This window comes from Bradyrhizobium sp. 179, assembly GCF_023073535.1.
Lineage (GTDB): Bacteria > Pseudomonadota > Alphaproteobacteria > Rhizobiales > Xanthobacteraceae > Bradyrhizobium.
Genome location: NZ_JADPJR010000043.1, coordinates 1 through 40631 on the forward strand (window position 1 = coordinate 1; position 40631 = coordinate 40631).

41 protein-coding genes and 1 pseudogene are annotated in these 40631 nt (G+C 64.2%); 23 read left to right on the forward strand and 19 right to left on the reverse strand.

From position 1 onward, the window contains the following. From IVB12_RS10185 to IVB12_RS10195, 3 genes are all read right to left on the reverse strand, one after another. On the reverse strand, window positions 1–283 hold a 283-nt coding region (locus tag IVB12_RS10185), incomplete at its 3' end, for a hypothetical protein (protein ID WP_247298399.1). A 150-nt stretch (window positions 284–433) separates the two neighbouring features. Then, on the reverse strand, window positions 434–1573 hold the full coding sequence (locus IVB12_RS10190; protein WP_247298401.1) for a DJ-1/PfpI family protein: 1140 nt from the start codon (window positions 1571–1573) through the stop codon (window positions 434–436). Between the two features lie 146 nt (window positions 1574–1719). After that, window positions 1720–2274, reverse strand: coding sequence for a PAS domain-containing protein (locus tag IVB12_RS10195; RefSeq protein ID WP_247280046.1), 555 nt, complete (start codon window positions 2272–2274; stop codon window positions 1720–1722). Window positions 2275–2727: 453 nt separating this feature from the next. On the opposite strand from IVB12_RS10195, the gene IVB12_RS10200 reads away from it, so the two are divergent. Together IVB12_RS10200 and IVB12_RS10205 are read left to right on the forward strand one after the other, a co-directional pair. Next, on the forward strand, window positions 2728–3546 hold the full coding sequence (locus IVB12_RS10200; protein WP_247298404.1) for a rhomboid family intramembrane serine protease: 819 nt from the start codon (window positions 2728–2730) through the stop codon (window positions 3544–3546). Between the two features lie 247 nt (window positions 3547–3793). After that, entirely contained in the window at window positions 3794–4222 is a 429-nt protein-coding gene (locus IVB12_RS10205) for a CBS domain-containing protein (protein WP_247298407.1), read from the forward strand. Between the two features lie 6 nt (window positions 4223–4228). Here the strand turns inward: IVB12_RS10205 and IVB12_RS10210 are convergent, their stop codons facing one another. Further along, window positions 4229–5260, reverse strand: a complete 1032-nt coding sequence (locus IVB12_RS10210) for a patatin-like phospholipase family protein (protein WP_247280043.1) — start codon at window positions 5258–5260, stop codon at window positions 4229–4231. A 241-nt stretch (window positions 5261–5501) separates the two neighbouring features. Here IVB12_RS10210 and IVB12_RS10215 point away from each other — a divergent pair, with 241 nt between their 5' ends. The 3 genes and pseudogenes from IVB12_RS10215 to IVB12_RS10225 all read left to right on the forward strand — a co-directional run bounded on the left by IVB12_RS10215 (window position 5502) and on the right by IVB12_RS10225 (window position 10177). Further along, on the forward strand, window positions 5502–6590 hold the full coding sequence (locus IVB12_RS10215; RefSeq protein WP_247298410.1) for a hypothetical protein: 1089 nt from the start codon (window positions 5502–5504) through the stop codon (window positions 6588–6590). Between the two features lie 137 nt (window positions 6591–6727). After that, window positions 6728–7165 (forward strand): hypothetical protein, encoded by a 438-nt coding sequence (locus IVB12_RS10220; RefSeq protein ID WP_247298413.1) that lies wholly within the window; start codon window positions 6728–6730, stop codon window positions 7163–7165. 548 nt (window positions 7166–7713) lie between these two features. Further along, window positions 7714–10177: pseudogene (locus IVB12_RS10225) on the forward strand (EAL domain-containing protein). On the opposite strand, the gene IVB12_RS10230 reads toward IVB12_RS10225, so the two are convergent. From IVB12_RS10230 to thrS, 3 genes are all read right to left on the reverse strand, one after another. Further along, window positions 10163–11431, reverse strand: a complete 1269-nt coding sequence (locus IVB12_RS10230) for a serine hydrolase domain-containing protein (protein ID WP_247298416.1) — start codon at window positions 11429–11431, stop codon at window positions 10163–10165. The pseudogene IVB12_RS10225 and the gene IVB12_RS10230 overlap by 15 nt on opposite strands. Before the next feature lie 63 nt (window positions 11432–11494). Further along, entirely contained in the window at window positions 11495–12058 is a 564-nt protein-coding gene (locus IVB12_RS10235; protein WP_247298418.1) for a nitroreductase, read from the reverse strand. A gap of 92 nt (window positions 12059–12150) precedes the next feature. Next, window positions 12151–14193 carry a threonine--tRNA ligase gene (thrS, locus tag IVB12_RS10240; RefSeq protein ID WP_247298421.1) on the reverse strand — a complete coding sequence of 681 codons (2043 nt, stop codon included), beginning with the start codon at window positions 14191–14193 and terminating at the stop codon, window positions 12151–12153. Window positions 14194–14379: 186 nt separating this feature from the next. Between thrS and IVB12_RS10245 the strand changes: the two genes are divergently transcribed. Both IVB12_RS10245 and IVB12_RS10250 read left to right on the forward strand, forming a co-directional pair. Next, a complete protein-coding gene (locus tag IVB12_RS10245) occupies window positions 14380–15555 on the forward strand; it encodes an MFS transporter (protein ID WP_247298424.1) in 1176 nt (391 codons plus the stop codon). Between the two features lie 91 nt (window positions 15556–15646). Next, window positions 15647–16024, forward strand: a complete 378-nt coding sequence (locus tag IVB12_RS10250; RefSeq protein ID WP_247298426.1) for a hypothetical protein — start codon at window positions 15647–15649, stop codon at window positions 16022–16024. Between the two features lie 42 nt (window positions 16025–16066). On the opposite strand, the gene IVB12_RS10255 is transcribed toward IVB12_RS10250, so the two are convergent. Further along, on the reverse strand, window positions 16067–17392 hold the full coding sequence (locus tag IVB12_RS10255) for an alpha/beta hydrolase (protein WP_247298484.1): 1326 nt from the start codon (window positions 17390–17392) through the stop codon (window positions 16067–16069). A 315-nt stretch (window positions 17393–17707) separates the two neighbouring features. Here IVB12_RS10255 and IVB12_RS10260 point away from each other — a divergent pair, with 315 nt between their 5' ends. Beyond that, window positions 17708–19081, forward strand: coding sequence for an amino acid permease (locus tag IVB12_RS10260; protein WP_247298428.1), 1374 nt, complete (start codon window positions 17708–17710; stop codon window positions 19079–19081). Then, window positions 19078–20289 (forward strand): hypothetical protein, encoded by a 1212-nt coding sequence (locus tag IVB12_RS10265; RefSeq protein ID WP_247298431.1) that lies wholly within the window; start codon window positions 19078–19080, stop codon window positions 20287–20289. The genes IVB12_RS10260 and IVB12_RS10265 overlap by 4 nt, the downstream gene beginning before the upstream one ends. Here IVB12_RS10265 and IVB12_RS10270 read toward each other — a convergent pair whose 3' ends face one another. Together IVB12_RS10270 and yidD are read right to left on the reverse strand one after the other, a co-directional pair. Further along, complete coding sequence (locus tag IVB12_RS10270; protein WP_247298436.1) at window positions 20290–20499, reverse strand: hypothetical protein; 210 nt, start codon at window positions 20497–20499, stop codon at window positions 20290–20292. It abuts the gene before it with no gap. Window positions 20500–20582: 83 nt separating this feature from the next. Continuing rightward, complete coding sequence (gene yidD, locus IVB12_RS10275; RefSeq protein ID WP_247298438.1) at window positions 20583–20921, reverse strand: membrane protein insertion efficiency factor YidD; 339 nt, start codon at window positions 20919–20921, stop codon at window positions 20583–20585. A 248-nt stretch (window positions 20922–21169) separates the two neighbouring features. Here yidD and IVB12_RS10280 point away from each other — a divergent pair, with 248 nt between their 5' ends. Then, window positions 21170–22081 carry a hypothetical protein gene (locus IVB12_RS10280; RefSeq protein WP_247298441.1) on the forward strand — a complete coding sequence of 304 codons (912 nt, stop codon included), beginning with the start codon at window positions 21170–21172 and terminating at the stop codon, window positions 22079–22081. A 149-nt stretch (window positions 22082–22230) separates the two neighbouring features. On the opposite strand, the gene IVB12_RS10285 is transcribed toward IVB12_RS10280, so the two are convergent. After that, window positions 22231–22686: an iron-sulfur cluster assembly scaffold protein gene (locus IVB12_RS10285; protein ID WP_247298444.1), complete on the reverse strand. Its 456-nt coding sequence runs from the start codon at window positions 22684–22686 to the stop codon at window positions 22231–22233. Between the two features lie 241 nt (window positions 22687–22927). Between IVB12_RS10285 and folE the strand changes: the two genes are divergently transcribed. The 4 genes from folE to IVB12_RS10305 all read left to right on the forward strand — a co-directional run bounded on the left by folE (window position 22928) and on the right by IVB12_RS10305 (window position 26787). Next, the gene (gene folE, locus IVB12_RS10290; RefSeq protein WP_247280881.1) at window positions 22928–23620 is read left to right on the forward strand and encodes a GTP cyclohydrolase I FolE; all 693 of its coding nucleotides are present in this window, start codon (window positions 22928–22930) and stop codon (window positions 23618–23620) included. A gap of 29 nt (window positions 23621–23649) precedes the next feature. Then, the gene (hisI, locus tag IVB12_RS10295) at window positions 23650–24072 is read left to right on the forward strand and encodes a phosphoribosyl-AMP cyclohydrolase (protein ID WP_247298447.1); all 423 of its coding nucleotides are present in this window, start codon (window positions 23650–23652) and stop codon (window positions 24070–24072) included. Between the two features lie 167 nt (window positions 24073–24239). Then, complete coding sequence (locus tag IVB12_RS10300) at window positions 24240–25322, forward strand: lytic transglycosylase domain-containing protein (protein ID WP_247298449.1); 1083 nt, start codon at window positions 24240–24242, stop codon at window positions 25320–25322. A 289-nt stretch (window positions 25323–25611) separates the two neighbouring features. Beyond that, window positions 25612–26787, forward strand: coding sequence for a DUF2336 domain-containing protein (locus IVB12_RS10305; RefSeq protein WP_247298451.1), 1176 nt, complete (start codon window positions 25612–25614; stop codon window positions 26785–26787). A gap of 255 nt (window positions 26788–27042) precedes the next feature. Here IVB12_RS10305 and IVB12_RS10310 read toward each other — a convergent pair whose 3' ends face one another. The 3 genes from IVB12_RS10310 to IVB12_RS10320 form a co-directional block, all read right to left on the reverse strand. Beyond that, on the reverse strand, window positions 27043–27621 hold the full coding sequence (locus IVB12_RS10310) for an Hpt domain-containing protein (RefSeq protein ID WP_247298453.1): 579 nt from the start codon (window positions 27619–27621) through the stop codon (window positions 27043–27045). A gap of 27 nt (window positions 27622–27648) precedes the next feature. Beyond that, the gene (locus tag IVB12_RS10315; RefSeq protein ID WP_008549760.1) at window positions 27649–28194 is read right to left on the reverse strand and encodes a response regulator; all 546 of its coding nucleotides are present in this window, start codon (window positions 28192–28194) and stop codon (window positions 27649–27651) included. Between the two features lie 97 nt (window positions 28195–28291). Next, entirely contained in the window at window positions 28292–29071 is a 780-nt protein-coding gene (locus IVB12_RS10320; RefSeq protein ID WP_247280885.1) for an NAD kinase, read from the reverse strand. A gap of 249 nt (window positions 29072–29320) precedes the next feature. Between IVB12_RS10320 and IVB12_RS10325 the strand changes: the two genes are divergently transcribed. Beyond that, entirely contained in the window at window positions 29321–30889 is a 1569-nt protein-coding gene (locus IVB12_RS10325; protein WP_247298457.1) for a peptidase S10, read from the forward strand. Here IVB12_RS10325 and IVB12_RS10330 read toward each other — a convergent pair. Then, entirely contained in the window at window positions 30876–32264 is a 1389-nt protein-coding gene (locus tag IVB12_RS10330) for a serine hydrolase domain-containing protein (protein WP_247298459.1), read from the reverse strand. The genes IVB12_RS10325 and IVB12_RS10330 overlap by 14 nt on opposite strands. A 101-nt stretch (window positions 32265–32365) precedes the next feature. Further along, window positions 32366–32908, reverse strand: a complete 543-nt coding sequence (locus IVB12_RS10335) for a tetratricopeptide repeat protein (RefSeq protein WP_247298461.1) — start codon at window positions 32906–32908, stop codon at window positions 32366–32368. Between the two features lie 251 nt (window positions 32909–33159). Here IVB12_RS10335 and IVB12_RS10340 point away from each other — a divergent pair, with 251 nt between their 5' ends. The 4 genes from IVB12_RS10340 (at window position 33160) to IVB12_RS38370 (ending at window position 35699) form a co-directional block, all read left to right on the forward strand. After that, window positions 33160–33528, forward strand: a complete 369-nt coding sequence (locus tag IVB12_RS10340; protein ID WP_247298465.1) for a hypothetical protein — start codon at window positions 33160–33162, stop codon at window positions 33526–33528. 285 nt (window positions 33529–33813) lie between these two features. Then, complete coding sequence (locus tag IVB12_RS10345; RefSeq protein ID WP_247298487.1) at window positions 33814–34212, forward strand: hypothetical protein; 399 nt, start codon at window positions 33814–33816, stop codon at window positions 34210–34212. A 285-nt stretch (window positions 34213–34497) separates the two neighbouring features. Further along, window positions 34498–35205, forward strand: coding sequence for an outer membrane protein (locus IVB12_RS10350; RefSeq protein WP_247298467.1), 708 nt, complete (start codon window positions 34498–34500; stop codon window positions 35203–35205). A 251-nt stretch (window positions 35206–35456) separates the two neighbouring features. After that, the gene (locus IVB12_RS38370) at window positions 35457–35699 is read left to right on the forward strand and encodes a hypothetical protein (RefSeq protein WP_346658492.1); all 243 of its coding nucleotides are present in this window, start codon (window positions 35457–35459) and stop codon (window positions 35697–35699) included. 15 nt (window positions 35700–35714) lie between these two features. Here the strand turns inward: IVB12_RS38370 and IVB12_RS10360 are convergent, their stop codons facing one another. Next, on the reverse strand, window positions 35715–35969 hold the full coding sequence (locus IVB12_RS10360) for a hypothetical protein (protein ID WP_247298468.1): 255 nt from the start codon (window positions 35967–35969) through the stop codon (window positions 35715–35717). A 303-nt stretch (window positions 35970–36272) separates the two neighbouring features. Next, window positions 36273–36635 carry a hypothetical protein gene (locus IVB12_RS10365; RefSeq protein WP_247298471.1) on the reverse strand — a complete coding sequence of 121 codons (363 nt, stop codon included), beginning with the start codon at window positions 36633–36635 and terminating at the stop codon, window positions 36273–36275. 101 nt (window positions 36636–36736) lie between these two features. Here IVB12_RS10365 and IVB12_RS10370 point away from each other — a divergent pair, with 101 nt between their 5' ends. Continuing rightward, complete coding sequence (locus IVB12_RS10370) at window positions 36737–36901, forward strand: hypothetical protein (RefSeq protein ID WP_247298474.1); 165 nt, start codon at window positions 36737–36739, stop codon at window positions 36899–36901. A gap of 3 nt (window positions 36902–36904) precedes the next feature. Here IVB12_RS10370 and IVB12_RS10375 read toward each other — a convergent pair whose 3' ends face one another. Then, a complete protein-coding gene (locus IVB12_RS10375; RefSeq protein WP_247298490.1) occupies window positions 36905–37096 on the reverse strand; it encodes a hypothetical protein in 192 nt (63 codons plus the stop codon). A 180-nt stretch (window positions 37097–37276) separates the two neighbouring features. On the opposite strand from IVB12_RS10375, the gene IVB12_RS10380 reads away from it, so the two are divergent. The 3 genes from IVB12_RS10380 (at window position 37277) to IVB12_RS10390 (ending at window position 40255) form a co-directional block, all read left to right on the forward strand. Continuing rightward, window positions 37277–37957 (forward strand): class I SAM-dependent methyltransferase, encoded by a 681-nt coding sequence (locus tag IVB12_RS10380; RefSeq protein WP_247298476.1) that lies wholly within the window; start codon window positions 37277–37279, stop codon window positions 37955–37957. 31 nt (window positions 37958–37988) lie between these two features. Further along, entirely contained in the window at window positions 37989–38402 is a 414-nt protein-coding gene (locus IVB12_RS10385; RefSeq protein WP_247298479.1) for a GFA family protein, read from the forward strand. Between the two features lie 221 nt (window positions 38403–38623). Then, window positions 38624–40255, forward strand: a complete 1632-nt coding sequence (locus IVB12_RS10390; RefSeq protein WP_247298482.1) for a hypothetical protein — start codon at window positions 38624–38626, stop codon at window positions 40253–40255. Window positions 40256–40631: the final 376 nt, after the last annotated feature.

Consider the following 40631-nt stretch of genomic DNA (forward strand, 5'->3'; position numbering starts at 1 on the left):
CACCACCGCCACCACCACCACCGCCGCCGCCACCGCCACCGGCATCACGCATCGCGGAGCTATAGCGAGGATCGCTCTGCTTCATGTAAGTCGGCGAGGTGTCGCGATGGGTGACGACGCGTCGTCCGCCCTGGTTCGGCATCTCGATCAGGCTGCCACAGCCCTCGAACAAGGCGAACTCGCAGCCGTATGTGCGGTACTGCGCGGCGTTGGCGCTGGTCGCGGTGAACGCGGTCGCCGCAACGAAGGCAATCAAAGCAACTTTCGGCAATGTGAGTTTCATGGAAATTCTCCAGCCTCGGTTCGGCGAGACCAGAACGGCCCGCACGGTTCTTCGACGGAGGCTGGTTGAAACCGGTTCGAGCGGGTGGGTTCACGCCCGCGTGAGCCGCGAGCGGGGAGGACGTCACGTTGCAGCGAGATCGCGCTGGGATCAATCCAGCTTCGGATATTCCAGCTGCATCGCCACGAAGTCGGCGGTGCGCGATCCGTAGCGTGCATCGATCGCACGCAGCGTTTCATCCAGCGCCTGTGCCGGCGGCGAGGTGCCGGCTGCCGGCAGCGTCTGCTGCGCAGGCCAATCGTCCGCGATCCGGTCCGGCAGGATGCCAAGGCCTCCGCGGCTCGTGCGCGCCTCTGCCGTGGCGGCGAAGGTGAGGGCGCGTGAGCGATAGGTCCGCGACCATGCATCGGCGACCAGTGCGAGCGAGACCTCGTCGACACCTGGCGTCAGTGCGATACCGAGCTGCTCGCGCTTCCAGAAGGCGAGCGTGTTCGCGATCGCCGTCAGTGCGAACGGGCGCGTGAAGCTGAACGCGTCGCTGCGGTGGCGCGCATCCCAGGCCGCAAGGCCGATGTCGCGGGCGACCGCCTCGGCCTTGGCGCGACCGGCAATGGCCTCGATCAAGGTGAGGGCCATCGGCATGGATGCGGTGATGCCGGTGGTCGTTGCGACGCCCCGGTCGACGACCAGCCTGCGGTCCGCCGTATAGCGGATCGTCGAATGCTTCTGCAGATCGCGCACCGAATACCAATGCGTCGTGGCTCTCTTGCCGTCGAGCAGCCCGGTGTTGGCAACGACCGTGGCGCCGACGCAGACGCCGATCACGATCGCGCCCTTGCCGGCCTGGCTCCTGATCCACTGCAGGACGACTGTGTCGTCGTCGCGGCTCATCGCGGGCACGATGACGTAATCGGCGCCGTCGGGATGCGCGGCGTCGAACTCGGCGATGGTCGCATGGGGCTGCACCCTGAGTGCGGGATAGAGCGTGACCGGTCTCGGCTGCGTCGCCAGGGTGAGGACGTCGGCGATGTCCGCCCGCGCGAGGATGCCGTAGGGCATCAGATAGTCGGTGGTCTCGCTCATGTCGTTGATGCCGACGATGGCGATCAGGGGGCGCTGTCGCTTCGGCGGTTTCAGCGCGGCCAGCGTCGCCTCGGCTTCGTCTTTGGAGATTGCAGGCGCGGTTCCCGATGCCGGCGCGCCTGGCAGCAGGAGCAGCCACGTTCCGCCGATCGCCACCAGCAATGCCACGCTGCCAAGGAGGGTCCATGCCAGAATGCGCCAGCTCATGATGATGTCACCCGCTCGTCATCTCACGCGGCGCGGAAACTATCCGGTCGGGACGACTTCGGGAATGACGCAAATCCGGCAAAAACGGTCATGCCGCGCGCGACGATCCATCGCGCGATCGGCACCTGCGCAGGAGCTTTCGAAGTCTACCGCAGCCCCTCATACACCATCAGCCCGCGAGCGATCTGCAATTTGCGGATCGCACGCGGCAGCAGTTTCTCCGGCTGATGCAGATAGCGCCAGGAGGTGAGGGTGAAGGCACCGAGCACCCCGCATTCATCGTCGAACGGTGCGAGCACGCCGGTCACGCTGACAGGCGTATGCGGGCGGGCATTGAAGGGCAGCAGCAGCAGCTCGAGATGCGCCTTGCTGCCGTTTTCGCGTTGAGCCGTGACACCGGCAATCGCACCCAACGTCTCGTCGGCGACGATCGTGGTGATCTCCTCGATCTCGCCGCGGCTGGCTTGCGTGAACAGCGCCGCAAAGCTCCGGTCCTTGAGATCGCCCCCGGCGAGCGCACAGACGCGCGTGCCGGCGACGCGGAACGGGAAGCCGAGCTTCTGCTCGCAGGACAGCACGAAGATGTCGCCGAGCAGGTCGCGGACGGCGGCCGGATCGATGTCGGCCCGATCGGGGGCCCGTGCTGCGCCGCGCTTGTTGTCCCAATACGCGAAGAACTCGCGGCTCGACGGATGTTTCATGACTGACGCTTATCCGGGGCGCAACCTCCCGGGACAAACCTGTCCCGCTTCAGTGCACCCGCGATCCCTTTCGTTGTTGTGCAGGAGGGGATCTGCAGCGTCCATGCCGCGGCGGTGTTTTCAGCTCCTCGGCGGCAGTCTTTGCGTTGTTAACGTTAAATTAACTATGCGCTTTCCACCGCCAGCCTGCCTGCTAAGGTGATCGCGGTCGCAAGCCTCGCCGCTTTCTCCAGGTTCTCGGCGAGGCTTGTACACAGGGCGTCAAACAGTTTGGTCGCGGGCCGCCGGGAGGGGTGGGGACACACCTTATTCCCGGAAGGTACCGGAAGGCCGACAGCACGGACAGGGAGGGCTTTCCCAGGGCCCTCCCATTTCCTTTTGTGCACTTGCGCAAGGCCGGCAAAGGCGACTATCTCCAAGCACCGCTCCGATCGCGCTGAAAGCGAAGCTGCCTTGGATTCCCCGCAAGATTTTCCGCAAGGTTCTCAACCGGACGTGCCGGCCGCCGTTGAGGAGGCTTCGCGCGAGCCGATCCTGACGCTGCCCGCGGCGCTGACCGGCTATATCGCCCTGCTGGCGCTGATCCATCTGCGGGTGCTGCTGCCGCCGGAGATCGAAAACTGGACCATCGACGTCTTCGGCTTCATCCCGAAGCGCTACGATTCCTCGCTGCTCAATCTGCAGATTCCGGGCGGGGCGGGTGCGAAGGTCTGGACCTTCGTCACCTATTCGCTGCTGCACGCCAATTTGACCCATCTCGGCTTCAACGTGCTGTGGCTGCTGCCGTTCGGCAGCGCGCTGGCGCGGCGCTTTGGCGCCATCAGGTTCTTCGTGTTCATGGCAGTGACGGCGGCGGCCGGCGCGCTCGCCCATCTCGTCACCCATGAGCATGCGGTGGCGCCGATGATCGGCGCGTCGGCCTCGGTGTCGGGGGCGATGGCGGCGGCGATCCGCTTCGCGTTCGCCCGCGGCAGTTTCCTGTCGTTCAGCCGTTCGGACGCCGATACCGCCGCAAAGGTTCCGGCGCTGCCGCTGTCGCGCGCGTTGCGCGACGGACGGGTGGTCGGTTTCCTCAGCGTTTGGTTCGGCGTCAACATCATCTTCGGCGTTGGCGCAATTGGCATCGATGCCGAGACCACGAGCGTGGCCTGGCAGGCCCATATCGGCGGTTTCTTCGCGGGACTGCTGCTGTTTGCGCTGTTCGATCCGGTGCCGCGCATGCGAAGCGATGCTGCGGATGCGTCATCACGGGACGTCTCAGACCGTATTTGAAGCGGCGCTTGCGGCGCGGCCCGAATTCATCCATCATTCCCGAGAAGAATGTTCCGAAGCTGCAAGCTGATCGAGCATGATCCGGAAAAGCGTTAGCGGTTTCCGGCGAGATCATGCTCAGACGGTAATAAGGCAATGCTTCGCAAGGCGCCCGAGCGTGAAACCGGAGCTGAAACTGTTAGTTGAAGACTCGCGAACAAGTTCCGGATCGCCAAAGGGCGGACGGCTCCGATTCAGGGAGGCGACAATGACGGTACGTTCCATTCTCAATACCAAGGGCCACCAGATCGTGAGCGTCGAGCCCGACGCCAAGCTGTCGGCCGCGATCAAGCTGCTCGGTGAGAAGAAGATCGGCGCGGTGCTGGTGATGAACCAGAGCCGGCTCGAAGGCATCCTGTCCGAGCGCGACATCGTGCGCGTGCTCGGCGAACGCGGCGCCGGCGTGCTGGATGAGCCGGTCGCTCAGGTCATGACCCGCAAGGTGGTGACCTGCAAGGAGACCGACACAGTCGCCGAACTCATGGAGATAATGACCACAGGCAAGTTCCGCCATCTGCCCGTGATCGACAATGGCAAGGTGGTGGGCCTGATCTCGATCGGCGACATCGTCAAGCGCCGCGTCCAGGAATACGAGGCCGAGCAAGAAGCCCTGCGCGACTACATCAAGACGGCTTGAGCGGCTTTACTCGCTGATCTTGGGCGCCGCGCCTTCGGGCGGCGGCGCCAGCACGTGGATCGCTTCCTGAATGGAGTCCAACGCACGCTCGGCGGCGCGGGTGCCCAAGGCGATGAGGTCATCGGCACGGTGGAAGTCGAACCAGCCGAAATGGCCGACCCGCGGCGTGATCAGCATATCAGGTGGATCGCCGGCGAGGCGGGCGCGGGTGATGCGGTCCTGCATGATGTTGAAGGCGTCGACCATCACCGACGAAAGGCCGGGGCGGCTGCTGCTTGCGCCGAAAAACTCGCGCTTCACCGTTTTCTCAGGCGAGAAGAATCGCGGGAAGCGCCGTTTTGACGTTGTCTCCTCAGGCACGGGCACGACCGGTTCGGGCATCGCGCCGTGGGAATAGACCGTCGTCGAATAGGTGAAGATATCGCTGGAAAGATTTGCCGCGATAACGATTTCGGCGCCGAGCGCCCGTGCCGCCGAGACCGGTACCGGATTCACCAGCGCGCCGTCGACCAGCCAGCGGTCGCCGATCAGGACGGGAGAGAAGATGCCGGGCAGCGCATAGGAGGCGCGCATCGCGTCGACCACGCGGCCGCGCGTCAGCCAGATCTCGTGGCCGGTGCGGACCTCGGTGGCGACCGCCGCGAACTTGATCGGGAGATCCTCGATCAGGGTCCGACCGCACGCTTCCTCGAGCCGGGTCGCCAGCTTCTCGCCGCCGATCAGGCCTGAGCCGTTGAGGCGGATGTCGAGATAGCCGAGGATGTTGCGCATGCCTTGCAGGCTGCGGCCCCATTCTTCCAGCGTATCGAGCTGGCCGGCCGCATAGAGGCCACCGACCACCGCGCCGATCGAGGTGCCGACCACGACGTCAGGCGCGATGCCGTTGGCGAGCAGAGTCCGGATGATGCCGATATGGGCGAAGCCGCGCGCCGCGCCGCCGCCGAGGGCAAGGCCGATGACCGGCCGGCGGATGCTGCCCAAGCCGACTTTCTCGCTATTCGAGCCGTTCGCACCCCGGCCCTTCAAGATGTCCAGCACTGAAAAACTCCCCTACGCCGGGGCCAGGCCCGTATCACTAGACTAAGCACCGCACTGGCGCTCCGCCAGAACCGGGGCAGAGCATGGTTTATGCCGCTTTGGGAAGGGCACAGGGCAGGAGTATGGCGATGGACGGTTGCTGCGAGACTAATCACGCAGGCGTCAACCGGGTTCCAAATGACCGTATTCCAGCGGGTTCCTGAGGCTTGAATTTGCCGCGTTTTCAGTGAAAAGCAGGGGCATGACACGCGGGGGTGACGGCATCATCAGATGGCGGCGCAGCGATCGGCTGCTGCCGGCGCTGACCCTTGCGGCGTGCCTTGCGTCCTTCGGCCCGGTCTCGCTTGGCCAAAACGCGGCGCAAGCGCAGCTTTTTTCCGATCGTCCGCCGCCGGTGCCCCCTGCGTCGGTGCCGGACCCCGGCGGCGCCATCAATCTGGCACCGCCCTCGGGAGCAGGCGCCGGGCCGCTGAGCCTGCCGCCGACCCTGATGCAGCCGGCTTCGCCCAGCATGCCGCCGCCCGCGGTCACGACCGTGCCGCCGGCGGCGCCGCTGAATGCCGCCGTGCCCGGCCAGGGCGTGCTGTCGCTGACCGCGAAATACGGCAAGGATGCTCCTCCGATCACCAGCGGCCTGGTCTGGCGCGTATTTGCCGACCGTCCCGACGAGAACGGCACCTTCAAGCTGATCCGCGAGGACCGCAACGCCACGCCCAACATCGTGCTGCCGCCGGGCAATTACGTCGTGCACGTCGCCTTCGGCCTCGTCAGTGCGGTGCGCACCGTCAGCCTGAAAGCGGAGACCGACCGTGAATCCTTCGTGCTGCCGGCCGGGGGCTTGCGCATCGAGGGCCGCGTCGGCACCAGCCGCATTCCGCAGAACCAGATCTCGTTCGCGATCTACAAGGGCAGCCAGTTCGAATCCGGCGAGCGGGCCTCCCTGGTGCCGAACGTCGCCGCCGGCGACGTCGTGCTGATACCGGAGGGCACCTACTACATCGTCTCCAACTATGGCGATGCCAACTCTGTGGTGCGCTCCGACATCCGCGTCCAGGCCGGCAAGCTCACCGACGTCACCATCACCCACCGCGCTGCCGTGATCACGCTCAAGCTCGTCAGCGACAGGGGCGGGGAAGCGCTGGCCAACACCGCCTGGTCGGTGCTGACCCCGGGCGGCGACGTCATCAAGGAATCGATCGGCGCCTTCCCGCGCGTCGTGCTCTCCGAAGGCGAATACCGCGCCATCGCCAAGAACGAGGGCAAGGTCTACGAGCGCGGCTTCAACGTCGTGAACGGCGTCGACGGCGAAGTCGAGGTCGTCGCGCGGTGATGCTGGCGGCGATGCCCCGCCGGTGGTGGTCTGGTCCGGATGCTGGGCTTCGCGCCTCGAAGATCCTCCGCTTCTCACATGGCGCACAAGCGCACCATCTTCCGTTACCTCTGCGATAGGTGAGCAGACGCTCACTGTTGCCGCTCCTGTGTTTTGAATCCATGGGCCTGCGCGGCCAAGCAGCGTCTCGAGGCGCGAAGCAACACCGCCATCAGCGCCTTATTCCCGAAGCGCGAGTTCACCGCACCGGTGGACGATGCTCAATTCCGATCATCAATTTTTATTCTCTTTCCATCCTGCTGGGTTATATGTCGCAGTCGGATGCGCAGATCATCGACGCCTGCGCCATCGGTAATGAGCAGGGGGCCCGGCCCGTCGGCATGTTCGAAGTGGTCCTAACAAGGCGCAAGCGGTTTGGCTGGCGATGGCAAGTGTGCGACCAGTCCGGCAAGATATTTGCGGACGGGTTCGAGCGCACGCGCCCGTCCGCCAAATATCAAGGCGAACGCGCGCTGTTCTTCCTGCTGTCGCAGGCCCATTTGAACGACCGCTCCGCCGCCTCGAGCGAGGACTAGCGGCACACCTGCGCTTTGCACTGAATTCGTAACCGGGTGAGCGGCTTGTCCGCACTAGCTCGGCGAGCGAAGTCGGAAGCGACACTCGGGATGCACGGCAAGATTCCCGGATCTCGCTTCGCTCATTCGGATTACGAGACCTTGCGTTGCCCGCCGGGCGAAACGCCAAGCCGTGGGTCAACGTGCGCCATCCAACATATGGCGGTCCGTGGGAGCCAACCGGCTCCCGGTCTTCCCTGCGCCCTCTTTCATGAGAGGGCAAGGCATCGAAGCAGAGCTCGGGCGAACAAGCCGCGAGGATGCGAAGGTGTGTCTGCGATTGAGCTGGGCGTTAGAGGTCGCAATGCCGACGTTGATGCAGTTGCGCGACGCCGCGTCCACGTCTCAGCATGCGTAGAAGCGCAACCGTCATAGTCTCTAACGCCCACTAACCAACACCTGACTTAAAACTGTCATAATCACCGAACGGAACCTGCGCCTGTGCGCTCTTTACACGCCGTTAAGCGCACCTGCATTGGATGCGCCCGGATAGTGCGTTGGGGACTGCCATGAGTGCCGCAAAGAAAGTGCCGGGAAAACCGGCCGTCGAAATGTTCGATGACATCCCGGTGCTTCAACGCAAATGGCGTGCCGCGTTGAAGCCGGGCGAACGGCTGCCGCGTTACGAGGACGTGATGCTCGGCAGCCTCGGACGACTCGCCGACCATATCGCGCTGCTGAAAGGTGACGGCGCGCTCGAACTGTCGCGCAGCGGACGTTACGTGCAGAAATGGCTCTGCGAGGAGCGCTGGGGCATTCCCGTCGCGGAGCTGTCGCCCGACTGCGCCACGGCGCTGACGGAAGCGGCCGCGATCGCGCTCGCAACGGGGCGGCCGCATCACGCGAGCGCGCATTGCGTGCGCGACGGCATGGTCAGGACCTACGATCTACTGGCGCTGCCGACCGCCTCGCGCCGGAGCGCGACGCTGGTCGGCACCTACATCAACGAGCGCGGGAGGGCAATATAATCTCCTCGACGCAATTTTTTCCGCGACCGATGACGCGGTCGTCTCGCTGACGACGCTGCGCGACGCAAGCGGCAAGCCGTTCGATCTCCAGATCGTGCACCACAACAAGAGTGCGAGCGCGCTGCTGAAGGCCGCGACCGGAAGCCTGCTATGGGGGCGGGTCAGTGAGGCAGGCACGCTGCTGGCCGCGCCCGAGATTATGGACTTCCTGCTCAAGGCCGTCTCGGGCGGCCGCTGCGAGCAGCTCGAGATCGAGAGCGACGGACGACACCTGCGCCTCGGCACCACCGCCTTCGCCGACGTGGTCTCGTTGACGATCTCCGACGTCACCGCGTTGAAGCGGCGCGACGCCTCGTTCCGACTGCTGTTCGACAACAACCCGATGCCGATGTGGGTGTTCGACGCAAAGACTAAGCAATTCCTTGGCGTCAATGACGCCGCGGTCCAGCATTACGGTTACAGCCGCGCCACCTTCCTGCGCATGAAGCTGCACGAGATCTGGCCCGAGGACGAGTGGAAGAGCCACGCCGAGGCGCTCGAGCGCGTCGGCGATGCCTATCATTCCTCGCGCAACTGGCGGCACTTACGCCCCGACGGCAGCGAGATCGAGGTGCTCACCTTCGGCCGGCGCGTCGCCTTCGACGATCGCGACGGCTATCTGGTCGCGGTGGTCGACATCACCGAACGGCGCAAGGCCGAGGGGCGGATCGCCCACATGGCCCATCACGACGGGCTCACGGACCTGCCGAACCGCGAATATTTCCAGGAGCGGCTGAAGCAGGCGCTCGACCAGGCCGGCGGAAAGCGGGTCGGCGTGCTCTACATCGATCTCGACCTGTTCAAGAACATCAACGATTCCTTCGGGCATCCGGCGGGCGACCGCCTGCTCAAGCAAGTAGCCGAACGCCTGACCAATGCGATTCGCGGTGCCAATCTCGCGGCGAGGCTCGGTGGTGACGAGTTCGCCGTCATCCTGGCGGCCGACGTCTCGCCGAACGAGGCCAGCGCCTGCGCGACCCTGCTGATCGACATGTTGAAGGCGCCCTATGAGATCGACGGCCAGGAGATGGTGATCGGCGCCAGCATCGGGATCGCGCTGTCACCGGGGGATGGCGCGACGTCGGAGGAATTGATGCGCAACGCCGACATGGCCCTGTACCGGGCGAAGTCCGACGGCGGCTGCGTGCACCATTTCTTCGAGCGCGAGATGGACCTTCAGGCGCAGAAGCGCCGCGACATGGAGCTCGACCTGCGCCGCGCCTTTGCCAATGGCGAGTTCGAGCTGCACTACCAGCCGTTGGTGTCGATCGCGTCCGACCGCATCTCCGGCTTCGAGTCGCTGTTGCGCTGGCGGCACCCGGACAAGGGCATGATCTCGCCCGCCGAGTTCATTCCGGTCGCCGAGGACATCGGCCTGATCACCCAGCTTGGCGAATGGGTGTTGCGCGAGGCCTGCGCCGAAGCCGTCAAATGGCCTGTCGACGTCAAAGTCGCGGTCAATCTGTCGCCGGCGCAATTCCGCGGCCGCAACCTGGTTCAGGTCGTGATCTCCGCTCTGGCGCAGTCCGCCCTGTCGCCGAGGCGGGTCGAGCTCGAGATCACCGAGTCGATCTTCCTGGCGGAGACCGAAGCCAATCTGGCCACGCTGCATCAATTGCGCGAGCTCGGCGTCGGCATCTCCATGGATGATTTCGGCACGGGCTATTCCAGCCTCAGCTATCTCCGCAGCTTCCCCTTCGACAAGATCAAGATCGACCGTTCCTTCATCAAGGATCTGGCGCAGCGGCCCGATTGCGGCGCGATCGTGCGCGCGATCTCCGGTCTCGGCCGCAGTCTCAACATCACCACCACGGCGGAAGGCGTCGAGACCGAGGATCAGCTCGACTGGCTGCGCGCCGAGGGCTGCAACGAGGTGCAAGGCTTCCTGTTCAGCGCGGCGCGGCCCGGCGCCGAGATCGCAAAGCTGCTCGCCGATTTCGGCCAGCGCGCCTCACGGGCGGCGTAGATCCGGAGGATAGCAATCGTAGACCAGTGCCTTGAACGCGGGTGTGATGCGGCTGCGCTCGTTCTGGGTCTGCTGCATCATGAGGTAGACCATGTCGAGCTTGGGATCGACGCCGAAATAGGTGCCGCTGCCACTGTCCCATTTCAACTCGCCGATCGAGCCCGGCGGCGGCGGTTTCGCGTTGCCGGGATCGGTGCGCACCGCAAGACCGTAGCCATAGCCGAAGCCGTCGCCCGGGAAATAGAAATAGTCGCGTCCGACGCCGGACCCGGGTCCGATGTGGTCGGTCGTCATGGCCTTGAACGCAGCCGGGCTCAGATAACGCTTGCCCTCGAACTGGCCGCCGTTGAGCAGCATCTGCGCGAAGCGCTGATAATCGGTGATGGTCGAGAGCAGCCCGCCGCCGCCGGACTGCCATTCGGGATGGTCGAGGCGCTCGCGCTCGGCGGCGAGCAGGATGAAATCGTTCGGCAGTGGCCGAGCCATCCGCGCCAGCTCGTACTCCGTCGCCAGCGCAAATTTGGTGCTGTTCATGCCGAGCGGAGCGAAGATGCGTGCTTTCAGGAATTCGTACAGCGTCTGGCCCGAAATGATCTCGATGAGGGCGCCGAGCACGTCGGTGGAATGACCGTAGCGCCACAACGTTCCCGGCTGCCGCGCCAGCGGCAGCTTCGCGATCCGATCGGCGAACTCCCTGTTGTTGAACTGACCTTCGAAGATATTGGCGGCCTTGTAGGCCTGCTCGACCCATTTGCCGCCGATATAATCGTAGCTGATGCCCGAGGTGTGCCGCAGCAGGTCCTCGATGTTGACGGGACGGACCGGCGGCACGAGATCGAGCTCCAGCTTGCCGTCGGGCTTGGTAATCTCGAGGCCCACCTTGGTGTCGGCGAAGAGCGGGACGTATTTCGACACGGGGTCGGTGAGCGCGAGCTTGCCCTCGTCGATCAGCATCATCGCGCCGAGGCACGTGATCGGCTTGGTCATCGAGTGAATGGCGAAGATCGTGTCGGGCGTCATGCCAAGGCCGGTCCGGACGTCGCGCACGCCGAACGTTTTGAGATAGACCGGCTTGCCGTGCTGCTGGACCAGGATGACGGCGCCCGGCAGCCGGCCGCTTGTCACCTCGTTATCGAAATATGCGGTGATGCGATCGAGTCCGTCGGGCGACGGGGAAGGGATGTCGGCGGCGCGACCTCGCGCCATCGAGCCGGCGAGCACCGCGGCTCCGACCAGAAACTCACGCCGTCTCATCCGGGCTTCCTCCCTCGGCGGGATCAAAGCCGCAACACGCCAAGGGCGTCAACAAGACATCGATTAAAAACGCGTCACGATTTCCGAAAGGAACGGTCGCGGACGGTCTTCGCTCGGCTTGGTCGGCGTGCCGATATGGACGAAGCCGGCGAGCTTTTCGTCCGGCTTGAGGCCGAGGCCATCAAGCACGTCGCGATCGAAGGCGAACCAGCCGGTCAGCCAGCAGGCGCCGTAGCCGAGCGCGGTTGCGGCCGTGACGATGTTCATGGCGCTGGCGCCCGCCGACAATTCCTGCTCGAAGGCCGGCACCTTCGGGTGCGGCTTGGTGAAGCTGACGATGCCGATCACCAGCGGCGCGTCGGTGAGGCGCTTGCGCTCGATCTCGATGTCGGCGGCGGGCGCGCCTGGATTCTTCCGCGCGAAGACCTTCGCGATCACCTCGCCGGCGCGCTGGCGGGCATCGCCCTCGAAAATGATGAAGCGCCAGGGCGCCAGCTTGCCATGATCAGGCACGCGCGCGCCGATGGTGAGGATGGTCTCGAGCTCGGCTGCGGAGGGGCCGGGCTCGGTCATCTCGCGCGGCTTGACCGAGCGGCGGGTCTTCAGGAGTTCGATTGCATCGGGCACTGCGATATCCTCTTGACTGGTCGGCGGACGTGCACACCCGAGATAGGCATGCACGCCCCCAACCGGAAGCGAATTTAGATCGATTTCAGGGATCAGACGGCGCCACGCGCCCGCTCGACGTCCGGCGGCGTTGCCTCCTGCACCAGCGCGGCGATCGCCTCCTGCGTCGTCATCACCTTCTGGCCGTCGCTGCCGAGCCGGCGGACCGACACCGAATGCGTCTCGGCTTCCTTCTTGCCGACCACGAGCAGCGCCGGGATCTTGGCCAGCGAGTGCTCGCGGACCTTGTAGTTGATCTTTTCGTTCCGCAGGTCGATCTCGACCCGAAGGCCTGCGCGCCGCGCCTGCTCGAGGACCTGCTTGGCATATTCGTCGGCTTCCGAGGTGATGGTGGTGACCACCACTTGGACCGGCGAGAGCCAGAGCGGGAAGCTGCCGGCATAGTGCTCGATCAGGATGCCGATATAGCGTTCCATCGAGCCGCAAATCGCGCGGTGCACCATCACCGGCGGTTTCTTGCCGCCGTCATGGTCGATGTAGAACGCGCCGAACCGCTCGGGCAGGTTGAAGTCGACCTGGGTGGTGCCGCACTGCCAATCGCGACCGATGGCGTCGCACAGCACATATTCGAACTTCGGACCGTAGAAGGCGCCTTCGCCCGGATTGATCTCGGTCTTGATGTGGTTGTTCTGCGACTGGATCTCGCGCAGCACCGTCGCCATCACACGCTCGGCGTGATCCCACATCGCGTCGGTGCCGACGCGTTTCTCCGGCCGGGTCGAGAGCTTCACGGTGAGATCGCCGGTGAAGCCGAAGTCGGCGTAGGTCGACAGGATCAGGTCGTTGATCTTCAGGCATTCCTCGGCGAGCTGATCCTCGGTGCAGAAGATGTGCGCATCGTCCTGGGTGAAGCCGCGCACGCGCATCAAGCCGTGCATGGCACCGGAGGGCTCATAGCGATGCACCACGCCGAACTCGGCAAGGCGCAAAGGCAGGTCGCGATAGCTTTTCAGGCCGTGCTTGAAAATCTGCACGTGACCGGGGCAGTTCATGGGCTTGAGCGCAAACCAGCGCTTGTCCTCGGCCTCGTCGCCGGCCGACTGCGCCGCGAACATGTTCTCGCGATACCAGCCCCAATGGCCCGAGGTCTCCCACAGCACCTTGTCGAGGATCTGCGGCGCGTTGACCTCGCTGTAGTCGCCGGTCAGGCGTCGCCGCATATAGGCGATGAGCTGCTGGAAGATGGTCCAGCCCTTCGGGTGCCAGAACACGACGCCCGGACCTTCCTCCTGGAAATGGAAAAGGTCGAGCTCGCGTCCGAGCTTGCGATGATCGCGCTTCTCGGCCTCCTCGATCTGCTTGAGATAGGCGTCGAGGTCCTCCTGCTTGGCGAAGGCAGTGCCGTAAATGCGGGTCAGCATCGGGTTATTGCTGTCGCCGCGCCAATAGGCGCCGGCGACCTTCATCAGCTTGAAGGCATTGCCGACCTTGCCGGTCGAGGTCATGTGCGGGCCGCGGCAGAGATCGAACCAGTCGCCCTGGTAGTAGATCTTGATCGGCTCGTTGCCGGGAATGGCGTCGACCAGCTCGACCTTGAAGGCTTCGCCCTTGTCGCGGAACACCTGTTTGGTCTTTTCGCGGTCCCAAACCTCCTTGGTGAAAGGTTTGTCGCGCGCGATGATCTCGCGCATCTTCTTTTCGATCGCGGCAAAATCTTCCGGGGTGAACGGCTCGTTACGGAAGAAGTCGTAGTAGAAACCGTTCTCGATCACCGGGCCGATGGTGACCTGGGTGCCCGGCCACAGCGATTGCACGGCTTCGGCCAGCACGTGCGCACAGTCGTGGCGGATCAATTCGAGCGCGCGGGGATCATCGCGATTGACGAATTCGATCCGGGCGTCGGCCTCGATCGGGTCGTCGAGGTCGGCGAGCGTGCCGTCGAGTGCCATCGCCACAGTGCGCTTGGCCAGCGACGGCGAAATGCCCTTGGCGATATCGAGGCCGGTGATGCCCTTGTCGAACTGACGCTGGGCGCCGTCGGGGAAGGTGAGGGTGACTCTGGGGGCGGGCGTCGCGGGCTTCAGATTGGAGAGGCTGTACTGGAAGCCGGACTCGGATTTGGGCTGGTCGGTCATTGCTTTACTCCTGAGGCTCACTCCTGCGAACGAGCGCAGGTAAGCGGGAACGAGCGATATATCAGCCGATTCGGCCTGCGCAATCCGGCAATTCCAAGAAAGTGGCGCGCAAAAGCCGGAACGGTGCACCAACTATTTCAGACCGTGCCCTTTAACAGACCGCAGCTCTGCTCTACATGCACTTGCATGGAAAGATCGCCTGCCGTCCGCCGCTTCGCGCCAACCGCTCTGATGCTCGGCAACATCGTCACCGGCTGCTCGGTGCTGGCACCGGCGGGCATGCTGCCGGAATTGGCGACCGGGCTCGACGTCAGCATCCATGCGGCCGGGCTCCTGATCACCTTTGGCGCCATCACGCTGTGCATTGGTTCGCCGCTGACGGCGTGGCTCACCAGTCGCATCGAACGGCGGACGCTGCTCACGACGACACTGGCCGTGCTTGCTCTCGGCAATCTTGCCTCGGCCTTTGCACCCGATTATGCGAGCCTCCTTGCAATCCGTCTGGTGATGCTCGCGATCGGCGCGCTCTATACGCCGCAGGCTGCCGGCACGGCGGCGCTGATCGTGCCGGTGGAGCGACGCGGCAGCACCATCGCCTACATCTTCCTCGGCTGGTCGCTCGCTGCCGCCGTCGGCCTGCCGCTGATCACCTTCATCGCCAGCCGCTATGGCTGGCGCGCCGCCTATGGCGAGATCGGCGCGCTCGGCTGCATCAGCTTCCTGCTGCTGCTGCTGCGCCTGCCGGCGGGCCTGAAAGGCGCGCCGGTGGACATCAAGACCTGGGCCGAGGTCGGCCGCACCAGGACCATCCTGCTCCTGCTCGCGATCACCATGCTGCAAATGTCCGGGCAGTTCGTGGTGTTCACCTTCATGGGCCCGCTGCTCAAGAAGCTCACCGGCGCCGGACCCGATGCCATCGGCATCGTGTTTGCCCTGTACGGGGTCTGCGGCTTCCTCGGCGTCGCCATCGCGACCCGCATCGTCGATACCTGGGGGCCTTATCGCACTTCGCTACTGTTCACCTGCCTGCTGCTTGCGGGGGTCACGGGCTGGGCGCTCGGCGCCGGCACGCTTGTCTTGATGGCGGGCGCGGTCGCAGTCTGGGGCCTTGGCTTTGCCTCCACCAATTCGATGCAGCAGGTGCGGCTGGTCGCGGCCGCGCCATCACTGGCATCGGCGACCGTCGCCCTCAACACGTCCGTCCTCTATATCGGTCAGGCGGTCGGCTCGGCCATCGGCGGATTACTGTTCGCCCGCGAGCTCCTGCACACGCTCGGCTTCGTCGCGGTCGGTTTCGTGGTGCTGGCGCTGATGCTGGTGGTCCTGACCAGGCCCCGGCGGGCTGCCGCCGCAACAGCCTGAATCTCGCAGCTTCCTGTGTGCAAGGTGCTTGGCAAACCGAGCATGAGGGCGCTAGAACGCCATGCATGGGGACCAAAGAGAGTTGACTGAAATGAGGATGATTCTGGCGGTTGCCGCGGTGCTCTATTCAGCCTCCGCATTTGCGCAAGCCGACAAGCCACCGATGGTGGGGGACAAGCCGCTGGTGCAGGTCAAGCCCAAAGGGACCAAAGAGGCTGCGGCCAAGCCCGCCGCGGCGGCGAAGGGTAAGCCGCAATCGATCGCGAGCCGGCTCCAGGCCTGCCTCGAGATCGACGACGGCACCAAGGACCGCCTCAACTGCTACGACGCCGTGATCCCGCCGGCGCCGAAGCCGAAGCCGGCGAAGGCCAGGGGCTACGCAGACTGCCGTTTCTTCAAGGAAGAGGACGAGCGGCTGGCCTGCTTCAACGGCTTTGCCGAGAGCATTCCGAAGCTGCCGAAAACCTAAGCGAGAGACCGGGCCCCTCGATGGCTTTACGGTCACGTCCGTTTAGCGGCTCGATGCGGATGGATTGGTAGAGGCCACGCGCGTGAGCGCAAGCGCGGGCGTCGCCGACATCTTCACCAGCACGTCCTTGAGCGGATCCCGCGTCCAGGCCCTCGTCACGTAGTCGCGATGGGTGATGCCCTCGCCAGTCTCGACGAACACCACGCTGCCGGGCCGCAATGGCCCGTCCATGTCCTCGGAGACGCTGATGCCCTTCTGCCGCAGCAGGCTCATCAGCTCGCGGTCGCGGCGCGCGGTGTAGCGGGTGTAGGCGCTGACGAAGAAGCCGGAGCGGTGGCTCTCGATCCAGGACGCGAACTTGTCCATTTCGCCATAAACGGCATCGAGCAGCACGACGCCGCGCACGCGGTCGCTGATGCCGCCGACCTCCAGACTCCAGGCCGTCGGCAGGAAGCCGCCGCTATAGCCGACGATCACGATCGGCATGTTGGCGAAGGCCCGCGCGCTGTTGGGATCGCCGGTCAGGCGGGCGAGGTGGTTGGCCGATTCCTCCATGAAGCGCTTGAAGCCGCCTGCCTGCCAGAATTTGCCGGCGCTGGAATCGGCGGCATCGACCGCCATCTGCGGCGCAAGCAGGACGACATTGGCGCCGGAATCGGTGATCTGCTTCGGTACTAGCTGCCGGTCGCGCACATCGCGCTCGAGCGTGGCGCCATTGCCGTGGAAGAACACCACGATCACGCCCGGCTTGCGGACGTCGAAATGCTCAGGGACGTGCACCAGCACGCGGCTGTCGCTGTAGGTTTCGTCCTGCCAGTAGACGCGCCCCGAATAGCTGCGGTGGCCGCGGCGGTCGCCCTTGGAGATGTTGAGGAAGGGTGCGTCGGAGGCGGGGTTGTTGCCGAAATAGGGAAAAGCTGACGACTTCATGCTGACGAGCGTCGTCAGGTCCTCACGGGGCGGGCGCTTGTAGGGGAGTTGCGGCTCGAGCGAAGCGACCTTGTAGGGCGCCTGCTCAGCCTGCGGCTGCTGCTGGACGGCGCGCTTGGGCGAGAAGTCCGACATCTGCCGTTGCAGCAAGCTCTCGCTCGCCGAGGGGAAACGCTCCTTGAACTGCGGGGCCGGGAAGCGATCCTCGAACGTGTCGCCGCTTGCCACCTGCGCATGTGTCTTTGCGACCACCTGCACGTTAGCCTGCGAGTTCGCTGCGAGCGCCGCCGGATTGGGGGCCTTGCCGCATTGAACCAGCGTCAGCGACAGCGGCACCAGGGCTGAAAACAGGCCGACCCGGAGCACACGACCGCGCGCGCCGGACGTCGTCCGATCGGCAGGCGCATTAGCTCTCAGTTTCGGAACGGCCCCGACCATCCACCCATGACCCCAAGTCACGTCCATCGGCAATTTCAAATCAATTCAGCCGACTGGCGTTTAGGTGACGTTAAGCGTCCAGAGAAATTTCCCACATCCGGAACCGTCAAAGGGACCATGCAATCGTGTCGTGATTGTGGGGAAGGGAAAAGGGATTCTCGGGGGATGTGCAGCTTTATCGCCCAAGACCGGACGTGAAAGGTGTCAACATACCCGTCACGTCTGCCTCATTTAACCCTTGTTAACCCTGCTTGAATTGACTGGATTCAATCTGCGCGATGTCTCCCGATGAGGCGTGACGCCTTGAGAACCCCGATGACGGCATCAGATGCGGGTACCGCGCCCTGGACTGGCCGGCTGACCGAAAGCGGGTCGGGCGTCTCTGTTCTGGTCGCAACCGCCATCGTCATTGCCGACATGATTGGGGTCGGCGTCTTCACCAGCCTCGGCTTCCAGGTCAAGGACATCCCGTCCGGCTTCTCGATCCTGCTGCTCTGGACAGTCGGCGGCATCGTCGCGCTGTGCGGGGTGTTCTCCTACAGCGAGTTGGGCGCGATGTTTCCGCGCTCGAGCGGGGAGTACAATTTCCTCGGCCGCGCCTACCATCCCGCCTTCGGCTTTCTCGCCGGCTGGGTCTCGGCGACGGTGGGGTTTGCGGCACCAGTCGCGCTCGCCGCGATGGCGTTCGGTGAATATGCCAAATCGGTCGCGGACGATCTGCCGCCGATTCCACTCGCCATCGGCGTGGTGTGGCTGGTCTCGCTCGTGCAACTGACCGGCGTCAGGCACTCCTCGACGTTCCAATTGATCTCGACGATTTTGAAGGTCGTGCTGATCGTCGCTTTCCTGGTGGCCGGCTTCGTCATCGGCGTGCCGCAGCAGATCGCCTTCACGCCGGAGCCGGGCGATCTCGCCCACATCGTCAGCGCGCCCTTCGCGATCGGGCTCGTCTTCGTGATGTACTCGTTCTCGGGCTGGAATGCCGCGACCTACATCATCGGCGAGATGACCACGCCGCAGCGGAGCCTGCCGCGCGCATTGCTCGTGGGCACGCTGATCGTGCTCGTCCTCTACGTCGCGCTGAACGCGGTGTTCCTCTACTCGACGCCGGTCAGCGCGCTGGCGGGCCAGCTCGACGTTGCCAGCGTCGCCGGCAGCGCCATCTTCGGCGGCCTCGGCGGCCGGATCGTCGGCGCGATGATCTGTGCCGGTCTGATCTCCTCGATCAGCGCGATGATGTGGATCGGCCCGCGGGTGATGATGACGATGGGCGAGGACATTCCGGCGCTGCGCGTGTTCTCGCAACGATCGGCGAACGGTGCGCCGGCGTATGCCATCCTGTTTCAGCTCGCCGTCGCGAGCCTGCTGCTGTTCACGCGCAGCTTCGAGGCGGTGCTCGACTTCATCCAGTTCGCGCTGCTGTTCTGCTCGTTCTTCACCGTCGCCGGCGTCATCAAGCTCCGCATCACCGATCCCGATTTGCCGCGGCCCTATCGCGCCTGGGGATACCCGTTCACGCCGCTCGTTTTCCTGCTCGTGACCGCGTTCATGATGTACTACCTCTTGACCGAGCGGCCCGTGCAGTCGCTGTCGGGGATGCTCGTCATGCTCTCGGGTCTGGTGATTTATGTCGTCTTCCGCAGGCGGCCGCTGACCGCTGCCGCTTCACCACATCGCGAATCGACATGATCCGACCCCTGAGAATTGCGGCCGTCGTTCTTGCCTTGCTGGCTGCGGCCGTCTCGTCCGCACGCGCCGCCGACGTCACCTTCGACGACACTGCGCGCTTCCTTGCGGGCATGCAGCCTTCGGCGGACTCGCCGCTGGTGCCGCTCACGAAGGATCCAGGCTGGCAGCGTCATGCAAAATTTTTTGACGGCGCTTTCGCCCAGCTCGAGCAGCGGCAGCTCTCGAAGATCCGCAATTGGGCCGACGCCAATCTCGCCGCGCCGCGGCCAACCATGTTCTACATGTTCAGCGGCCCGGACTTCCTCTACGCCAATGCCTTCTATGCCAAGGCGAGCACCTACGTGCTTGGCGCGCTGGAGCCGGTGGGAGCGGTGCCCGACCTGACGCGGCTGCCGCGTAGCTCGATCGGCGCTGCGCTCTACAACGTCGAGCGATCGCTCGGCTCGATCCTGAGTTTTTCCTTCTTCATTACCAAGCAGATGAAGGTCGACCTGCACGCCAATCAGGTCAACGGTACGCTGCCGATCCTCTATGTTTTCCTCGCGCGCTCCGGCAAGACCATCCGCAATGTCGAGATGATCGCGCTCGACAACAAGGGCGGGGTTCACACGGCCGGCGACAATCCGGGACCCAACGCGACGCATGGCGTCCGCATCACCTTCGCCGGCAGCGACGGGGAAGCGCGCACGCTGTATTATTTCTCGACTGATCTTTCCAATTCCGGTGCGCGCGCGGCTGGCCTCCTGAAATTCTGCGAGACGCTGGGCCCCGGCAACAGCCTGCTCAAGAGCGCGTCCTATCTGCTGCATTCCGGCAATTTCACCCTCGTGCGCGACTGGCTCCTCGCCAACAGCGCCACCATCATCCAGGACGATTCCGGCATTCCGCTCGCGAACTACAATGCACGGCAATGGCGGTTCTTTCCGTTCGGCCGCTATCTCGGTCCGATCGATGAATTCGCAAGCCGCTACCAGGAGCGCTACGCCGAATTGTTCACGCGCGCCCAGCCGATCGATTTCGGCGTGGGCTATCGCTGGCGGACGCATGAGTCGAACTTGCTGCTGTCGGTGAAGGTGCCGGGCGGCGAGATCGCGCCGGCGGAGACCACCTCGTCCGCCGAGCCGTCGTCAAGGCCGCCGAGGCCGAAGCGGCTACGCCCGCCGGAGTCGATCCCGCCGCAGTCCGGACGTTTCTTCTGGTTCCGTTAGTTACCAGTGCACATTCTGGCTCGGCACGATGAACGCTGTCGTGCTTGGCGGCGTGGCGAAGCTCGTCGCCAGATACCAGCCGGAGCTGATCACGAGCACCAGCAGGGCGACGATCGCGAGCAGATCGATGATTCTGGGATCGTGATGGCCTCTCCGGCCAGAATTCAGGCCAAGCCCGGAGGGAAAATGACGGCTGATTTTCCAGCGCATTGTTGTTTCCTCCCGATGGGGAGCATCACATCAACGCGAGGCGAGAGTTCGGGTTCCGAGCGGGACGGACAGCACCGCAGTACTCAGGATGCGTTGACCCCGCGCCAGCGGCCGTAGCGCCAGGGCAAATACCAGCGCGCGCCTTCCGGTGCGGTGAGCGGTACGTTGTCGATGCCCGAGGTGCCGAAAGGATTGCAGCGCAATAGGCGCGCGAGTGTCATCCAGCCGCCGGCCCAGAGTCCGAACCTTTCGATCGCCTCGTCGCCATAGACGGAGCAGGTCGGCAGGTGCCGGCAATTGTAGCCGACCAGGGGCGACAGCGTGTGCCGGTACAGCCAGATCAGCGCGCGGCCGAATCGGCGCGGGAGCCGGAGCGCGCCCGCCACCGGGCTGGAACAGTGCTCGTAGGCTGAATGCTTCATGTGCGCTTTGCTGTAACGTTAAGCGAAGTATTGCTCAGTTCCGCAGCAGGGAACTGTAAGCTCTTGTTTGCGCGCCATATTTTGCCTGCTTTTTGGGAGCAGTGCAGCAAGTATCTGTGGACGATCTGTATTCGCCCGGATACCATTTTTATGACGCCCGTGTGTAGAAACATACGCCTGTATGATGGACTCAGCGGGCGCTACCGGGGATTGTTTGGGGACCTTTAGGGCTTGGGGAAGGAACCAGATTGAGACTTCTGAACTCCCTTAATCTTCGCGGCTGGTTGCTGGTGGGAACCGCCGTGTGTGGAGTCGCGCTGGCTGGCGCCGTCGCGACCCTTGGAACGTCAGCGCGAGCCGGTGCTGCGCTCGAAGAGCGCAAGCTGCCGATGAAGTTCAGCTGGGTGGCCTGCGAGCCGAACTGCCGCGGCTGGGTCAGCGCGGTCGGAATCATCACCGCCGATACGCCGAAGGCTTTTGAGGAGTTTGCTCGCGGACGCCAACTGGGCGGCGCCACGGTGGTGCTCGATTCCAGCGGCGGCTCGGTCAACGACGCGATCACGCTCGGCCGACGCTTCCGCAACCTCGGACTTCTGACCACGGTCGGCATCAGCGTTCAGAACCGCGGCGGGCAAGGCGCCCGTCCGGCGGTCGCGCCGGGGGCCTATTGCGAATCCATGTGCGTGTTCCTGCTGCTCGCCGGCAAGAAGCGCTATGTGCCGGAAGCTGCCCATGTCCGGGTCCACCAGATCTGGATGGGCGACCGCGCCGACGATGCCAAGGCTGCGAGCTACAGCGCCCAGGACTTGATGATCGTGGAGCGCGACATCGGCAGGCTGGCCAAATACACGTTCGACATGGGGGGTGCCGGCGATCTGCTGTCGCTCGCACTCAGCGTGCCGCCCTGGGAAGATTTGCATGAGCTCGACGCCGGAGAGCTTAAGCTCACCAATCTCGTGACCACCGACCTCGTGGCCGACGTGTTGCCGCACGTGGATATCTCCGCACCGGCAATGGCAGAGCTTACACCGAAGACGCAGGCCAGGTACGGCGCGGAACCGGAGCAGCCGCAGCAATCTGCCAAGTCGACCAAGACCGCGGAAGCCCTGGTACCGACGGCCGGCGGCGTGGCGACACCAGCGGCGGCGGCGCAGAAGTAAGCGATATGCTTTGATGGGTCATCCGTGGCGCGCGTCGGCGCGAGCCCGGAAGATCGGCAACCTCTGGATCCGGGTTCGATGCGGAGCCTGTCGTCGGACTGGTCAATAGGCCGGGTCCGGTGGCATCGCCCCGGAATGACGGAGAGCGGTCAGCCCTGCGCCGCCGCCGGCTGCTTCGCCTTGGCCTCGATCTGACCGATGGCATCGACCACCGCATCGAAGGTGAGAAGGGTCGAGGCATGCCGCGCCTTGTAGTCGCGGACCGGCTCGAGGAACTTGATCTCTTCCCATTTTCCTTCAGGAGGCGCACCGTTCTCCTTCAGCATCTTGCGAACGGTTTCGCGCAACTCACGGAGTTCGCTCGCAGTAGACCCCACGATCCGACTTGCCATGATGGACGAAGAGGCCTGTCCCAAGGCGCAGGCCTTCACGTCATGGGCGAAGTCGGTGACGGTGTCCCCGTTCATCTTGAGGTCGACCTTCACGGTCGAGCCGCACAGCTTGGAGTGGGCAGTGGCGGAGGCATCGGGGTCCGACAGCCGCCCGAGCCGCGGAATATTCCCGGCCAGTTCGATGATCCGCTTGTTGTAGATGTCGTTCAGCATGTGATGGAGTCCAGCACTTCCGCACCCGATCGGTCTTGGCGGGCGGCGTCCAGGGTCCTATATAGGGTCGGAACTCGCGGAAAAACAGTCCAGCGGCCCACCGGCGGTGATCCAGAATGGTGCGGCCGGCGTGGCGACGAGCGGACATTTTTCGCCAAGACTGTTCTGTTCAGGCGTCCGGCGGCTTGCCGCCCGTCTGCCGGTGACACTCCGGCCCGCAAGGCCGTCGAACGGAGTCGATATGGACGCTGCAATCAAATCCATCCGCCCCAACAAGCCCTCGGACCGGCAGCCCGAGAGCCGCCCGGCCGAGCTTGATCCCGCTGAATTTCTCGCAGCCGCCGTGCGCGCCGACCAGCCGCGCCCTGCGCGCGCCGAGGCGGAAGCAGCGGTAAAGACACTGCTCGCCTATATCGGCGAGGATACCGAGCGCGAAGGCCTGCTCGACACGCCGCGCCGCGTGGTCGAGGCCTTCGACGAGCTCTATCAGGGCTACCACCAGTGCCCGGCGGAGGTCCTGGACCGCACCTTCGGCGAGACGGCGGGCTATGACGATTTCGTCCTGGTGCGGGATATCGAGTTCACCTCGCAATGCGAGCATCACATGATGCCGTTCTACGGCAAGGCGCACATCGCCTATACGCCGGTGGAGCGCGTCGTCGGCCTGTCCAAGCTCGCGCGCCTGACCGATATCTTCGCCCGCCGGCTCCAGACCCAGGAACATCTGACGGCGCAGATCGCGGCCGCCATCGACGAGGTCCTCAAGCCGCGCGGCGTGGCCGTGCTGATCGAGGCCGAGCATACCTGCATGTCCGTGCGTGGTGTCGCCAAGCATGGCGCCTCCACCTTCACCAGCCGCTTCACCGGCATGTTCCGCGACAATCCGGCGGAGCAGGCCCGTTTCCTGTCCCTTGTGCGAGGCCTGCAGCGCTGACCTCGCCAACGTTCTAAGCGAGGACGCTCGTGTCCGCCCACTCCCACGAAATCGAGGAAGGTCTCGCCTTCCAGCCGAAGTTCGACGCCGCGGGCCTTCTGACCTGTGTGGCAACCGACGTCGTCAATGGCGACGTCCTCATGGTGGCGCACATGAATGACGAGGCGCTGCGCAAGACGATCGCGACCGGCGAAGCCTGGTACTTCAGCCGCTCGCGCAATGTCTTGTGGCGAAAAGGTGAGACATCGGGTCAGACCCAGCGCGTGGTCGAGATCCGCACCGATTGTGACCAGGACGCGGTCTGGATCCGCGTCGAGCAGATCGGCGCTGCCTGCCACACCGGGCGACGTTCGTGCTTCTATCGCAAGGTCGAGGCCGAGGGCGGCGGCGCCAGGCTCGTCTTTGTCGATGCCGAACGGCTGTTCGATCCGGGCGACATCTACAAGAAGTAGCCATCCGTCATTCCGGGGCATGCGAAGCACGAGCCCGGAATCGATCGTGCGACATCATGTGCGGTGGAAATGGATTCCGGGGCTCGCAGCTTCGGTGCGCCCCCGAATGACTCGGTTCGGCGGGGCGCGAGCCAAATTTACCCCGCATTAACCATACCTGTTCCACGATGAGACGACAGGGTGCCGAATTGCCGGCGCCGCTCAATGCCGCGCGGGGCGGGCACTTCATCATGTCGGTCGACAAGTTCAGTGCGACGCAGACGGCCGGTCTCGATCCGTCGCGGGCGCGCGTCGCCGGCGCGATCAAGCAGGCCTCCAATATCTCCGGCGTCAGCTTCCAGTACATGTTGACCACCGCCAAGATGGAATCGGATTTCAATCCGACGGCCGGTGCCACCACCTCGTCCGCGCACGGGCTCTATCAGTTCATCGATCAGACCTGGCTCGGCACAGTGAAGGAGGCGGGCACTCAGCTCGGCTATGGCAGCTACGCCGACGCCATTACGAAGACCGCGTCGGGCAACTACATCGTCGATGATCCCGTGATGAAGCGGTCGATCATGAAGCTGCGCGACGATCCCGAGGCCGCGTCCAGCATGGCGGCGGCGCTGACGCAGTCGAACAGTTTCAAGCTCACCGGCCTGCTCGGGCGCAGGCCGAGCGACAGCGAACTCTACATGGCGCATTTCATGGGCGTCGGCGGCGCCGCGAAACTGATCGCCAATGCCGAGGACAATCCGCAGGCCGTCGGCGCGCGGCTCTTTCCCAATGCGGCCGCCGCCAACCGCTCGATCTTCTACGCCAATGACGGCCGCGCGCGCAGCGTCTCCGAAGTCTACTCGGTGCTGGACGCGCGCTTTGCCAGCGCGGCGAATTCCAAGATCACCCGCAGTGCGATGGCGATGTATGGCGGCGCGCCCTCGACGACGCAGGTGGCGAGCGCCAACGGCGTACTGCCGACAGCGCCGGTGATCGACAACGCCGCTTATCTCCAGACCTTCCCCAATACACGCGCCGTGACGCCCGTCGGTGTGACGTCACCTACAACGCTCGCGGACAATGCGCCGACCACGCCGGCGTTTCGTTCAATCTATCAGCCCGACGACGCCACGCAGCCGGTCTCGATCGCTGTGCAGAAATTGTGGGGCAACAACGCCTCGCTCACCTCGGTGGCCTCAGCAACGCCGGACGTGCGTCCGCCGCAGCCGCTCGATCTCTTCAGCGATCGCAGCGGCACGTTCTCGAGCTAGCATCTGCTCTCCTGCCCCGGACGCTCTGCAGCGTGCAACGCTTGCTGCGCTGAGCTGGTACCATGCCGCAGCAATCCTTCCGAACAAATGGGCCCGGCTTAGCGGCGCAGCACTCGCGCGCCGCACCGTGTGCGGGATGCAAGAAAAGAGCGGCTTTGTTCCCTTAACAAAACGTCAATAATACCAGCCAGTTATGGTGAACGCTTTGTTAAGCGTCGTGGTTTATTTTGTGTTGCAGGTGACAAGCCGTCACCATTTTTCGTTTTCGTTGCGTAAGCCGGAAGCACCAATGATTGTTCGGCAGTTCATCAATTGGATCAGGACGGCGTCCGCCGGCGAGCGGGCCGAGGCGACGCGGGCGTTGGCCCGGGCCTGGCTGATTTCAGACCTTTCTCATGACGACCGCGTCGCGGCCGAAGGCGCGCTTTTGATGTTGCTCGACGATCCCTCGCCGCTGGTGCGGCAGGCGATGGCCGAGGCCTTTGCTCGCAGTAACGAGGCGCCGGCTGCAATCGTGCGGGCGCTGTCGGCGGATCAGCCGACGGTTGCGCTGCCCGTGCTCGAACACTCTCCGCTGCTGATCGATGCCGATCTCGTCGACATCATCGCCACCGGCAATGACGAGGTGCAGTGCGCGGTCGCCCGGCGTATCGCGCTGCCGGTCTCGGTCTGCGCCGCTATCGCCGAGGTCGGTTGCGCGGCGGCCGCGCTGGAGCTGATCGAAAATCCGCATGCCGAGCTCGCGCCGTTCTCGTGGAATCGTATGGTAGAGCGCCACGGCCACCTCGCCGCGATCCGCGAAGCGATGCTGGTGCTGGAGGATCTGCCGGCCGCAACGCGCGCGGCGCTGGTGGCCAAGCTTTCCGAGACCCTTGCGCAATTCGTCGTGGCCAGGAACTGGCTGAGTGCCGATCGTGCCGAACGCATCACGGTCGAGGCGCGCGACCGCTCCACCATCAACATCGCGGCGCGCTCGCGCGGTGAGGACATGCAGGGCCTGGTGCGGCACCTGCGCATCACCGGCCAGCTCACGGCGGGTCTGATCTTGCGCGCGCTGCTGTCGAGCAATCTCGACCTGTTCGACGCGGCGCTCGCGGAACTTGCCGATCTGCCGCTGGCGCGCGTCTCGGCGCTGCTGCACGAGCGCGGCGGCAACACCCTGCACGCGTTGCTCCGCCGCGCCGGACTGCCCGAGGCGACATTTGCGGCATTCCAGGTCGCGCTCGACGCCTCCCACGAGCAGGGTTTTGTCGACACCGATGACAGCGCGGTACGGCTGCGCCGTCGCATGGTGGAGCGCGTGCTAACCCATTGTGAGACCGACCGCGGCGCTACTGAACCGCTGATGGTCCTGCTCCGCCGCTTCGCCACGGAGTCCGCGCGCGAAGAGGCGCGGCTGTTCTGTGACGAGCTCGTCGCCAAGGACGCGGTCGATCCGCTCTATGACGATCTGATCGCGGCGTAGCAGCGAATTCCGTCATTGCGAGCGCAGCCCGGCGAGAGCGAGGTCACCAGCCATGTCGAACGACTCAGTTCCAACGACACGAAAATTGCGCCAAACTGCGTGCGGATAGCGGCCGGTCCATCGATAGGATGATCGAGCAACATCGTCGTCTCCAGGTTGAATGGATGCAACCTCAGTCTGGCCTCAGACTTGGTCGCTATCCACCCCCATGGAATCTTCGCTGCGCTCGCAACGACGAGAGGGAAGAGCTGGGCCTTATTCCGCCGGGGCAATGCTTGGCGCCAGGATCACCTCGAGATGTTCGGGGCGATCACAGTTGACGTGGGCGAGATATTCGTCGGCGACCTTGCGCAGGCGCCGGCTGAGTTCGGCGGAGACGCTGATGCTGTCGAGCCTGGTGTTCTCGTGCGCGATGGCGAGGATTGCGTTGATGTGGTGCGTGAACAGCTCGGCCGGCACCTTCGAAAGATCCGGCGCATGCTCGATGATGCGGCACAGGCTCTCGGCGATTCCCGCTGCCGAAGGAAAGCCGAAAGTCGCCGCATCGCCTTTGATGTCGTGGGCGGCGTGGAACAGCTCGTCGCGCAGCTTCCTGGTGAAACCATCCTGCTGCACCTCGGTCCAGGCGGCGGACAATCTCTCGACCTCGATCCTCATCCAGTCCTTGAATTGGCCGGACAGGCCCGCCAGCGCCTGCTCGGCGCGGGGGACCGGATCGTCCATGTCTTTTGCTTCGACCCGGCGCAGCACTTTTCGCAAGGGATTGGGCTGCGTGATGACGTGATGCGTGGCGAAGGCCTTGACCTCGATGTCCTTTGCGCTGTTCTTCGCCATGATGCCTGCCTCGTGTGAGACGCTGCGCTAGATGGAGGAGCGGGCCTTGTCGAGCAGCGAGGGCTGCTGGAGCACCTCGTGCTTTTCGCCGACGCGACGCTCCGGGCCCATATAGGCAGAGTTGGTGTTACGGCGCCGGTCCGGGCCGAAATAGGTCTTGGTCTTGATGAAGGGACGGGGATTGGCAACCACATTGAGGATGCGCTGGTAGAGCCCCTTGGCCGAGATCGGCTTGGCCAGGAATTCGGTGACGCCGGCATCGCGCGCGACCGTGACGCGGCGCTTCTCGGAATGGCCGGTCAGCATGATGATCGGCGCGTAGGGGTTGCCCTTGGATTCGGGCTGCCGGATCATCTGCGCGAGCTCGAGCCCGTCGAAGATCGGCATCGCCCAATCGGTGATGACGATGTCGGGCACGTAATGGCTGTACATTTCCAGCGCCGTGGCGCCATCCTCGGCCTCGTAGACTTCGCGTGCGCCGAACGAATGCAGCAGCGTCCGCAGGATGCGGCGCATGTGCGGATTGTCGTCGCAGACGAGGAAGCGCAGCTTGTTGAAGTCGATACGGAACATGACGCCCGGGCCAAAGCGGTCAACCTTCGTTAACCATATCGTGGCGGGGGTTAACGAAGGGTTGCGATCGGCCTTTTGAGAGGGGCGGGCCGGCGGCTCAGTAGCCGAACTGTTCGCGCAGGATCCGCTCTTCCAGGCTGTGGCCGGGGTCGAACAGCATGCGCATTGAGATGGTCTTGTCGGAGAGGACCTCGACACGGCGGACGTCGCGCACCTCGTCATGATCGGCGACCGCCGCCACGGGGCGCTTGTCGCCCTCGAGCACCTCGATCACGACATAGGCCGTGTTGGGCAGCAGCGCGCCGCGCCACCGGCGCGGGCGGAAGGCGCTGATCGGCGTCAGCGCCAGCAGCGCGGCGTTGATCGGCAGGATCGGCCCTTGGGCGGAGAGGTTGTAGGCGGTAGAGCCGGCCGGCGTCGCCACCATGATGCCGTCGGCGATCAGCTCGGCCATGCGCTCGCGCTCGTCGATCAGAATCCTTAAGCGTGCGGCCTGGTAGGTTTGCCGGAACAGTGCGACCTCGTTGATGGCGTGGTGCAGGTGGACGCGGTCGTTGACGTCGGTCGCGCGCATCAAGAGCGGATGGATTTCGGATTCATGCGCCGCCTCGAGCCGCGTGCGCAGATCGTGCGTCGAGTATTCGTTCATCAGGAAGCCGACCGTGCCGCGGTGCATGCCGTAGATCGGCTTTCCCGTGTGCATGTTCCGGTGCAGCGTCTGGAGCATCAAGCCGTCGCCGCCGAGCGCGACGACGACATCGGCTTCCCTGGGGTCGTAATTGCCATAATCCCGGGTGAGCTGGCCGAAGGCGGCCTGCGCCTCGCTGCTCGGGCTGGCGACGAAGGCGATCCGGTCGTATCGCGAGGGCTTGGTCATGGGGCAGGTGCCGCTGGCTCTAGTAAGTTCCGCCGGGCTCGTCTATACGACCTGGGCCTGGATTGTCGAGGAGGACCGCCTTTCAAGGCAAACGGGCGATTGCCCCATCCCGATTCAGGACGAAACGGGAGCGCTTCGGGCCCGAACGACCTCTCCAGGCGCCGCCGAACCCATGATCCCCCAAACCGTCGCAATTCCTGGCTAATAATGGGTGCGCACGGCCCTCGGAGCCGGGCACGGAGAACGATCATGGTATTGAGTTTGCCGGCGCTCCGCCACGCGATGCTGGTGATGGCGGTGTCGGCTTTCGCCCTCGCAGGATGGGCGCGCGCGGAGGATCCGCCGCAGCCGCGCTCCGAGACGACGTCGCCGGCCGGACAAAAAGGCGGGCGTGGCGGTGGCGCGCAAAGCCCTACGCCTGGTTCGCCGTCGGCGGCCGAACTGCATCGTCTGCCGCCGGATTCCACCACGAAGCAGACGCTCGATCTGCCGGGCCGCACCCTCAACTTCGCCGCGACCGCCGGCTCGATCCGCGTGTTCGACGGCAAGGGCGACCCGTTGGCCGACATCGCCGTCACCTCCTATGAGCTCGACGGTGCCGATCGCGCGACGCGCCCCTTGACGTTCCTGTTCAACGGTGGGCCCGGCGCATCTTCGGCATGGCTCCAATTCGGCGCCGCGGGGCCGTGGCGGCTGCCGCTCGATGGCGAAGCCCTGTCGCCGTCCGCCTCGCCCGAGGTGAAGCCGAACGCGGAGACCTGGCTCGACTTCACCGATCTCGTCTTCATCGATCCCGTCAGCACAGGCTACAGCCGCTTCGTCGCCAGCGGCGAGGACGCGCGCAAGTCGTTCTATTCCGTCGACGGCGACGCCAATTCGATCGCGCTCGTGATCCGCCGCTGGCTCGAGAAGCACGACCGGCTGATCTCGCCGAAATACGTGGCGGGCGAAAGCTATGGCGGGATTCGCGGACCAAAGGTGGTGCGCCAGTTGCAGCTCCAGCATGGAGTCGGTGTCAGGGGATTGATCCTGGTCTCGCCGCTGTTCGACTTCCGCGAGTTCGCCGGCACGAGCTTGCTGCAATATGTCGCGACGCTGCCGAGCTATGTCGCGGTGGCGCGCGAAGCCAAGGCACCGGTCACGCGCGCCGATCTCGCCGACGTCGAGGCCTACGCGCGCGGCGAATTCCTGGCTGACCTCGTCAAGGGCGAAGCGGACAAGGAAGCGACCAACCGGCTGGCCGACAAAGTCGCCGAGCTCACCGGCATCGACCAGGCGGTGAGCCGCAGGCTCGCCGGCCGGCTCGATGTCGGTGAATTCCGCCGCGAGTTTGATCGCAAGAACGGCAAAGTGACGGGACGCTACGACGGCTCCGTGCGCGGCTTCGATCCCTACCCGGATTCCAGCAGCTCGCGCTTCGGCGACCCCTCGGGCGATGCACTCCAGGCGCCGCTGACGAGCGCCGCGGTCGACGTGTTGACACGCAAGCTCAACTGGCGGCCGGACGGCTCCTATGAAGTCCTGAACGGCAGCATCGAGGGCCACTGGGATTTCGGCCGCGGCCTCAACCCGCCGCAATCGGTATCGGAGCTGCGCCAGATTCTCGCCACCGACGCGAAGCTGAACGTGCTGGTCGCGCACGGCCTGTTCGATCTCGCCACACCCTATTTCGGATCGAAGCGCGTGCTCGACCAGTTACCGGCCTTCGTCACGCAACGCGTGAAATTCGTCGTCTATCCCGGCGGCCACATGTTTTATTCGCGCGATGGTTCGCGGCAATCGATGCGCAGCGAGGTAGAGGCGCTTATCCGGGAGTAGGCCGCCGCTTGCGTGGCGGATACCGGCGCGCGATCTCGCGCGCCACGGCGCTTGCAGGCTTGACGTTGGCACCGGCGATCCAGATGTCGCTCACCTTGCCGCGCTTGTCCCGGACGCGGCGGACCGGCTCGCCATGGCTGGAGTAACCGGCGGCCCAGGCGAGCTTGCCGCTGTCGCGGCCGGTGACCTCGATCTCGGCGGCATCCATGAATGGGTTGTTGAACTGCGGGTTGGCGACGAGCACGCGGTTGCCCGCGGGCACGAGATCTGTGGCTCCCCAGATCGTCCACCAGCGGCCGGTCCAGTCGCGCACGCGCCGGTCGGGCGCGCCGCGTGTCTTGAACGCGCGCAGGATTTGCATCGCGCCGTCCATCCAGAATGGCGCCGCGCCGTCAATGGAATTGCTGAGGATGCTGATCGCGAGCTCGCAAGCGGGGATGGAGCAGGTCCGGGAGATGTAACCCTGGAAGCCGCCGCCATGGCCGAACCAGTCCCAGCCGTCGGTCTTGCCGGCGTTGACGCCTAACCCGTAATAGCCCTCGAAGCTCTGCGGGATGCGCCAATGGTGTCGCGTCATCTCGCGGCGGCTCGCGACCGAGAGAACGCTCTTCTTCGCATTGGGCGCAAGCTGCGCGAAGAAGCGGGCGGTATCGCCGGCGGTCGCGACGAAGCCCGCCGCGGACGCCATGGCGTGCGCGGGATTGTCGCCGGGGATTACGCAGCGCTCGCCGAGCGGCAGCTTTCGGGTATGGCCGCGCGCGAACGGCGTGCCCTTGGCAAGCGGCGCGTCCGGCTCGGTCGCACGCAAGCCCACGGGTTCGACGATTTCGCGCTTGATCCAGAGAGGGTAGGGCTCCTTCGTCACGGCTTCGATGACGAGGCCGATCAGGCCAAAGCCATGATTGGAATATTTGAAGCGGGTGCCGGGCTCGATTGCGGCCGGCAGCTTCAATTCCGCGAGCAGCTCCTTCGCGTCGAGATAGGGCCGGCTATCGATGAACTGACCTGAATCGGCGCCGTCACGCGTCAGTCCCGCGCTGTGCGAGAGCACCTGCGCGATCGTCGTCTCTGCCACGCGCGGATGCAGGCCGCCGACGTATTGACCGATCGGATCATCGAGCCGGAGCTTGCGTTGCTCGCGCAGCTTCATGATGCCGGTGGAGGTGAAGCTCTTCGAGTGCGAGGCAATGCGGAAGCGGTGCCGCGGAGTGAGCTTCTCGCCGGTGTCGAGATTGGCAAGGCCGAATGCGCGCTCGGCGACGACCTCGCCGCGATGGGCAAAGGCGATGATGACGCCGGGCTGTTGGAATGTCCTCTGTTGGAATTCGATCCAGGAGCCGATGTAGTTGATCGCGGATCGCAGCCACGTATCCATTGCACACCAATTGCGAGGGATGGTGCGCGAGGCTAGCCGAGAAAGTGGAACGGGCACAACCCCGAGGTTGTGCGCGCTCGCTTCATTCAAATAGTGATGTCTCAGTAGACCAGCGTCGCGCCGGTAGGCCTGTCGAGCGCGGCGGCGAGCGAGCGATATTCGGAGCTGTCGGTGCCGGCGAGCGAGGCGATCTTGTCCAGGTGGTACTGCGCTTGTTCGCGGTTGCCCTGCTCGAGCTGCCAGAGGCCGTAATACTGCCAGGTGCGGACGTGGTTCGGATCGTCCTTCAGCGCCAGCTCGTAATAGGCCTTTGACGACTGGTAATCGCCGAGCTTGCGATAGGAGTAGCCGATCAGGTTGGCGACATCAGCGACCTCGTCGCGCTTGAGCGACTTCAGCTGGTCGATTGCGCCGGTGTAGTCGTGACGGTCGTAGATCGCAGTGTAGGCGGCGCGATAGGCCGCCACGAATTTGGGATCGCTGACGGATGAGCTCTTCTTCTTGCCCTTCTTGGTCGAAGTGTCCGACTTCGGCGGCGGCGAAGGTTCATCGCTGCCGGCGGCATAGGCGCTGGTCAGCATCGGCCCGGCCGCCAGCGCCATCGAGACCAGTCCCGGCACCAGAAGCGTTGAGAGTCTGCGCATTGATGTTCTCCCGTATGAAACGTGGCGATCCTACACGATTGCCCGAAGACCGGAACACCCATGGGGCAAAAACATTCCCGCTTCGCACGATCTATTCGTCCCGGCGCAGATGACAAACTTGTCATTGAGATGAACGGGAGCCCGCCATGGGCTTCAGACTGGGTTCAGTGGCTGCTCTCTAGGCTCGGACTTACGATCGAAGGGGTGACGAGAGGGCGCCGCCTCGAGATCCTTCCCAGAGGAGACCAACCATGTTGAAGACCATTTCCGCAGCCTTGCTCGCAGCCTCCGTGATCGCAGCCCCGGCTTTCGCCGCCGAGGCCGGCAAGACCACCACGACCGCGCCGGTGATCAAGGCGGACCAGAGCCAGACCAAGGCGGCGAATACTGCCGTGAAATCGGATGCGGGCGTCAAGCCCGACACGAAGGCTTCCGACGTCAAGGCGAATGCCAAGGTGGACACCAAGTCGAACGCGATGAACGCCAACGCCGCCGCCACGCCCGACGAGCACAAGTCCGTGCGCAAGCATCGCCATCACCACAAGCAGGTCACGGCCAAGGAATCGCTGAAGGCGCAGCCGGACGTGACCAAGCCGGCGACATCGGACAAGCGCAACTGACCACTGATCCCGCGCGGCGGCATCCCTGGCATTGCCCCGCCGCCGCGTGCGGAGTTCAGGCCCGGTCCGTTCGCCATGCCTCGTGCGAAAGCCCGAAGTGTCGGCGGCGGGCCGGCGCGCCGTTTGCGCCGTTGCAAGCGAATCCCTTCGTGCAGCCCTGCAGGTTTAGATCATGCAGGCTGAGATCATGCAGGCTTGGGTTCGTGGAAGCTTGGGGCTAGAACATCTCCGAGTCTGATCGAGCGGAGAGCGGGGCCTGTGGGGCGATTGGCGAGATATGCAGTGATCATGGCGTTGCCGTTGACGCTTGCGGCATGCTTCGGCAGCGACGGTGACCGTCCAACGCTGATAGGCGGGACCCAGGCCGGAGGGCCGCAGCCGTTTCCCGACAATTTCCGCAGCGACACGCTGGCCTTGATGCGCAGCTATCTGAACAACCCGGTCGGGGTGCACGACGCCAGCATGGCCGATCCGGTGCTGCGCGAAGTTGGCGGGCGCCAGTTCTACGTGAGCTGCCTGCATTTCACCCCGCGCGAGACCGATGGCAGCTACAAGGGCATGCGCGAGCGCGCCGTGATATTCGTCAACGGGCGGAGCGACCGCGTCATCGATGATCGGACGAGCGAGCTCTGTGCCGGTGCGGTTTACGCACCCTTTCCGGAACTGGAAAAGATGACGCGGTAGCGCAAAGCCCGCCTTCATCGCCTCGTGGTAGGACAGACCGCGCCGGAGCCGCTGATCACATCTTGGCGAGCTTTGAACGGGCGGTTTCGTCTCGCGACAAATCGTTACGGCTGGCCCTGCGCCGACGACGAGAACGGCCGGCGCAAGGCGACGTAACGGAACAAAATCGCGTTGTTGCCAACCCGTCACAGTAGCGAACGATCAACGTTCCGGCACCGCCGCGAAGCAACCAAATTCACGCCACGTTGTTTGCTGAGGGTCGAATTTGAGAGAACGGGGATGATCATGAAGACGATTTTGCTCGGTGCAGTCGCGCTGCTGGCGCTGGCCGCGCCGGCCGCTGCAGCCGACATGCAGCCGCGCCCTTACACCAAGGCACCGGCCTATACGCCGCCACAGGTGATCTACAACTGGACAGGTTTCTACATCGGCGGCCATGTCGGCGGCGCCTTTGCCGGTGACAATGGCTTCCAGTCGAGCGATGCCCGCTTCCTCGGCGGCGTGCAGGGCGGCTTCGACTACCAGTTCGCGCCCAATTGGGTGGTGGGTATCGAGGCCCAGTATTCCTGGCTGCCGACCAACAACAACGGCGTCACTTTCCCGCTGGGCACGCAGGTGACGTCCAACACCGACCAACTTGGGTCGGTGACCGGTCGCATCGGCTACACCTGGGGACCGACGCTGCTCTACGCCAAGGGCGGTTATGCCTGGCGCAATAACGGCCTTGGCGTGAACATCGCCGGGGTGCCGCAGACCTTCACCACCACCGGCAACAGCAAGGACGGCTACACCGTCGGCGCCGGCCTCGAATACATGTTCGCGCCGAGCTGGTCCGCCAAGGCCGAGTATCAGTATTACAACTTTGGCAGCACCACCTTCACCTCCGGCCCAGCCGATATCGTCGGCGTCCGCGGCCGGGAGGATGAACATACCGTCAAGGTCGGCGTGAACTACCGGTTCGGCTGGGGCGGCCCGTCGGCCTCGCGCTACTGACCTCTGCCAACGACCGCGATCTGACAAAGGCCGGCTTTCCCGCCGGCCTTTCGTTTGCCCGCCTCTTGCTCGCCGGCCTGTTGTTTGCTTTGCGTCAACCATCTGGCGCATCGTTGCAAGCAAACATTCCGGCGCGCGTCTTCTCACGCGCGTCATGGCCCGGGGGTAAAGCAAAAATAATTTTTGCCGCTTACGGAACTCGCGCTCCGGAACGCGTTATATGAGAATTACGGGCTGGTGAGACGACGGACATGCGTATCTTGGTGTCGGCAGGGGTGCTCGCGTGCGTCATCTGCTTGCCGCGCTCTGCACAGACAATCCTCAAATCCGAGCCTCTGATGCTGGCCCCTTATGAGGTGGCCTTCGTCAAGGACGCTTCCTGTCCGTCGGGCAAGGTGCTGAAGGTCACCGGCGCGATCCGCGGGCTGCATCGCCGGAAGGCCTGCGTGGCCCTGGCCGGCGAGCAGGCGTCTCTCGCGACCGCGACGCCCTGAGCCTCGCTCCGGACCTCAAGTGTTCAGCTCGAGCTCCATCTTCGACTGCTGCTCGGCCTCAGCTTTGTTTTTGGCGGGGTCCTCGCCCTGGGCAGCCTGGCAGGGCGCGATCTCGTAGTCATTGTCGAGCACCCGGCGCGGTCCCGGCTGCTCGTCGTCCGCGATCACGTCCACAACGAGACCACTTCGCTGCGCGAGTTTCCAGACGTCGGACTCGCTCGGATAGGCCTTGCTGATCTGGGCGTCGTTGCAGAACAGGGCGTAGGGCATTCTTCCCGCTCCAGGAAAGCCCGTTAACGAATTTGCGCGGAAGGGGTTCCGGTCGGCTGGTCGATCACGGCGCCGTGATCGGGCAGTCGTATCCTGAGTCGTAAACGAGTCCTGAATCCCTAAAAAAAGAATCCCTGGGACTCTCCGGCTGGAATCAGCAGATGTTTTCGGCCATGACGAGCGACCTGAAAACCTCCTGCGGGCACATGCTCCTGCCCCTGACGTTGGCGCTGTTTGGCGCCTGCGCGGCCAATCTCTGGCTGGTGTGGTCCTGGCTGTAAGCCCCCGATTGGAGCGCCGGCCCTACTTTTCGGCCGGTGGACGGGGCGAGGCGTCGCTCATGGCGGCGCGCAATTTGCTCAGGGTGGCCGCGCAATACTCCTCGCGCTCGCGCGCGAACCGCTCCTGATGCTTGCGGAAATTGGCGATCCGGGCCTGCATCTCGCTGCGGAAATCGCCGCTTGTCCGTGCCGGCGGGAGCTTGACGAACTGAGCCTGCGGAGCGGGCTGGAGCGGCCCGATCTCGACCGGGGCAGTCTCGATGGTCGCCGCCGGCGAATCCGACAGCGCGGCCGGCTGAAGGAAATCATCCTTTTTGCCCGTCACCGATTGAACGAAGGCCAGTGTCTGCGCGATCAGTGCGTCGCGTTCCCTGATCCACTTCATGATCCACCTCTGCCGCGTCCCATTCCAGCAAAGCGGCCGCGCCGAATCAAGGTGGTTTGAAAGGGATTGCATATTTTTCCCGATCGCCCGACATTGGTCGGATGAATGACGAAGACGAACGGGTGGACGAAGCGGAGGGCTTGAGGCTCGTCCGCGCGTTCCTGTCGCTGCCGCCCGACAAGCGGGCGGAGGTGATCGCGTTGGTCGAGGAATTGGCGCGTGCCCATCGCCGGCCCGAGAAGGGCACGGAGGCGTCGCCGGGGTGATGGCTATCGCTGGCGCGGATTGACGTTGGGCTCGAACGGTGCGCCGACCACCCGAACCGGTATCTGAGCGGTGGCGTCGATCGCCATCCGCTCGGCCACCTGCTTTGCCGGAGTCGGTGCGGGCGCCGGTTCGAACAGCGCAACTGTGCCGGCCACGACGCCACAGCACAGCGTCACCGTCACCAGCAAAAATATGTTTCGGTTTTCTTGCCTGATCCGCATGGGGCGAGAACGAGCGACGCATGGCTTTGGTTCCGGTCCGGGCGGATCAGGCGTCTCCGACTCTGCCCAACGCTGACGATCAGATCGGATGACGCTTCCGGAGGCTCGAATCGCTTGTACACTGGGCTTCCGACTTGGCTAGAGGCTCGCCCGATGACCGCCAATCGTCCTCCCGTGCTCGCCCACCAACGTTTCCACGCCGAACGCGAGAAGTTCGAGGGCCTCGATCTCGCTGCTCGGTTCGAGCGCATCGAGCGGACCAACCTTTGGGGCGCGCCAACTTCCGTCTCCGGCCTCGGCTCTGAGGACCCCGCGACCGCCGCGATCCGGGAGGGGCTTCCTCCACTGGTGCAACGCCTCGGTGCCCGCTCGCTGCTCGATGCGCCCTGCGGCGATGCCGGCTGGATCGGCCGCATGACGCTCGATGTCGATTACACCGGCATCGACATCGTGCCGTCGCTGATCGAGGCCAACCGCCGGTCGTCGGGCCGGTTTCTCGTTGCCGACATCACGCGCGATGCACTGCCGCGTGCGGATGTCATTCTGTGCCGGGACTGTCTGGTGCATCTGAGCTTTGCGAATATCGATCGCGCCCTCGCGCAATTTCAGATGAGCGGCGCGCGCTTCCTGCTCGCCACCACCTTTCCGGAATGGGATGCAAATCGCGATTGCGAGGATGGCGACTGGCGGGCGCTGAACATGGAGAAGCCGCCGTTCGACTGGCCGGCGCCGCACGCGCTGATCAACGAGCGTTGCGAGGAGGGCGGTGGCGGCTGGCGCGACAAGAGCCTCGGTCTCTGGCGGCTGGATGAGGTGTTCGGCGGTGGCCGCTGAGAAAGGTGTGACAGATGGGACGAGTGTTCCGATGATCGATGCCAGATGCAGTTGCGGCGCGCTTGCGCTCTCTCTTCCAGGGCCATCGAGTCTCGTCGTTGCCTGTCACTGCACCGATTGCCAGCGCCGAACAGGAGCCCCATTCGGCGTCGGTACCTTCTATCCAGCTGATGCCGTCACGTTCTCAGGGACGCCGAAGGAGTTCGTCCGCGCCGCCGCAAGCGGTGGCAAGGTCCGCAGCTATTTCTGTGCCGACTGCGGTTCGACGGTCTATTGGAAGGCCGACAATCTACCCGCGATGATCGCCGTTGCCGTCGGTGCGATCGCGGATCCGAACTACCCGGCTCCGGTCAGATCAGTGTTCGAGCAGTCGAAGCATATGTGGGTGAAGATCGCTGACGCCGAGCACTTCCAGCAAAGCAGCGCGCCGAACAATTCGAGCTGAAAGCCACATGTTCAAAGCTGGTGCCGGCTGAGGGGATTGAACCCCCGACCTTCGGTTTACAAAACCTTTTGTCTGTAAACAGGATATCGCCACGAGGTACGTAAAACGCAAAATTCGTTGACAGTATAATAAGTTATGTCGATCCGAGAAATCAAGCGCTTGTAGAATGGGCCTTGGCTCTCCATATTGGTGTATCCCCATGTATCCCCAGAGGCCAGGAAATGGCAAACAAGCGATACGCGCTGACGAAGGACTTGCTGAGCGAGGCTGGCGCGAAGCGCGATGCGGAGGCCGAATGTCAGTTCGCCATCGATAATCCCAGAGGCCTCAGCATCCGCGTCAGGGGAGGGGAGGTCGCCTACTATGTTCAGGCCCGCACGCGTGTCCGAGGCCAAGCGTCCACGGTCGTAAAACGGCGGCTTGGCGCGGTGGGAGATTTCACGTTCGCCCAGGTGAAGAGGATCGCCACCGAGGCAATATTCGCGATCAAGAATGGGCGCGACCCGGACGCCGTAATCGAAACGAGGTTGATGGGCGGCGACGAAAAGTCCGTCGCTGTCGCTGTTGATCGTGCCGAAGCCTTGAAGGGCGAATTGTGGACCTTCGAGACGCTGATCACTCAATACGCGCAACGAACGAAAAGCTCGAAAGACGGTGGTCGCAATGAAGCACCCAAGTTGCGCCTTGCGCCTTCGTCCATCACCGAACTTGAGACGCGATTGCGAGATCGGCCTGAAAACGCCGAGCTCAAGAAGCGCTTCGTAAAGGAGCTTCGCCTTGAGGATCTTGAAGAGGTTCGTGACCGGATTGAGGGCAGCGGTTCAGGTCCCTCGGCTGCCGCAAAATATGCCGATCTCGCAAAGCGGGTCCTCCGCTGGGGACTGAAGCAAAAGCGGCGCTTCACCGGTCTCGAGCCGACCGCGACCTGGTGGGAGGCGTTATCCCACGAGTACGAAATGGAGGATCGCTCAGGGCGCTATCTCACCCCGGCGCAAATCGGGATGCTTATTGCGCTTCTGGAGGCCGTCAGGCCTTTGGGAGGCAACAACAATGATGCAGTCCTGGGAGCTTTGCAGGTTTCATGGATGATCCCCCAAAGGAGCTCCGCTCTGGTGAACATGCTCGCCTTGGGCTCTGATCGCTGGGTTGCTGATCCCGCGCCGGAACGTTCCGGCTGGCGCGTCTATACCTGGAAGCCGGATGAGGTGAAGAACAAGCGTGAAATCAAACTGAGCATTCCGCCCATCGCGATCAAGATCCTCGAAAGAGTGGCGCGGTACTCGAAGCAACAGTTGGGCGCGGTCTCGACCTGGGCGTTTCCGCAGGATCGCAACAAGTATCTCGTGCGGGCTCTCGCCGCCAAACAACGTAACGATAACAGCGTGCCGGCTCACCTGGATAAGGCGATTACCCCTTCTTCGTTGAATCATGCGCTTGATGCTCTGGCAGGACGCAAGCCGGGATGGCCGGATCTGCTCACCGTCGTCGGGCTGCCCAACAGGATTGGCCCTCATGACGAGCGTCGGTCTGTCACGAGTTTCTTTGAGAATTTTGGCGAAGGTGCGTACGCATCCGCGCTCTTGGATCATCGCGTAAGTGGCGCAGACAAGATGTCACGCGAGGTCGCTGCAATCACCCAGAGCGTTTACAGCGCCGCCGATCGCGTGGTGTTCAAGGCCGAAGGCATGCTGATGTGGATGGAAGCGGTGTTGCCGGCCTACGAAGCTGCAAAGAAGGACCTGCGCTTGGCGAAGGCAGTTGAAATGCGAAAGGTTGCCTTGGCGAAAGGATCGGATGAGAAGACGAGCGGGCGATCGAAGGCGCGTTCCGCGGGCGCACTTGCTTCGGCTTAGGCTTCGAAGCTCATGATTCCGTGGCGGGGGGCAGGTCGCTCTTGCCAGCGCGGGCTTCTCAATTTGGAGTTCCATGCCTCCCGCCCCAGCCAGAAGTCCCGCTCCGCACGCCATCAATTTCATTCCCTGGGTCGAGGCGAAGGAGGTCGCGCCGTTCTCTCGATCGAAATCGGCTCTCGGTCGCGACTCGTCTTTACCGCGCTCCGCTGTTAGAGCACGGGAATCATAATCCTGGGGTCGGGGGTTCGAGTCCCTCCCCCGCTACCAAGAAAACAAATGTCCGGCCCGGACACATGGGTAACAGGTCGTACCTGAGACATGGGTGACAACCTCGTGCCGTTCGGGTGTCGAGGGTTGCAGGGTCAGTCCACGCCTT

Coding starts and splice junctions, on each gene's coding strand:
- IVB12_RS10340 (WP_247298465.1), top strand. CDS start 33,160: ATGTTGAAGACCATTTCCGCAGCCTTGCTCGCAGCCTCCGTGATCGCA.
- IVB12_RS10300 (WP_247298449.1), top strand. CDS start 24,240: ATGAGACGACAGGGTGCCGAATTGCCGGCGCCGCTCAATGCCGCGCGG.
- IVB12_RS10360 (WP_247298468.1), bottom strand. CDS start 35,969: ATGCCCTACGCCCTGTTCTGCAACGACGCCCAGATCAGCAAGGCCTAT.
- IVB12_RS10215 (WP_247298410.1), top strand. CDS start 5,502: ATGACACGCGGGGGTGACGGCATCATCAGATGGCGGCGCAGCGATCGG.
- IVB12_RS10310 (WP_247298453.1), bottom strand. CDS start 27,621: ATGGCGAAGAACAGCGCAAAGGACATCGAGGTCAAGGCCTTCGCCACG.
- IVB12_RS10390 (WP_247298482.1), top strand. CDS start 38,624: ATGGCAAACAAGCGATACGCGCTGACGAAGGACTTGCTGAGCGAGGCT.
- IVB12_RS10245 (WP_247298424.1), top strand. CDS start 14,380: ATGGAAAGATCGCCTGCCGTCCGCCGCTTCGCGCCAACCGCTCTGATG.
- thrS (WP_247298421.1), bottom strand. CDS start 14,193: ATGACCGACCAGCCCAAATCCGAGTCCGGCTTCCAGTACAGCCTCTCC.
- IVB12_RS38370 (WP_346658492.1), top strand. CDS start 35,457: ATGCGTATCTTGGTGTCGGCAGGGGTGCTCGCGTGCGTCATCTGCTTG.
- IVB12_RS10335 (WP_247298461.1), bottom strand. CDS start 32,908: ATGCGCAGACTCTCAACGCTTCTGGTGCCGGGACTGGTCTCGATGGCG.
- IVB12_RS10265 (WP_247298431.1), top strand. CDS start 19,078: ATGATCCGACCCCTGAGAATTGCGGCCGTCGTTCTTGCCTTGCTGGCT.
- IVB12_RS10330 (WP_247298459.1), bottom strand. CDS start 32,264: ATGGATACGTGGCTGCGATCCGCGATCAACTACATCGGCTCCTGGATC.
- IVB12_RS10230 (WP_247298416.1), bottom strand. CDS start 11,431: ATGAGACGGCGTGAGTTTCTGGTCGGAGCCGCGGTGCTCGCCGGCTCG.
- IVB12_RS10190 (WP_247298401.1), bottom strand. CDS start 1,573: ATGAGCTGGCGCATTCTGGCATGGACCCTCCTTGGCAGCGTGGCATTG.
- IVB12_RS10195 (WP_247280046.1), bottom strand. CDS start 2,274: ATGAAACATCCGTCGAGCCGCGAGTTCTTCGCGTATTGGGACAACAAG.
- IVB12_RS10320 (WP_247280885.1), bottom strand. CDS start 29,071: ATGACCAAGCCCTCGCGATACGACCGGATCGCCTTCGTCGCCAGCCCG.
- IVB12_RS10255 (WP_247298484.1), bottom strand. CDS start 17,392: ATGGTCGGGGCCGTTCCGAAACTGAGAGCTAATGCGCCTGCCGATCGG.
- IVB12_RS10315 (WP_008549760.1), bottom strand. CDS start 28,194: ATGTTCCGTATCGACTTCAACAAGCTGCGCTTCCTCGTCTGCGACGAC.
- IVB12_RS10325 (WP_247298457.1), top strand. CDS start 29,321: ATGGTATTGAGTTTGCCGGCGCTCCGCCACGCGATGCTGGTGATGGCG.
- IVB12_RS10350 (WP_247298467.1), top strand. CDS start 34,498: ATGAAGACGATTTTGCTCGGTGCAGTCGCGCTGCTGGCGCTGGCCGCG.
- IVB12_RS10380 (WP_247298476.1), top strand. CDS start 37,277: ATGACCGCCAATCGTCCTCCCGTGCTCGCCCACCAACGTTTCCACGCC.
- IVB12_RS10370 (WP_247298474.1), top strand. CDS start 36,737: ATGAATGACGAAGACGAACGGGTGGACGAAGCGGAGGGCTTGAGGCTC.
- IVB12_RS10260 (WP_247298428.1), top strand. CDS start 17,708: ATGACGGCATCAGATGCGGGTACCGCGCCCTGGACTGGCCGGCTGACC.
- IVB12_RS10365 (WP_247298471.1), bottom strand. CDS start 36,635: ATGAAGTGGATCAGGGAACGCGACGCACTGATCGCGCAGACACTGGCC.
- yidD (WP_247298438.1), bottom strand. CDS start 20,921: ATGAAGCATTCAGCCTACGAGCACTGTTCCAGCCCGGTGGCGGGCGCG.
- IVB12_RS10285 (WP_247298444.1), bottom strand. CDS start 22,686: ATGCTGAACGACATCTACAACAAGCGGATCATCGAACTGGCCGGGAAT.
- IVB12_RS10385 (WP_247298479.1), top strand. CDS start 37,989: ATGATCGATGCCAGATGCAGTTGCGGCGCGCTTGCGCTCTCTCTTCCA.
- IVB12_RS10305 (WP_247298451.1), top strand. CDS start 25,612: ATGATTGTTCGGCAGTTCATCAATTGGATCAGGACGGCGTCCGCCGGC.
- folE (WP_247280881.1), top strand. CDS start 22,928: ATGGACGCTGCAATCAAATCCATCCGCCCCAACAAGCCCTCGGACCGG.
- IVB12_RS10205 (WP_247298407.1), top strand. CDS start 3,794: ATGACGGTACGTTCCATTCTCAATACCAAGGGCCACCAGATCGTGAGC.
- IVB12_RS10270 (WP_247298436.1), bottom strand. CDS start 20,499: ATGCGCTGGAAAATCAGCCGTCATTTTCCCTCCGGGCTTGGCCTGAAT.
- IVB12_RS10250 (WP_247298426.1), top strand. CDS start 15,647: ATGAGGATGATTCTGGCGGTTGCCGCGGTGCTCTATTCAGCCTCCGCA.